The sequence below is a fragment of the Algibacter sp. YIN40 genome (genome assembly GCF_057219435.1).
In genome coordinates, this window is sequence record NZ_JBXVVC010000001.1 from 1,095,754 (window position 1) to 1,153,424 (window position 57,671).

Here is a 57,671-nt window from a genome sequence, read left to right on the forward strand (position 1 = left end):
TCTAGAAGTTATGACGACAAAGAAGGAAACAAGCGCTACATTACAGAAGTTGTATGTAGTGAATTACTTATGTTAGGGAAATAATAATGTTTCTTTTAGCGGGTGTCAATAAGTAATTAGGCACCCGCTATTTTTTATTTTATGGCTGTCTTATAATTTCAAGACTAAATCAATTATAAAGATTCGCTTATAAAGGCTTTTTTGTTTAATTATTCACAATTAGAATTCATTATACGGAAAAAATTAATAAAACTTTAGCAAGCCTGCCATCGTTACTCCAAGCTTTAGTATTTTTATAGCTAATTTTATTAGATTTTAAAATGTCAGTAGAGCCAAAGTTAACCAGATTTAATCAGAGTGTTTTATCAAAATATCAGATATACAATAGTATATTCATGACGCTGCCTTTTGATGCTGTAACTAAAACAGGGGTTCTATTACCTCTTTTTCATGAAACTTGTAAAAAAGGGTTTAAACAAGGCGATGACCCTACTACAATAGTTGAAACATTTTTCAAAAAATACCAAGCCAGACGAAATAAACAAAGCCAAATAAATTTATTGTTCAGGTTTATTCAATATATAGAACGGCAGGTGGTATTGTTTGACGCTATTGAAGATGCTGCATTTCCAGTTGTAAATAACATGGAAGGCGTTGGGACATTAAGAAATCTGAAAGGGTCTGCAATGTCTGAAGGTAAACTAGAAGAATTACAAAATTATCTTGAAGAGTTTAAGGTTCGTATTGTGTTAACAGCTCATCCTACGCAATTTTATCCTGGTTCAGTACTTGGTATTATAACTAATTTAACCGAGGCTATCCAACAAAATAATTTGTCTGAAATCAACAATTTGTTCGGACAATTAGGAAAGACACCTTTCTTTAAACATAAAAAACCAACACCTTATGATGAGGCAAAAAGTTTAATCTGGTATTTGGAGAATGTGTTTTATAAAACGTTTGGAGAAATATACAATTACATTCAGACGAATATTTACGATGACGGTAAGAAACATAACGAGATTATTAATGTTGGTTTTTGGCCTGGGGGTGACCGCGATGGAAACCCTTTTGTAAAGCCTGATACAACACTGAAAGTTGCTCGAAAATTAAAGCAGGCGATTCATAAAAAATACTATCAAGATTTAAAAGATTTAAGGAAGAAACTTACTTTTAGGGGGGTCGAAGAACGCATTATACGTTTAGAAACCATGTTTTATAATTATAGTACAAATCAAAAAAATGTAGAGGAAGACACCATGTCTTCTAAAGAATTTATAAAAGAGTTACTTAGTATTAGAAATATTATTGTTGACCAACACCAGTCATTATATGTTAGTGACGTTAATAATTTAATAAACAGAGTTCATTTATTTGGGTATAATTTTGCGACACTTGATATTCGACAAGATAGTAGAATCCATCACTCTGTTTTTTCAACGGTAATAGATCATTTAATAGCGTCTGGAAATTCTTCTTTCCCAAATAATTATCACGATCTTTCTGAAGATGAACAAATTAAAATTTTAGCTAAAGCCGATGATGATATTACTGATTTAGATGTATTTGAAGATGAAATGGTTTCTAATACGTTAAAAACCATTGCCATTATTAAGGATATTCAAAAAAGTAATGGTGAAAGTGGTGCTAATAGATATATTATTAGTAATAACCAGACTGCATTAAATGTGATGCAATTATTTGCTATGCTTAAAATAGTCGCTTTTAAAGATGAATTAACGGTTGATGTAGCACCATTATTTGAAACCATTCCTGATTTAGAAAATGCGCCAGGAGTTATGGAGCAGTTGTATACCAATCCAGAATATATGGCTCATTTACGAGCTAGAGGGAGTAAGCAAACTATTATGCTAGGTTTTTCAGATGGTACAAAAGACGGCGGATATTTAATGGCAAATTGGGGTATTTATAAAGCTAAAGAATTGCTTACAGAAATGTCCAGAAAATATGATATTACTGCTATATTTTTTGATGGTCGTGGCGGACCACCAGCACGTGGTGGCGGAAAAACACATCAGTTTTATTCTTCGCTAGGACCAACCATTGAAGATAAGGAAGTTCAATTAACAATACAAGGGCAGACCATTAGCTCTAATTTTGGAACACCAGATTCTTCACAATATAACTTAGAACAACTTATAAGTTCTGGTATAAAAAATAGAATTGACGGTGATAAAAACATCATGTCTGGTGAAGACAGATTAGTCATGACAGATTTAGCTGAAACTAGCTACCAAACATATAAAGATTTTAAAAGCCATGCGATGTTTATTCCATATTTGGAGCGCATGAGTACCTTAAAATACTATGCTAAAACAAATATAGGGAGCAGACCTTCTAAGCGCTCTAAATCTGATAAACTCATATTTTCAGACTTAAGAGCTATTCCTTTTGTTGGATCTTGGAGTCAATTAAAACAGAATGTTCCAGGATTTTATGGGGTAGGGACAGCATTGAAAAAATATGAAGATAGAGATGAATTTGATAAGGTAGAACAGCTTTATCATAATTCTAAATTCTTTAGAACATTGTTAGAAAATAGTATGATGTCATTAACAAAATCTTTCTTCGATTTGACAAAATACATGTCCAAGGATGAAGAATTCGGTGGGTTCTGGAATATTATTTATGATGAGTACCTAACTACAAAACGACTTCTTTTAAAACTTACTGGTTATGATGAATTGATGGAGAACGAACCTTCCGGAAAAGCATCTATTGAAGTTAGAGAATCGATTGTATTACCATTGCTTACCATTCAGCAATACGCTCTTAAAAAAATTCAAGAACTTGATAAAGCAGGTGTTTCAGCTGATGATGAAGAGAGAATGATATTTGAAAAGATCGTTACCCGCTCATTGTTTGGAAATATTAATGCGAGTAGGAATTCGGCTTAGTTAGAATCTTAAAAAAATACTATATTTAACGCTTATACCGGATTTGGGATAAGCGTTTTTTTATATCCTTAATGTAAATGAATTGTTAATTCAAAGTATCGCCACCTTTTTCTCCTGTTCTTATTCTGTAGCTTTCTTTTATTTCTGAAACAAAGATTTTACCATCGCCTACATTACCCGTACCAGCAGAATTTATGATAGCTTTAATTGTAGCTTCTTCAAAACTATCGTTTACAACAATTGAGAGGTGTCTGCGCTGAATATCATTGGTGCTATATGAAATACCTCGATAGACATGCCCTTCTTTTTCGTTTCCTATACCCGTGACATCCCAATATGAGAAAAAATTAACACCAATCTCATGTAGTGCTTCTTTAACTACTCTGTACTTAGACTTTCTAATAATAGCTTCTATTTTCTTCATGATTCACTAATTGTTTATGACTTTCTATAAAAGTAAATAATATTAACAACATTTTAAAGTATTAGCATGGATCAAGTGGGTTATATAACAAAAAAAGGGTGCCTTGTATAAGACACCCTTTTTAACACTAACTAAACTAAATTTTAATGCTCGTTCATTCTAAAATCTGAATAAGCACTCATTCCATGCTCATGAGCATCTAATCCTTCCAATTCTTCTTTTTCAGAAACTCTAATACCAACAGTTTTCTTTAAAATAAAGAATATTAAGAACGATGAAGAAATACAAATTGCAGCATAAGATAAAACACCTACTAACTGACTAACAAATTGATCCATTCCCGCTAATTCTCCAAAGATACCAACTGCTAAAGTTCCCCAAATACCACAAACTAAGTGTACTGCAATTGCTCCAACAGGATCATCTAATCTTAGCCTATCAATAAAGCTCACCGCAAATACTATAATAGCACCAGCTATAGCACCAATGATTATAGCATCCTCTGGACTCATTTGGTCTGCTCCAGCAGTAATACCAACTAATCCTCCTAAAATACCATTTAAGAACATTGTTAAATCTAAATTCTTATATCTTATGAACGAAACTAAAGATGCAACTACACCACCAGCGGCAGCTGCTAAGCATGTAGTAACTAATGTCAATGATGTTAATGCGGGATCAGCAGAAAGAACAGAACCTCCATTAAATCCAAACCATCCTAACCATAAAACTAATACACCAGCAGTTGCTAATGGTATATTATGGCCTGGAATTGCTTGTGGTTTACCATCTTTGAATTTTCCAATTCTAGATCCTAATAACCAAACAGCAACTAAAGCTGCCCATCCACCTACAGAGTGCACTAGTGTAGAACCTGCGAAATCATAAAAAGGAGTTTCCCTCATATCTAAGAATCCACCTCCCCATTTCCATGATCCAGCAAGTGGGTATATAATACCAACATAAAGTACTACAAATATCATGAATGGTCCAATTTTAATTCGCTCTGCAACAGCTCCTGAAACAATTGTTGCAGCGGTAGCAGCAAACATGCCTTGGAACAAGAAATCTGTCCACCATGTATAACCACCATCAGCATATTCTGGAGTCATTCCGTTTTCTGGCGGAGCAATTCCAAATCCAGCAAAATCAAAGAAACCAGAGGACCCTTCTGCGAATCCTGGGTACATTAGATTAAAACCTATTAGGTAGTATAATAATAACCCAACTGTGATAATGAAAATATTTTTAAATAAAATATTAAGTGTATTTTTTTGTCTTGTTAACCCAATTTCTAAAAATGCAAAACCTGTATGCATGAAGAAAACGAGTGCTGTACAGACCATCATCCATACATTATTAGCTGTAAATAATCCTTCCATAATTAAATTATTTTAAATGTTATTATTTTAAAGTGTCTCCACCCTTTTCTCCTGTTCGTATTCTGTAACATTCGTTGATATCAGAAACAAATATTTTTCCATCTCCAACTTCGCCAGTCGAAGCTGACTTAATGATGGTCTGTATAGTTACTTCTTCAAAATCATCATTTACAACGATTGCTATATGTCTACGTTGAATATCACTCGTACTATATGATACACCTCTATAAACATGTCCTTCTTTTTCATTCCCTAAACCAGTTACATCCCAGTAAGAGAAGAAATTAACCCCAACATCGTGTAAAGCTTCTTTCACCACACGATATTTTGATTTTCTGATAATTGCTTCAATTTTCTTCATGATTAATTATTTAATTAGTTAATTAAGAAAATTGCAAGCTCTCTATATCAATAGAGAACTTGCATTTGTTTCTCCTTTTATTTTTATGATTCTGTATTCTTAGAATGCATAGATTGCGGCTAAAGTAAAAGCAGCAAGATTATCTGTTGCTAATCCATCAGAGTCAACATATGGCATTGCATCACTCCAAGAGTCTAATCTAATTTCTGGCTTAATTGTTAAGTTTTCAACATCTAAACTTCCAGTTAATGTTAAACCAAGAACACTTTCTTCTGCTGGGTTAGCATCACCGTGTAAACCGAATAACTCACCTCTTAGGCCAAGAGAAAAACTATCAGAAGTTGCTACTTGTGGATATAATGCAGCACCGTAGAAACCAGAACCATCATTATCTTGATAAGCAGCATTGATACCTAAGAAAAAAGAATCAGACAAATCGAAACCACCGGTATAATCTATTTCAAATCCAAGCACTTCTTTATTGTCATAGTATAAGTTTAAGTACTGACCATAAAACCCTAATTGAGCGCCAAGTGCATAATCACCAGTCATGTTATTATTAACATCAGTTGCATTCATTAACGCCAACATTAAGCTAACATCATCAGATAAAGTAAAATCAGCTTTTAAACCAACGTGAGAGAATGGACCGTTTGAAAATAAATAAGATGTACTATAGTTAAAGTTTCCTGTTGGAGAAATAACTTCGTAACCTAGGTATGTATTAAAACGACCTAAAGTTAATGTAGTGCCTTCAGAAACATTCCAGTAAGCATATAGTTGATTAATAAATACATCAGAATCTCCACCAACGGCTTGAAGTCCTCTTGTACCAAATGCTAAATCAGCAACTGCTCCAGTTTTTTCTCCTTCGTAAGAAGCAACAATGTTAGCCATACCTAATGCAAACCCTGTTTGATCTGCAAAAGAAGTGCCAAATGGCATGTAGTTGTTGTCCGAAGCCGTTAAGTACGTTTGATAATATGCATCCACACTACCACTAATAGTAAGTTTTTTTTCTGTTGCCTCTTCTTGAGCAAATAACGCTGTTGCTACAAAAAGCATTGAAAGTGTAATAATTTTTTTCATAATTGTTTTCATTTTAAGTTGTTAATTTTATTAGACCCGAAAATTGATTAGTTTTTTGTTTTTAAGTTATTTAATCAGATCTAACTTTTCTTAATGAACGAAGCAAAACTATGTGAAAAAGAATTAACCCCCATAAAAAATAGGGTAGATTGAATGATTTTTATCAATATTTTAATTTTTGCCCTATTTTTTTAATGGTATATGTCAATTAGCTTGATATTTTGTCATTTCGACAAATAAAAAAATTGAATTATTGTCAGTATTTCACAGTTTTTAATAATGTTATTTCGAAGAAAGCATGGTATAGCTACAATAAATTTAGATATCTCTAATTGGAGGTGTTTTTTGTCATTGAATATTTATTAATAAATTCTATTATTATTGATATATAATTATTTTTATATTCACTTCGCCTCTAAAATCGAAATAATGAAATAGCCTTTATTGTAATTCAATTACTAGTGCATATCTTAGCTTTTCGACTCTAGTTTAGAACTAAAAATTGTTGATTATGCTGAAGAAACAAGGACTGTATTTACCTGAATTTGAACATGAAAATTGTGGCGCTGGTTTTATTTGTAATCTTAAAGGAGAAAAAACAAATCAAATCATCCATGACGCTCTAGAAATTCTAGTAAAATTAGAACACCGAGGTGGTGTAAGTGCCGATGGAAAAACTGGTGATGGTGCTGGTCTATTAATTGATATCCCTCATGATTATTTTAAACGAGTAAGTGGTTTGCCTATTCCGGCTCCAAGAGATTATGCTGTGGGTATGGTATTTTTACCTAAAGTAAGGAATCAATATAAATATTGTAAGGATACTTTTGAGAGAGAAGTTGAAGCCCAAGGGCTATCTGTTATCGGATGGAGAAAGGTGCCCGTTGATTCAACACAATTAGGAGAAATAGCAAAAGCGTCAGAACCAAATATCGAACAACTTTTTATTGGTAAAACTGAGGATATAACGGAAGCCGATTTTAAAGCTAAATTATTTGCAGCTCGTAAAATTACAGAACACGAAATAAGCAATTCCAAAATTTCTGAAAGCGGGTATTTTTATGTGCCTAGTTTATCTACGACAACCATTATATATAAGGGCATTATAATGCCTGAAGACATTGGTCCTTACTATACCGATTTGCAAGAAATTGATTTAGTAACAAGATTGGCTCTTGTGCATCAACGTTTCTCTACTAATACTATGCCAACATGGGAATTGGCTCAACCATTCCGTTTTATGTGTCAAAATGGAGAAATAAATACGCTTCGTGGAAACGTTAGTAGAATGCGAGTTCGTGAAGAAATTATGAAAAGCGATGTTTTTGGTCCTCAAATAGACAAATTATTTCCAATAATATTGCCTGGAAAGTCAGATTCAGCATCAATGGATATGGTAGTTGAATTATTAACGCATACAGATAGGTCGTTACCAGAAATTATGATGATGATGATTCCTGAGGCATGGGAAAAACATAAAACCATGTCTGAGGATAAAAAGGCCTTTTACGAGTATAATGCTTGTATTATGGAACCGTGGGATGGCCCTGCATCTGTACCGTTTACAGATGGTGATTATATTGGTGCTTTATTAGATAGAAACGGATTAAGACCATCAAGATATACAGTAACTAAGAGTGGTAAATTAATCATGTCCTCAGAAATTGGTGTTGTTGATATCGAACCAGAAGATGTTGAAAGTCACGGTCGTTTAGAACCTGGAAAGATGTTTTTGGTAGATATGAATAAAGGGCGCATAATAGAGGATGAAGAAATAAAATCAAAAATAGTTTTAGAAAGACCATATAAAGAGTGGTTAGCCAAAACACGACTGCACCTTAAAGATGTGCCTTATACAAGTGAGACCTGTCCAATTGAAACAATCGACATAAAAACAAGACAGCGATTATTTAATTATACTTTCGAAGATATTCAAGAGGTTATTACTCCCATGGCAATTGTTGGTAAAGAAGCTTTAGGTTCTATGGGAATCGATACGCCATTGGCCGTATTATCAGATAGACCGCAACTTATTTCAAACTACTTTAAACAATTATTCGCACAAGTAACAAATCCGCCATTAGATGGGATTCGTGAAAAAATAGTAACAGATATTAGTTTAAATTTAGGTAAAGACAGAAATATTTTCAGCATTACAGAAAGACAGTGTAGAAAATTAAAAATACAAAACCCTGTTATTTCTAATGCCGATTTAGAAAAAATTAGAAGTATTTCAATAGAAGCTTTTAAAGCTGAAACTATTGAGATATTATATCCAAAAGCTAAAGGGCTTAATGGACTTGAAGATGCCTTAGAAGATATTATATTACAAATTGAAAAAGCTTTAGAAAGAAAAACAAATATTATTATTCTTTCAGATAGAGGTGTAAACCAAGAATTTGCTCCTATTCCTGCTTTGTTAGCCTGTTCGTATGTTAACCATCAATTAAATCGTTTACGTAAACGTTCTTATTTCGATATTATTATTGAATCAGCAGAACCTCGTGAACCGCATCATTTTGCAACTTTATTTGGTTATGGAGCTAGTGCCGTTAATCCATATATGGTAAACGAAATTATTAGAATGCAAGTTAAAGAAGGCTTTATAACTGGAATGGACGAGCAAAAGGCGGTTGATAATTTCAACGAAGCTATAGGAAAAGGTATTTTAAAAATAATGAACAAAATAGGAATTTCAACATTACATTCTTACAGAGGTTCACAAATTTTTGAAATTGTAGGGTTTAATTCTCAATTTGTTGAAAAATACTTTCCCTATACAGCTTCAAGAATTGAAGGGATTGGTTTATACGAAGTTGAAAAAGAAATTGATCAACGCTATAAACAAGCCTACCCAGACAATTCTATTGATAAAAATTTAGGCTTAAATATTGGTGGCGATTACAGATGGAGGCGTAATGGGGAGCGCCATTTATTCAACCCAACAACCATTTCTAAATTACAACAGGCAGTTAGATTAAGTGATCAAGCTAGTTATGATGTTTATGCCAGAGCTATAAATGAACAAGCCGAAAACTTGATGACTATTCGTGGGCTATTCGAGTTTGATAATTTAGATCCTATTTCTATTGATGAGGTAGAACCTTGGACAGAAATAGTGAAACGTTTTAAAACGGGAGCAATGTCTTACGGCTCAATTTCAAGAGAAGCCCATGAGAATTTAGCTATTGCCATGAACCGAATTGGAGGTAAATCAAACTCTGGTGAAGGTGGTGAAGACAGAAATCGTTTTCATCCAGATGTAAATGGCGATAGTCGTAATTCTGCTATAAAGCAAGTAGCTTCAGGCCGTTTTGGCGTGACTTCGCATTACTTGACAAACGCTAAAGAGATTCAAATTAAAATGGCACAAGGTGCTAAACCCGGTGAAGGCGGGCAACTGCCAGGGTATAAAGTACTGCCATGGATTGCAGCAGCACGTAATTCAACACCTTTTGTTGGGCTAATTTCACCTCCACCACATCACGATATATATTCAATTGAAGATTTAGCACAATTAATATTCGATTTAAAAAACGCAAATAGAGAAGCCAGAGTTAATGTAAAACTAGTATCTGAAGTTGGTGTTGGTACTATTGCTGCTGGTGTAGCCAAAGCAAAAGCTGATGTAGTTTTAATTTCTGGTTATGATGGCGGAACAGGAGCATCACCGCTTACATCATTAAAGCATGCTGGGTTACCTTGGGAACTTGGTTTAGCCGAAGCACAACAAACCTTAGTTTTAAATAATTTAAGAAGTAGAATTGTTGTAGAATGTGATGGTCAATTAAAGACGGGACGAGACGTTGCTATTGCTGCTTTATTAGGAGCTGAAGAATTTGGCTTTGCTACTGCCCCTTTAGTAGCCTCTGGATGTATTATGATGCGTAAGTGTCATTTAAATACCTGCCCTGTAGGTATTGCAACTCAAGATAAAGAATTGCGTAAAAACTTTAAAGGAACGCCGGAACATGTTATTAATTTTTTCTTCTATATAGCTGAAGAATTAAGAGGAATTATGGCGCAATTAGGATTTAGAACGCTTGGGGAAATGGTAGGACAAACTCATAAAATTAATGCTAATAATGCCATAAATCATTATAAAGCTAAAGGTTTAGATTTGTCTAGTATTTTACACAGACCAGCAGCATATAGAAACATGACTGTAAAAAATACTCAAAAACAACAACATGATATAGATGATGTTTTAGACTTTACCATATTAAAAGATTCGCATCGTGCTTTGTATAGAAAAGAACAAATGACGCTTGCATACCCTATAAAAAACACAAATAGAACCGTAGGCGCCATTGTTAGTAATGAGATTTCCAAAATTTACGGGCACCTGGGGTTACCAGAAAACACTTTGAATATTAACTTTAATGGATCTGCAGGACAAAGTTTTGGAGCATTTGGTGCTCACGGTTTAACATTTAAGCTTGAAGGAAATACAAACGATTATTTAGGTAAGGGGTTATCTGGAGCAAAGCTTATTGTTAAAAAACCTGCTAAAGCTGATTTTATAGCAGAAGAAAATATTATCATTGGCAATGTTTGTTTATTTGGTGCAGTTCAAGGTGAAGCCTATATAAACGGAATTGCAGGCGAGCGTTTTGCAGTTAGAAATTCTGGCGCTATTGCAGTTGTAGAAGGCGTGGGAGATCATTGCTGCGAATATATGACTGGTGGAAAAGTTGTGGTTTTAGGCAATACAGGTAGAAACTTTGCAGCTGGAATGAGTGGTGGTATTGCTTATGTTTATGACCCTGAAAACAAATTCGTAAATGGTTTATGTAATACAGAGACTATTGAGTTCGAAGATATTTTACCAGAAGACGCTGCCGATTTAAAAAGCTTAATCGAGAAGCATAAATTGTACACAGACAGCAAACTTGCTACAAGATTATTAGATAATTGGGATACCAGCTTAGGGAACTTTGTAAGAGTAATGCCAATTGAATACAAGCGAGCTTTAAAGCGAATAGAGACTGAAGAACCAATGGTAGAAGAATTAACAACAACATAATGTCATGGGAAAAGTAACAGGATTTAAAGAGTTTGAAAGACAGGATGAAACATATACACCTGTAGAAGAGCGCGTAAAACATTATAAAGAGTTTACGGTTCCTTTAAGTGAAGAAGATTCAAAAAAACAAGGGTCACGTTGTATGGACTGTGGAATTCCCTTTTGCCATAGTGGATGTCCACTTGGGAATTTAATTCCAGATTTTAATCATATGGTGCATCAGGGAGAATGGCAAAAAGCCTCTTGGATATTGCACTCAACAAATAATTTTCCAGAATTTACAGGGCGATTATGTCCAGCTCCTTGCGAGCAGTCCTGTGTTTTAGGTATTATAGAAGATCCTGTTTCGATTGAAAATATTGAAAAAAATATTGTTGAACGCGCTTTTAAAGAAGGATGGATTAAACCTCAGCCACCAAAAACCAGAACAGGAAAAACTATTGCTGTTGTTGGTTCTGGACCTGCTGGTTTAGCAGCAGCGCAACAATTAAATAGAGCAGGGCATAAAGTTACTGTTTTTGAACGCGATGACGAAATTGGAGGACTATTACGTTACGGTATTCCAAACTTTAAAATGGAAAAGGAAATTATCGATAGGCGTTTAGCTATTCTAGAAGCAGAAGGCATTACATTTAAAACCAATGTTAATGTTGGGGTTAATTATGATGTTGATGAGCTAAAAGCATTTGATTCAATTGTTCTTTGTGGAGGTGCAACCGAAAGACGTAGTTTGCCAACGCCAGGAATTGATGCCGATGGCGTTGTACAAGCTATGGATTTTTTAACACAACAAACAAAAGTGTTGTTTGGAAAAGAGGTTAAAAATCAAGTGATGGCTACTGATAAAAATGTTATTGTTATTGGTGGTGGAGATACTGGTTCAGATTGCATAGGAACATCAAATCGTCACGGAGCAAAATCGGTAGTGAATTTTGAAATTATGCCGAAACCACCAGGACATCGTTCGCCAACCACTCCTTGGCCTTTTTGGCCTTTACAGCTTAAAACATCATCGTCTCATCAAGAAGGTGTTGAAAGAAACTGGTTAATCAACACTAAAGAATTTGTAACAGATAAAAACGGAAAATTAACTGCGTTAAAAACAGTTAATGTTGAGTGGAAGATGGTTCCAGGTGAACGACCACAACTTATAGAAATTGAAGGCACAGAGAAAATTTGGCCATGTGATTTAGCATTATTGGCACTTGGTTTTACTGGACCAGAAAGCACATTAGCAGATAAGTTGGGAATTAAAAAGGATGGCCGCTCCAATTACAAAGCAGAGTATGGAAAATACCAGACTAATATTCCTAATATATTTGCAGCCGGAGATATGCGCCGTGGACAGTCTTTAATTGTTTGGGCAATATCTGAAGGGCGAGAAGCAGCAAGACAAGTTGATCTTTATTTAATGGGTAAATCTAATTTACCATCTAAAGATGTTTCTGGGGATTTAGTTGCTATGTAAAAACCTTTTCAATATAAAATATTTTAAAAGCTCTTTATAATTTTATAAAGAGCTTTTCTAAATTAAGTTGTTAGTTGTAAAGGCGAATTAATTTTAAATATTCGATTTAGCATCAAATGTCCCAGATTACAATTAAAATATTATATTTACTATTCTAAAATTTAATTACAATGAATAGAAGCTTAATTTCAATATTTTTATCTATCCTTTTTCTGGTGTTCATTTCAGCACCAACGGTTATAAGTTGGGTTGATAATTCAATTGATGTTTCGATATTTTATTCAAATTCAGAAGAAGAAGAGAATGGTCAGGAAACAAATACGAATAAAGAAGTATTGTTTTTTGAAGATCTTGGAATCACATCTTATTATTCATCAGACGAAAATAAAAGCGCTTTAGAATATTATTATAAAAATTATCCTAAGCCGCATTTAAATCTTATTTCTCCACCCCCAGAGAGAGGTTTACTTTAAGTTTTTGCTATTGTAAATAGCTTAAGATGTAAAAGGAAAATAATATTTCTTTATCTTAATAGTTCCATTCAATTTTATTTAAAAAAAGCCTATAAAGGCCATCTAAAATATGTTTGTTGTTGAAATTTTAGCAACAAATTTTGATTCAATATTAAAGTTAAATTATGAAAGCACATACTAAAGAAACACAAGCGTTAATGACTCCAGAAAAGTCATTACAAACACTTAAGGACGGAAATTTAAGATTTCAGAAAAGTCTTAAAGAAGATAGAAATCTAATAGAACAAGTTACCGATACATCAAAAGGACAATACCCTTTTGCCACCATATTGAGTTGTATTGATTCACGTGTGTCTTCTGAGTTGATTTTTGACCAAGGTATTGGAGACATTTTTAGTGTTAGAATAGCAGGTAATTTTGTTAATGAAGATATTCTGGGAAGCATGGAATTTGCCTGTAAGCTTGCAGGCACAAAATTAATTCTGGTTTTAGGACATACGAGTTGCGGTGCGGTAAAAGGTGCTTGTGATGATGCTAAGCTTGGAAATCTTACTGCCATGTTGGAAAAAATAAAGCCCGCAGTAAATGCTGTAAAATCTCCAGAAGACCCAAATTTAAGGAACTCATCTAATATTGATTTTGTAAATCATGTTTCTGAAAAAAATGTACAGCTTACAATAGATAAAATATTGAAAAACAGTAGTGTTTTGGCTGAAATGCATGACAATGGAGACATTACAATTGTTGGTGGGATGTATGATATCAAAAATGGTGCTGTAACATTTTATGAGTAGATTTCTTATGCCAAGATTTAGAAAGAAGATTGTTCTTTTATTCTTTGTATGCTCTTTTCTGTCATTTTCAATTCATAGTCAAGAAAGTGATTTTGGTAATTGGCTTATTTATATAGGAAGTAAAAAGCTGAACAATAAGTGGAATGTTCATAACGAAGTTCAGTACAGAAACTATGATGCTATTGGTGACTTAGAGCAACTTTTATTGCGAACTGGTTTAGGCTATAGTTTTAATGAAAATAAGCAAAATGTTTTGTTGGGATATGGCTACATTTTGTCTGAAAATTATATAAATAATACAGATGAAAAAGTATGTGTAAATGAGCATAGAATATTTCAACAATTTATTTCAAAACAGCAAATGGGCTCTGTAAAATTAAGTCATCGTTATAGATTTGAACAGCGTTTTGTTGAATCGGATTTTAAACTCAGATTTCGTTATTTTTTAAGTTTAAATATTCCGTTTAATAAAAAAGAAACTATAAATAACACGTTTTACTTATCTGCATACAATGAAATTTTCTTAAACACAAAAACATCAATTTTCGATAGAAATAGAGTCTATGCAGGATTAGGGTATAATGTCAATAAACAATTAAGGCTTGAAGCAGGATACATGAGTCAACTTTTTGAGACCTTTAGTAGAGATCAATTTAATATCATCACTTTTTTAACTTTTTAAGTTGAAAACATAAAAACAAAATATTTAAAATTATGAAGAACTTATTTTCAAATATTAAAGGAGACGCCTTTGGAGGGATAACCGCTGGAATTGTAGCATTACCATTAGCTCTCGCATTTGGGGTGTCTTCTGGATTAGGACCAACTGCAGGATTATATGGCGCGATATTTATTAGTTTTTTCGCTGCACTATTTGGCGGAACTAACACACAAATATCAGGACCTACGGCACCTATGACGGCGGTAAGTATGGTAATAATTGCAGGAATTATTGCAACCAATGACGGCGATGTCTCTAAAGCGTTACCAGTAATACTTACGGTTTTCCTATTGGCAGGTCTTATGCAAGTAGGATTAGGCGTGCTAGGTCTAGGAAAGTATATAAGGTATATTCCTTATCCTGTAGTTTCTGGTTTTATGACAGCTATTGGGGTCATTATTCTTATTACTCAAATATTGCCATCTTTAGGATATTATCCAAAAGAAGATGAAGCTTTTGTTCAACAGTTTAAGCCTCAAGCTGAAGAAGTTATTCTTGATAATATTTTAAAAGATGAAGCAGGAGAGGGTATATTAGTGCTTGAAGACTTTAAAGAAACGATTAAGCGTGCTGAAGCAATTTCTCAGGCAGATATTTTAAAAGAATCTCAAACACTTGCAGCGAAAGATGCTTCTGGAGCTTATGGAGCAATAAAAATACTTCCAAGAGCACTTAGAAATATTAATTGGTTAGAACTCATTTTAGCTTTAGGTACTATTTTTATAATTTATGGGTTTAAGCGTATAACTAAAGCCGTTCCTAGCACGCTTGTAGCGCTTATTGTTATGTCTGGTATTGCGGTAGGATTTGGGTTAAATTATAGGCCTATTGAAGAAATTCCAAGTGGTCTTCCTATTCCTAATTTAGAGATATTTACAAGCTTTACACTTGCTAGTATTACACCATATATTTTTACTGCATTGACGTTAGCATTGCTAGGCGCCATCGATTCTTTACTAACAAGTGTTGTAGCAGATAATATGACAAAAACAAAACACAAGCCTAATAAGGAATTGGTAGGTCAAGGAATAGGTAATAGTATTGCTGCTGTTTTTGGTGGTATTCCTGGGGCAGGAGCAACTATTAGAACAGTTGTAAATATTACATCTGGAGGGAAAACTAAACTTTCAGGTATGATAGCAGGTCTTATGTTGCTCATAATTTTACTTGGGTTAGGACCTATTGCATCTAAAATTCCTGCTGCCGTTTTAGCAGGTATTTTAATAACAGTTGGTATAGGAGTTATGGACTATAAAGGGTTAAAAGCAATCCCTAGTTTACCAAGAGATATTAAGGTTGGTCCTTTAAAGCTTAGTTCAGAGGTTTTAGTAATGCTTATTGTGCTATTCTTATCTACTTTTTGGAATTTGGTTTATGCTGTTGGTATTGGATTGGTAATTGCATCTTTAATGTTTATGAAAAAAATTGGAGATTTAACTGCAGAACGAAGCGATGTAGAGTCGCTAAAAGAAAAAGCTTGGGCAGATGAGGTTGATTTTCCTGATAATTTAAAAGAGGAAGTGTTTATTAAACATATAAAAGGGCCATTATTTTTTGGATCTACAAGTGATTTTCAAGCCTTGTCACAGCAAATACCAAATACAGCTAGTACTGTAATTATAAGATTAGGTAGGATGCAATATATGGATCAATCCGGATTGTATGCTATGGAAGATATGTTGCAAGAATTGGGAAATAAAAATATTGAAGTTCTTTTTGTTGGGTTATTAAAACAGCCTCGTTACATGATGGAGCGTATTGACATTATTCCAGATTTGATTCCTCAGGAACATCTTTTTGACAATTTTAAGGATTGTAGCAAATGGATTAAAGAGAATATCAAGCATACTACATAGTAAATAAAAAAATGCGAACTTAAAAGTTCGCATTTTTTTATAAATGTATTTTTGGGATATTAATTATCGGCCATTAAGGCAAAAAACTTATCGATGTTTGGTAAAATGATAATTCGTGTTCTTCTATTTCTTGCTCTGTTTTCTCTGGAATCATTTTCAACAAGAGGTTGGTAGCTACTTCTACCAGCAGCAATCATTTTTTCTGGAGCTACATTAAATTTGTCTTGTAATTTACGTACTACAGATGTTGCTCTTAAAACACTTAAGTCCCAGTTGTCCGTAATGTTTGCTGTATTAATAGTTCTAGAATCTGTATGCCCTTCAACCATAACATCTAAACTAGGTTCAGAATTAATTACATCTGCTAATTTTTGCAAAACAGGGTTTGCTTTAGAACTTAATCTATAGCTTCCGGTGTTAAAAAGCATATTATCTGCAATAGAAATCATTACAACAGTTTCGTTAATATTAACTGAAAAATCTTCGCCTTCATTTATATTACTGTCGTTAATCGTCTTTTCAAGATTATATGCTACGGCTAAATTCATAGAATCTTTAAGTGTTTTTGCCTGACTTAATTTTTCTGAATCAACATTTTTTAATGTCTTACGCATATTAGCTTTGGCATCGTTCGAAATCACGCCACCTTCTTTAAGTACTTCTAATTTTGAATTGTTTTCTTCTGTAAGTGTCCCTACGTCTTCTTTTAAAGACATTATTTTAGAGTTGTAAGCGTCAACTCTTGCTTGAATTTTATCAAATTTAGCTTCTAAATCTTCCTTTTCAACACGTGTTTTTTGTAATTCATTTTTAATTTGTCCATTTTCATGCTCTAATGCTAAGTATTTCTTTTTTGAAACACAGGAAAAAGTGAGGGCAACTAATAGTAAAATTGATATTTTCTTCATAATATATTTTTGGGTTAATTAATTAAATACATCAGCATATACGATGATTGTTTATTTTTGGATGCTGAAATGCAAACAATATGTTTGTTTTAGATAATTTTATTCTTTTTCTTAGTTCTCTATCGTATTTTGACAATCTAGAAGAACACATGCAATACGGATTTACAGAAATATTACAACTTATTGGTGCATTAGGCCTCTTTCTTTTTGGAATGAAAGTAATGAGTGATGCACTTTTATTATTGGCAGGTAATAAAATGCGATCGATTTTAGCTCGGATGACTTCAAATAGAGTATTCGGTATTGGTACGGGGTTTTTAATTACCTCAGTTATACAGTCATCATCAGCAACAACTCTTATGGTGGTTAGCTTTGCTAATGCCGGTTTATTAACATTGGTCGAGTCTATAGGTGTAATTATGGGCGCCAATATTGGCACAACAATAACAGCATGGTTAATCACTATTTTAGGCTTTAAGGTAAGCATGAGCACTATTGCGTTGCCCTTGGTTGGCTTTGGTTTTGGGCTCACATTTCTTAAAAAAGAACAACTCAAAAACTTAGGAAGTTTTATTGTTGGTTTTGCCTTATTATTTATTGGGCTTCAGTTTCTTAAAGAGGCTATGCCAGATATAAAAAACAACCCAGAGCTATTAGAATTTTTATCACGCTATACAGATTTAGGCTTTCTTTCTATTCTAATATTCTTACTTATAGGAACATTTTTAACGGTTGTAATTCAGTCTTCTAGTGCTACTATGGCATTAACCTTAATTATGACAGCCCAAGGCTGGATACCTTTTGAAATGGCAGCCGCCATGGTTTTAGGCGAAAATGTAGGAACCACTATTACAGCTAATTTAGCAGCAATTATTGGTAATTATAAGGCAAAACAAACTGCACGAGCCCATTTAATATTTAACCTTATGGGCGTATTTTGGATGCTGATTTTATTTTATCCTTTTTTAAAAATGGTGAGTTGGCTGGCCATTTATCTGGGCTCAGAATCACCATATGTTAGTGCAGCAGCTATTCCTGTGGCGATATCTTTATTTCACACGACGTTTAATATTGCAAATACTTTTTTACTGGTGTGGTTTGTAAAACCAATTGCAAAGTTAGTTGAACGCTTGGTGCTAGAAAAAGTTGAAGAAGTTAAGAGAATTGACGAACCAAAATTTTTAACAAAAAGTATTTTAAAATACCCTGAAACGGCAATTGCAGCATTAATAAAGGAGTCTAAATTTTTATATAAAAATGCCATTTTTGAAATTGTTGCTCATGCGCTAAATATCCATAGGGCTGATATTAAATCGGATATTAAGGTTAAAAAAATAGTGAAAAAATCGAAAGTTTTATTTGATACCAACGTTAGAGAATTGTATGGGATGAAAGTAAAAAATATTTATGGCCAAATTATTAATTATGCAACCAAGGCGCAGAGTAGTTTGCCGTTAACTGAAACTCAGAATAACCAAATATCTAAATTAAAAATTGCTAATAGGAAAATGGTAGAAATTATTAAAGATGTTAAAGAGTTGAGTAGGAATGTGACTTTATACTTAAATTCAGATAATAAGTACATCCGAAAAGAGTATGATAAGATAAGGAATAAAGCAGTTAAGGTATTGCGTGTAATTCACTTATTTAGAACTGAAAAAGAAAATGAGGTGTACCATAAAAAACTTGTGAAATTAAAAAGAGAGGCAAAAGCAAACATCCATTCTAATAATCTTGAAATCGATGAATTAATTAGAAAGGACCTAATAACGGTTGATATGGCATCTTCGCTATTTAATGATTTTGACAATGTTAATGATATGATTGATAATTTAATTGATGTTGCAGATCTTCTTTATGGAAAAAAAGACACACTTTTAGATGGTGAATAATTTTGAAAACCTTGATCCATTATTATGAATCAAAAATTGATTGAAGTAGCACAAGTGTTTTTTAAATTAGGCTGTTTTGCTTTTGGTGGTCCCGCTGCTCATATTGCAATGATGGAAGATGAGATTGTAGAAAAACGTAAGTGGATGACTAGAGAATATTTCCTAGACCTCATTGGTACTACAAATTTAATCCCTGGACCAAATTCAACCGAGATGACCATGCATTGTGGTTATGAACGAGCAGGTAAAACAGGCTTATTTGTGGCTGGAATTGTATTTATTTTCCCTGCAACTTTAATAACAGCAATTCTGGCTTATTTATATGTAAAATATGGAAGTCTTCCAGAAGTAGAGCCGTTTATTTATGGTATTAAACCAGCTGTTTTGGCCATTATAGCATCGGCAATTATAAAACTTGGGAAAAAGGCAGTAAAAAGTGCTGAACTTATTATTATTGGGATATTAGTTCTAGTGATTAGTCTTCTAGGAGTAAATGAAATTGTAGCTTTATTGGCGGCTGGTGCATTAGGAATGCTCTATTTCTATATAAAATCTAAAACAAGAACTCATCTCAATACATTTTCACCATTACTTTTATTCCTTGGAATTAATACGGCAATAGCTAAGATATCAACTTTAAAGCTCTTTTTGATTTTTTTAAAAGTGGGAGCAATTCTCTATGGTAGTGGCTATGTTTTATTTGCATATCTAGATGCAGAATTAGTAACTCGAGGGTTATTAACTAGATCTGAGCTAATTGATGCCATTGCAATTGGTCAGTTTACGCCAGGACCTGTGCTATCTACGTCAACGTTTATTGGTTATCAACTTTCAGGTTTCACAGGTGCTTTAGTAGCTACTACTGGGATATTTTTGCCATCATTCCTATTTGTTTTAATACTCAATCCATTCATACCAAGAATGCGAAAATCAACAATACTGCGCTATTTTCTAGATTCTGTAAATGTTGCGGCCGTTGCTGTAATGCTTGCTGTATTAATTGTTATGGCAAGAGAAACCCTTATAGAATGGCAAAGTATTATAATTGCTCTAATTGCTACGTTTTTAATTTTTAAAACCAAAACAGGTCCTATCTGGACAATTATTATGGGAGTTATTTTAGGTTTTCTGATAATTAATTTAACAAAATAAAAAAGCCATCATTTCAAATAATGATGGCTTAGAATTATACTATAAACCTAGTATTTATTCTTCTTTTTTCAAGGATTCTACGTTTTCAACAACTTCGTCTACAACTGTTATTGTTGCAGGTTCAACAGAACTATCAAATGAGTTATGATATTCCTCTAATAAACTCATTGTTGATTTTATTAAATCTTTAGTCTCTAATAATAAGCTAAAATATAAGGTTGTATTTTTAGGACTTGATTCTTCCGTCCTTGTCCTAGAAATTTGTTTCTTAATTTTATCTTTTACAAGTTTATAAACTTCAGTTCTTTCATCTAAAATTGCTCCGATTTGTTCAAAAGATTCCGATTTGAAAGCAACTCGAGTATCCTCAAATAAAATTTCTAATTTATCATCAATTTCCTTTAGCTCCTTAATTTGGCTGAATCTAAGTTTCTTATGATTGTTATTAATATGCTTGTGACTTACTTTAGTAATATATTCTAAAGATTGTGTCATATCTTGAAGATAGCCTAAAATATTAATATAAAAATCACTTGCTCCAATACTAGATTCATCTAAATTTTTAATAAAATAGAACACATTATCACGCAAGTCGTCAACCTCTTCGGTTAATTTTATAACTTGTTTTTTGCTCTTTTTAAGTAAATTTAAATCCTGTTTAGCCAGTCCAACAATTGCATTAGAATAGATTCTATTAGTTCGTTTCACTACATTGGCCATGTTATTTGCGCTTTCAAGAATAACACCTTGTATAGAGCTGCTTTCTGCTTTTTTTAAGCTATCTTCATCAATCACTTTTGAAGATTTACTTTTATGGGATTTATAGTTTCTGTATAATAAAATAGCAGTTAATAAAAGTAATATTGGTGTAATAACGGCTGGGTTCCAATTAATCAGAAACACTACAACACCTGCGGCAATAAATGCTCCAATTGCAGTACCAAACCATCCGCCAATAACGTTTAATACACCAGCCACACGATAAACAGCACTTTCTCTCCCCCATGCGCGGTCAGCCAAAGAAGTACCCATAGCTACCATAAACGTAACGTATGTTGTTGATAAAGGTAACTTCATAGAGGTTGCAATTGCAATTAATACTCCTGCAACCATTAAATTAACAGAGGCACGAATCATGTCGAATGCGGGAGCATCTATACTTTGATCTTTTGTCATAGTAAACTCTGGTTTTTCAAAACTCTTACCTATTTTTTCAGTAATTGAGCTAGGTAAGATGATGCCAAAGTAATTGGACAATTGGGTTGTTCTTTTTACAATTGTTCTTGAAAGTCTGTTTGGTTCAAATTTTTCATGAGTTTCTCCTTGTCGTGATAAGCTTATTTCAGTTTCTGCAACGGTTTTCGCTTTTTTAGACAGCCATAGTGTCAATACCATTATAGCTCCTGCTATAAATAATAAATAAGGTTCTGCAGGCACTTTTTTCTCTAATACTGCCATTGACATTGCAGTGTCCATTCCGCCAGCAACCCAAGCTTCATAAGAATGATAAGCTGCCATTGGAACACCGATAAAGTTTACTAAGTCGTTACCTGAAAATGCTAATGCCAATCCAAAAGTTCCAATTGCAATTACAACAAGTAAAACTGTTTTTTTGGTTAGTTTTTCAAATATGAACGAAAATAAGGTCCAGAAAACAAAACTTCCAAGTATGATGAAAATCTCATTTCCTTCTACCAAGCCTTTTAAATCTTTGTAGTAAGGGGTTCCTTTTAATCCTTTCAAGAAAATAAAATAAGTGATTGCCGTTAAAGCAACTCCTCCAAAAAGAATTCCAAAATTTTTAATTTTTTTCTCATAGTTAAATGTGAATATGAGTCTTGATACCCATTGTACCAGTGCACCGACCGAAAAGGCAATAACTACAGACAGCAAAATACCAGATATAATTTCTAAAGCCTTTTCTGTATTTATGTATTTAGCTAAATCGGCAAAAGTTTCAGAGTCAGAATGACTAATTTTAATCAATGACATTACTACTGCTGCACCTAATAAATTAAATACAATAGAAACAGTTGTAGATGTTGGTAAACCAAGCGTGTTAAAGAAATCTAACAACAATATATCTGTTATCATTACAGCCATAAAAATGAGCATAATCTCTCCAAATTCAAATTGAGCAGGGACAAAAATACCTTTCCTTGCAACCTCCATCATTCCACTAGAAAACACAGCTCCAATAAAAATACCTAAACTTGCTACTATCATTATAGTTCTTAAAGAAATGGCTTTGGATCCAATCGCAGAATTTAAGAAGTTAATAGCATCATTACTTACACCAACAACAATATCAGCAACAGCTAAAACTGTAATGGCAATCAACATTAATAAATAAATATTATCCATAGGATTTAATTGTAAAATGTTTGCAAATATCATGACAATATATGATTAAAATGTTATCTAATTGTTATGTTTTAAAAATGGATATCAAATCCTAGTCTAAAGGTAATGTTATCCTCATTGCCATCTAAGGTTGTATAACTTAAATCACTTTGCACTTTTAGCTTATGGCCTACTAAAAATTTATTTACACCGAGGGTATATTGTTCTGTCGGTAAAGCTCCAGTAATACCCTCATAATTTACTGTAGTAAATCTAGCGGCTATCTCATAGTTGCTTTTAAATAAATAACCAGCTTGTAAGTTTAGAGCGTTACCTGTTAAAACAATATCGCCGGTTGGTGTTGAGCCATCTAATTCTGTTGCTATTTCATCATCCGCTGTACGCTTTGCATACTCACCCATAAATGAAAAGCCATTGTATTTAAACATGGCATCTGCAAAAATAGTTGTTTGGTCTGTTTCGTAAATAGAGCCATCAGTTCGTATCATATAATCACCTGCAAAGCCTCTCTCTCTAACGGCATCTTGATTGTAGTTATATGTAAAGCCAAACATTAATTTTGGCTTTACCTCGCGTTTTAAATCAGATTGACTGTAATCCCCTTTAGATTTAAAAGCCCCGAATGGTAAAAGCTCTAGACGCGCAGTATATTGTAAACCTCCTTCATTTCCTTCGGTAACATTACGTCCTTCACCTTGTGAAACAGAAAATTTTTCTCGCATTAAAAAATCGCCACCTAATTTAGTTTTGTGGCGCAATTGAATACCTAAATCGCGGTCTATGTTAAACCTGCTATTTAATAAAGAACGGTCTATTAATTGAAGGTTGGCAGAAGATACTACTCGTTCAACGTTTCCTGGTAATTTGGTTTGACCTGCCCAAAGCTCCCAGTTACCAGAAAAGTTCCACATAATAACTGCATCTAGGATATAACGAGGTGTGTTTCTGTTAAATTGATTTGCACCTGAAATATCTCTGTTCGATAATCCCAACTCTACTTTATATTTAAGTTTAGGGCTATAAGCAAAACCATCAAACTTTAATCTTGCTCTACGAACAATAAAATTATGCTCTGGACTTCCATACTGATTACCATCATGATCCCAAGATGATATAGATCGAACTTGAAAACGAGGCGCGAATTTAATACTAAAAGAGCTGTCTTTTGCAACAAAGTTAATTAATCCCTTGCCAAAAGAGGTATCGCTAATTTCTTGTGAGTTTACTGAAAACATTACGCTAATAACTAGCGCAAGAGTAATTTTTAATTTCATTATAATTTTAGTTTTTGTCGTTGCAAAGAACCAAAACCAATGTTAACTTAATGTTTCCAAATGATTAACTTTAAATCAAAAAAAAGACTGCCTTGGCCAAAGGCAGTCCATTAGAAATCATGATAATGTAGTCGACAAAAACTAATTGATTATATGAAATACTAATTGTTTAGTCTTAAGACCATCACAAAGATCATAGTTGTAGTTAACCTTAATGTAATCCTAATATTAATTAATCATTAATATTCCAATGTTAAATCTTAAATCACAAATAACTGATAAACAGTAGTATGTGATTTTAATGTTAATTTAATGTTATGTAAATGTTGCTAAAATATTACCTAATTGCTATCTTTGGGGATAATGTTAAAACCCCATAATTATGAAGAAATCATTTTTATTACTTTTTGCCTTCTTAATTACTGTGGTATCTTTTGCTCAGCAAAAGAGAGATTTAAAACTTAACAAGGACACAAATCTAATTGACGTTGTTTATTATCATGACAATGGTGTTGTAAGCCAAACAGGGTCTTACACAGCAGATGGTAAACTACAGGGTAAGTGGTTAAGTTTCGACACGGAAGGCAAAAAAATCGTTTCTGCAAATTATGATAATGGTAAAAAAGTCGGCAAATGGATTCATTGGATAGATGGTATCCCTAAAGAAGTTGATTATTCTAAAAACGTTGCTTCTCTTTAGTTGAGTTAAACGATTTTATTTTCAATAAAAAAAGCATCCTAATTATTTAGGATGCTTTTTTATGAATTAAATGTGTTTAATTAATTGCCTACCGTCCAACTTGCTCCCCAGGTTGCAAAGTCTGTACCTGTTGCATTGCCAATACCAGTTAAAAAGTCTGCATCGGTAAATGTGTCTCCTGTATCATTTTTTAATTGTACAGTCACATCTGTAAAAGTTACATTTGTTGCATCTAAATCACCGTTTATAACACCAGTACCTGTTGGGTTATCACTATCGGCACCTGCATCTCCATCTAGGTCAAAACCTTCAGCAAAACCTTCAATAAGAATATTATCAAAAACACCTTGTGTTCCAGCACGTAATCTTATTGCCTCATTGCCAGTTCCAGAACCTAATCCTACAATTGTTACATCTTTAACCGTTGGTTTAGACCAGAATTTAGGGTTAGATAAGTTACCAATATCTGTATTGTATCCATCACACTCAAAACCTTTATCGTGTTCTGCGCCATGTTTTACATAGGCATTTGTTACTTTACCTGTAAAACCTTCGGTCCAGTCGATTGAATCATCCTGAGCATTAATAACAACGGCATGGTTTACTTCAACATTACCTCCGAAAAATTCTATGCCATCATCTGCACCTTCGTAAGCTTGAATATAATCCACAGTTGTACCAGCACCAACACCATAGAAAGAGAAACCATTATTTTCTGATGAACCATCGGCAGCACCACCAGAGTATTCAACACGAACATATCTTAAAATACCTGAGCTATCTGAAATTTCAGTTCCACCGTAAGGCAAACTTCCTATTTCTGATGTAGAGGTTGCATTGCCTGTTACAGAGTTAATAGGCGCTTTTCCTAATATGATTAATCCACCCCATTGACCAGCAGCTGGGTTAGCAGATCCTGATGTCATTACAATAGGATTTGCAGCAGTACCATTTGCAATAATTTTTGCACCTTGGGCAATAGCAACATAAACATCTGCGCCTGTAGCTACGGCTTTAATAGTAACCCCTTCCCCTATAATTAAGCTAGCACCATCGGCCATAATTACAGGACCACTAATAGTATATGTTTTATTAGCGTCTAGTACTAAATCTGAACTATATTCTGCGGCACTAATAGCAATTTCTTCTTCAGTTCCACCACCAGTATTTCCACCGCTGTTGTTGTTTATAACACTATTGTCAGTGATATTAATTGTGGCAGTATCGTCTGTAGCACATGAGTTAAGTAGCAAAGCTGTAATTGCTAATCCTAAAATAAATTTATTTTTCATCGTTTCTAATTTTTAATTTTTTGTTATTGATTGTGTTAAAAGCTATATTTTAATTGTAAACCTATGTTTAGACCTTTTTTATAATCGGAAACATCTTTACCGTTAGGTGAAGTCACAACAATATTACCTTGTGTTGTTTCTCTTATGTATTTAATATTTGGATTTATAAGATTTTTGGCCGCTAAGTTTATTTCAAACTTGTCACCTAATTTGTTTTTAAGTATAAAATCTAATGTTGGGATACCTTTTTCAATTACGTTACCTAACTGACCAGACCCTAAAGCATCAATTCTATCTGAAAAATATGAGAACGCAAGTGTCGCAATTGGTTGGTAGTTATCGAAAGACTTAGGTGAGTAGTTAATATCGGCATTAACAATAAATGGTGAAGCGCCTTGTAATTCTTCTTTATCTTTAGTGAAGCTTACATTAAAATTACTTCCAACAATATCGCTGTATAAATCTTGTTCGGTATGCATATATGTAGCATTCAAACCAAATGATAGCTCTGCTTCATCATCTTCATTTGTAATAATGTTTTTTCGTATTTCTGCTTCAACACCATAAATTTGAGCTTTGTTTCCAGTTCTAAAAAAACGTTGTGTTCCTGTAGCATCAAAAGCAACCACTTGGTTTATTGGGTCTTCAATTTGCTTATAAAAACCACCAACCGATATTAATTCAGACTTGGTTACAAACCATTCGTATTTTAAATCAATGTTGAGTATTTTAGAATAAGAAACATCTTTAACGTTTGTGTAAGATGCCCCAGATTGGTGACCCAATAAATCTGGATTACCACCTATACGTTGCGATACACTTTCGTAAACAAAAGGCGCAACTTCTTTAAACTCTGGAAGTGATATAGTTTGACTTGCCGAAAAACGTAAATTTTGATCTTCGTTTAAACTATGTTTAATATTGATACTTGGTAAATACAATACCTCTGACGCGCTAACATTGTCATTACCTTTAACCCCTAAGTTAATTACATCGTATTCAATATACTGGTTGAAAGATTCTACTCTTAACCCTGGAACTACAAGCCACTTCTCGCCAAAATTAATTTCAGTATTCAAATAACCTGCATAGATATCTAATTTCCCCTTGTATGTGTTTTCAGATTGCCCAGGCCTATTAGTATTGCTTAAGTTAGGATAAGGTTTTATTACTTTTATTTCGTAAGTACCTTGATTGTCACTTAAGTTTAAATTATCTAAGGTGAAGAAGTCGTTTAAATTATTAATATCTGCAATGCCACTATTATCAATAATATCGTAGCCATATCTAATATTATCAAAACGACGTTCTTTAGTTCTGGCGTTATAACCAATATTCAGTTTTAACTTTTCGGAAACTTTATATGCAAAGTTTAACCGACCATTTAGCTCTTCATCTTGGATATTTTGATAGTAACGTTGGTTATCAAAATCTACATTACTATAAAATATGGGATTGGTATTTGGGTCATTATCTAACGCAAATTGATAGTTTTCAAAAGATAAACGTTTTCTGTCTGGTTCGTGGGCATTCACGAAATTATGCCCAAAGCCCCAGTCTATATCAATTTTATCGAATTTATGTGTTCCAGTAAGCTGATTAACATAGATTAGATTTTCATTGAATTGAATATTTTGTTGGTAGAAACCTTCATCTGTATTAGCAATAGCATCTCTATTACGCCCTTTACCGTCAATTCCAAAATAGCCAACTTTATCTGAAGAACTATTTACAAACAGTGAGTTGTATTTTATGGTATTACTGTCGTCGATTTTGTAGATAACCGATGCCATAGCAGTGGTTGTTGTACTATATTCAAATTCTTCTGCTTGCTCAAATGCTTTCTTCTCAACGTTGGTATAATCCACATTTGATCCATTTCTATATTGAAAATCGTTTTCAAACGAACCAGTAGCGTAAAAGCTTAATTTCGAGTCGTTTTCGAAAGTGAAAGATTTTCCAAATGCACCACCAAAACTTGTGTTTATTGGAGTGCCAGCATCAATAGGTTCAAAACCATGAGATAAAATAACGGCAAACGGATCGTGAGCATAGCGATTGTAAAACCCGAAATGACCTGTGCCTTCACTTCTTACAAAATCTTTATCAATAGCGTTTGTATTGAAAGATGAACCCACACCAAAATCGAAGAAACCAGAACCTTTATAATCTTTTGATGAAATATCTACATTTCCTGCAGAGAAGTCGCCATAAAACTTTGAAGAATAGGCCTTACTAATAGAAACATTCTCAATAACATCTGAAGAGAATAGATTAAGATCAATATTCTTTTTGCTTACATCGTTAGATGGAAGTGATAGTCCATTCATTGTAGTATTTAAATATCTGTCTCCTAAACCACGCACATAAACATTACTTGAGCCCTCTTGTTTCGATACACCTGAGATTTTTGCAACGGCTCCTGCAGCATCACTTACACCTTTTCTAGATAATTCTTGAGCGCCTATGCTTTGTTTCATTTCAACTGCTTTTTTTTGCTCTAATAGTAATGCAGTTTCACTCTCTCTCTTGGTTGTTGTAGTAATAACGACTTCATCTAAAGAGGCAGCACTTGCTCTCATAATAACATTCACTTCAGTAATTTCACCAGCAGTAATTTGTACAGTAATTTCTTGAGTTTCGTAACCAACAAAACTAAATACTAAAATATGTATTCCTGGTTCTACATTTTCAAAAGTGTATAATCCATCAAAGTCTGAAGTAGTGCCAATTGTAGTTCCTTTAATTAATACATTAGCAAATGCTAAAGGTTCATTATTATATTCTTTATCCGTGAGTTTGCCTACTATAGAACCTGTGCTTTGAGAAAACGAAAACACAGTTGAAAAGAGTATTAATAATAATATAAATTTTCTCATTAGTTTTTATCTAAATTTCTTGCCGCAAAGAAACCACTGCATTGTAAATATGGTGTTACCTGTAGGTTAAAGAACTGTGATAAAAGTGTTAGTTAAACGTTATGTAATTCTTGGTAAGTACGACCATTTCCTTACAATTTGTTAACATTAAAATGTAGCTTCAAACTTAAAAGAGAGTGTGTAAAAACAAAACAGCTTTCACAATTTGTGAAAGCTGTTTTGTTTATTTTAATTTAAATCCTATTGACTAGAAGTGGAATGGTCGTCGCTTTTATCGACACTTGCTATGGTTAGCATTAATTCATCTAAAGATATTGAACTAGGAGCCAATGATGATTTAATATTTGTTGTTTCACCAGAGATAACTTGAGTTTTCTTCTCTTCTGTCTTATACCCAACAAAACTATAGACTAAAGTATATGTACCGTTTTCTAAATTTTCAAACTGAAATGATCCGTTTTCATCAGATAATGTTTCAACTCCAGTTTCTTTTATTTGAACTTTCGCAAATATTAGAGGGTCGTTATTAGATTCTAGGTCTATTATGTTTCCTTTAATTATGCCGTCTTTCTGAGCAAAAGAAAGTACCGTGAACAAAAAGGTAGCTAAAAGTAATAAATTCTTCATTTGATAGTAATGATTAATTACGGTACAAAGAAAGTATTTAGGTTTAATTATAATGTTATGTAAATATTAAACAACAGTCAATAAAATGTTATCGTAATGTTATGTGATTTGGGTGTTTTAAATATTAACTCTTCAAATGAAATTAATTATCTTGCCCAAGCTTTAAAATGATACTATGAACTGGGAACAATTACTATCCTTAAAACGCTTCGGCGACACCAATAAACGCTTAAGAAAAGAACAAGACGAAACCCGTTTGGGGTTCGAAGTAGATTACGATCGGGTGATATTTTCTTCAGAGTTTCGAAGCCTACAGGATAAAACACAAGTTATTCCATTGTCTAAAACAGATTTTGTGCATACACGTCTAACCCACAGTTTAGAAGTTAGTGTTGTTGGACGCTCATTAGGACGGCGTGTAGGCCAGAAGTTATTAGAAAAACACCCACATTTACAAAATGTACATGGGTATCAATCAAACGATTTTGGAGCTATAGTAGCAGCGGCAGCTTTGGCTCATGATATAGGAAATCCACCTTTTGGACATTCTGGAGAAAAAGCAATAGGTGAGTTTTTTAAAAAAGGTAAGGGTGCTGAATTTATAAACCAATTAACTGAAAAAGAATATCAAGATCTATGTGATTTTGAAGGAAATGCTAATGGATTTAAAATTCTAACAGAAAGCAGAGAAGGTAGAGAAGGGGGATTACGGCTTAGTTATGCTACACTTGGGGCGTTTATGAAATATCCTAAAGAATCATTACCTAAACGACCAACAAATCATATTGCAGATAAAAAATACGGGTTTTTCCAAAATGATAAAGAGGCATTTGTTGAAGTTGCAGAGGAGTTGGGATTATTAAAACGAAGTGACCAAGATTTAAGTTTCTCTAGGCACCCTTTGGCGTTTCTAGTTGAAGCAGCCGATGATATTTGTTATACCATAATAGATTTTGAAGATGGCATTAACTTAGGTTTAATACAGGAGGAATTTGCACTAGAATATTTAATTAATTTGGTTCGCGATTCTATAAATACCAGCAAGTATCACGAATTAAAAAACACCAAGGATCGTGTTAGTTATTTACGAGCTTTAGCTATTAATACGCTTATTAATGAAGTGGTTACTATATTTATTAATAACGAAGAAGCTATTTTAAAGGGTGAATTTAAAACAGCATTATTAAATAAAAGTAAGTACGAAGCACAAATAAACGATATTATTAAAATAAGTATAGAAAAGGTTTATCAAAGTAAAGAGGTAATTGAAAAGGAAATCGCAGGATATCGGGTGTTATCCGATTTATTGGAAGTTTTTATAACGGCCATTAATAATTCATTTGAAAATAAGGCATCTAATTATGATAAATTGATTTCGCATTTGTTGCCAGAGAATCAAAAACAAATAAAGGGTTCTCTTTATCAACGAATATTTTTAGCCTGTAGTTTTGTGTCTAGGATGTCTGATGGTTATGCCATCATGTTATTTAATAAAATTAAGGGAATTGATATAATTCGTTGAGAATTCTTTAAAAAAAGCCCTTTAAAATGTATATTTGAAAAAAATTGAAGAGAAAGAATGAAAAAAATAGTTTTTTCTTTAGTTGGTATTGCACTTGTAATAATAAGTGTTTTATTGGTTAAAGAGCAACAGGACACATCTGTTAATCAAATCTCAGATTTAAAAAGCAGCCATAAAGAGTTTTTAAAAAACTCTCCGTATAAAGAAACACTTAAACTTTCTAAACAAGAAAGAAAAGAAAACAGATTACCTCCTAATAAATATTTTGAGGAGCAATGGGAACTAACCATGAACCCAGCTTTAGGAAGACCACAGCCTGAAAATTTGTTTCAGTTACAGGAACAATTAAAAAGCAATAAAATATTTAGTAAAGTTCCAGGTGAAAAAGATAACGATTGGATAGAAAGAGGACCAAATAATGTTGGAGGTAGAACAAGAGCAGTTATGTTCGATCCTAATGATGATACCAATAGCAGAGTCTTTGCAGGTGGTGTTAGCGGTGGTTTGTGGGTTAATGATAATATTTCCAATACTGCATCTGAATGGACAGAAGTAGGTATCCCAAAGAATTTAGCGATTTCATGTATAACATACGACCCTAATGACACCATGACTTTTTATGTTGGCACAGGAGAGTCATATGTACAAGGAAGTGTTAACGGTAGTGGTGTTTGGAAGTCGATTGACGGCGGTGCCACTTGGTCAAATATCTTTGGAGGTATTTCTGGAGATGCCAATATAATCCCAGGAAGTACAGAAGCTAGAAATTTTGACGCCCGAGTTATTGTAAATACTCCTACGGGAATTGCAGGAGATTATTTTGGTTTAAGGGCGAGTTTTGGAACTAGTATCACGCCAATTTCTGGAAATTTAATCCTTGTTGATGACGGCACAGCTATGCCAAATGAAGGGTGCTCTGCTCTCACGAATGCTGGAGAAATAGCTGGTAATATTGCAGTCCTATTTAGAGGGAATTGTGAATTTGGAAAAAAAGTTCTAAATGCTGAAGAAGCAGGAGCTATAGCTGTTATAGTAGTCAATAATGTATCAGATGATATTATTCCTATGGGAAGTGGAGTAGATGGTGATTCGGTTACTATTCCTTCGCTAATGCTTTCAATGGACGATGGGCAAACTTTAATTAATGAATTAAGTAACGGAGTTAACGTTTCTATAAATGGTTATGTAAATTATTCTGGGTATACAGCTAAACCTGGAGTTCAACACATAAACGACATAAAAGTAAGAGATATTGGAAGTGGCAATAGCGAAGTATATGTTGCTGCTGGATCTACTTTTTATGCAAGCGCAATTCCAAGTACACTTTTGGGGCCTGAGGATTTTGGACTATATAAGTCATCAGACGCTGGTTCAAATTGGGCTAAAATTAATTTATTACCTGCTTCTAATGAAAACGGCTATCAGCTACAACCAAACGATATTGAGATAAGTGCAGACAACACCATTTGGGTTTCTACAACTAATGACCTTTTTAGAAATGGAGGCGGTGAAATTCTTTCATCATCAGATGGTCTTAGCTTTATTTTAAGGCATAAAATACCAAGCGGGCAACGCACACAAATTGAAGTATCAAATACAAATGCATCTACATTATATGTTTTAGCTGAATTATCATCTGATACTAGTCCTGTTAAAATTTTTCACACCAACGACGCCTTTACAACCATTACTACTTTAGCTTTACCTAATGATGCCGATGCAGGAATACCTGTAAACGACTTTACTAGAAACCAAGCTTATTACAACTTACTTTTATCTGTAGATCCAGTTGATGATAACGTTGTATATGTTGGAGGGATAGATTTATTTAAATCTATTGATGCTGGAGCTAACTGGGATCAAATATCAAAATGGACAGAAGGGCAAGATGGAAACCCTCTAAAAGATTTGAATGTGCCAATAGTTCATGCAGATCAACATGGGATTGCTTATGCTAAAGACAACAATGATAAGGTGCTTTTTGTGAACGATGGAGGTGTTTATTATTCTAATAATGCAGGAAGTACAATCAATGCTCGAAATGACGGATTCATTACAACACAATTTTATAGCATAGGCGTTGGTCCTTTCGATGTTTTTGGAGCCGATTTTTTTATGGGTGGAGCCCAAGACAATGGAACACAAATATTGCAAAATGCTAATCAAACAGGGACAGATAGCGCAATAGAAGTTGTTGGTGGCGACGGTGGATATAGTTTTTTCGATCAAGACGGGAATGACGCCTATTTTATAGGTAATGTATTTTACAATACTTTAATATTTTCATTTGATTTTTTTGCTGAAGAGTTTGTAATTATTAATGATGAGGATGAAGAAAATGGATCATTTATTACTGCACAAGGGTTAGATTCGCAATTAGATATTTTATATTCTAATTATTCGGCGGGAGATAATTTCATTATTAAAAGATATTCTGGTATAAAATCTGAAAGTACACTTACAAAAGATGATTTAACAGACCCTTTGCTTAATTCCACACCAACAGCTTTTACAGTGTCACCTTATACTGTCGCGACTACTAAGCTATATGTTGGAACTAGATTTGGCGATTTATTAAGGGTTGATAATGCCAATACAGAATCTCCAGTTTGGACAGATATATCTGGAGCAAGTTTTGTTGGAAGTGTTTCCGATGTTGAATTAGGTCGTAATGAGGATGAGATATTTTTAACCATGTACAATTATGGTGTAAATAATATTTGGTTTACTAGTGATGGTGGTAGTACTTGGGAACCTAAAGATGGGGATTTACCAGATATACCAGTTAGAGCCATTTTACAAAATCCATTAAATTACGAAGAAGTAATTATAGGGACCGATCTTGGTGTATGGTTTACAACTAATTTTTCTGATGCTAGTCCAACCTGGAATCAAGCAAATAATGGGATGAAAGATGTTATTATTACAGACATGGATTTAAGAGACGATTATTCTGTTTATGCCGCTACTTATGGTAGAGGTATTTTCTCTGGAAGCTTTTCAATTGTTCCAGATGGTGATATAGATGGTGATGGTATTTTAAATGATGTTGATAATTGTCCACAAGTCGCAAATGCAGATCAAGCAGATGCAGATGGTAATGGCATTGGCGATGTTTGTCAAGACTTTGACAATGATACCATACTAGATATAAATGATAATTGTCCAAAGAATTCAAATATTGACCAAGTAGATAGTGATGGTAATGGTATAGGTGACGCATGTCAAGATTTAGATAATGATGGCGTTATTGATATTGAAGATAATTGTCCAGATACAGCAAATGCAGACCAAGAAGATACTAATGAAAACGGTACTGGAGATGTTTGTGATACTAGCTATCAAAATCCTGATAACATTTCTGTTGAAATAGTTTCAGAAACTTGTGAAGGGTTAGATAATGGAAAAATAATTATTACTACAAAAGAGTCTTATTTAGCTTACACAGCAACAGTAGTTGGTACCGGATTAAATTTAAGCCAAGGATTTACAAACGGCAGTCATACATTTGAAAACATAGCCATTGGGTCTTATACAGTATGTGTTTCTGTAGATGATAAAATGTTCGAGCAATGTTTTGAAATTAACGTTGGTGCTGCTGAAGTTTTAGATGTGGTTTTCCAAACTAGTTTTAATAATAACAATGTTAATGATGGAGATTTCACTTCGATAACTATAAATAGCGGAACGCCGCCATTTAATGTGACATTTAATGGAGAACAAATAGCAACCACAAGTCAATTCTCTTTTGACGTTGAAGCACCAGGTTCTGGAATTTTAGAAATTTCATCTTCCAAAACTTGTGAAGGAACCGCCAAAAAAGCTATTTCTAAGACTAATTTCAGCAGAATTACGGTGAGCCCAAATCCTGTTATTGACCGATTAAGAGTGACTTTACCAAACGACACTCAAGAACAAATTGAGGTGCAGGTTTTTAGTCTTGGAGGGAAACTTCTATTTAATCAAATAATGAATAAAGGAAAATCCGATTTCATTGAGCTTCCATTTCAAGCATTTAAAAGAGGTGTTTATTTTGTAAAGATTAACACGAACAACCCCAAAACGTTTAAGATAATCAAGAAATAACATGATTACTATGAAAATTAAAAACCAAATATTTATAATTATAGTACTAAGTTTAATTGTTCTTTCTTGCGGCGGAGGCGGAGGCGAAGATGGACCTGGAGAAATTACACCACCAACAAACACAAAACCCTCTGCAGTTAGCTTAATTTATCCATCGGAAAACTTGTTGTGCATAGATAATGCCATAGCTTTCAATTGGACTCAGGCAACAGACCCAGATAATGATCAAGTACGTTATAAAATCACAATTTCTAAAAGTAGAGATTTAACAAATCCTATTGAGAATAGAACAGTTTCTGGCACTTTATTAAATATATCGTTAGAAAAAGCGATAGCATATTATTGGAGAATAATTTCGGTAGATAGTAAAGGGAATGAGGGAGATCCAAGTCCAGTTTTAGCATTTTACACTTCTGGTGAAGGCGTGTCTAATTACGCACCTTTTACAGCAGAGTTGGTTAGTCCACAGGGTGATAGCAATATAGATGCTGGTACTGTAACCTTGAACTGGAAAGGAGCCGATACAAACGAAAGCGATACATTAACATACGAATTGTTTTTTGGCGAGTCTACAGATCCGGCATTAGTATCTAGTGAACTATCTGCGGAAATCACAGACGTAATAGTTGAAGCTGGAAAAACCTATTATTGGAAAGTCAATACTTCAGATGATGCTGGTGCAAAAACCATTGGTCAAATATGGAGTTTTAACGTTAATTAGCAATTGTTTTAATTACATTTTTATGAAGAAAAAAGTACTAATTTACTTAATCCTTTTGGCGGCGATTGGATTTGGGTGTTTCGAGGTTTTCACTTTGAAATCTGAAAGTGATAAAATAACAGATTTAAGAAAACAACATGAATACTTCTTAAGTAATAGTCCATTTGCGGAAACACTTAAATTAACAAAAGAAGCTCGTAAACAAAAAGGGATTCCTCCAAATAAGTATTTAGAAAGAGAATGGGAATTAACAATGAATCCTTTAACTGGAAAACCAGAATATGAAAAGCTTTTAAAACTTCAAGAACAATTAAGAAATAATAAGGTGTTTAGTAAAGTTCCTGGTGAAAAGGATAACGATTGGGTTGAAAGAGGCCCAAATAATGTTGGCGGAAGAACAAGAGCTATTATGTTCGATCCTAATGACAATACCAATAATAGAGTATTTGCAGGAGGCGTAAGTGGTGGCTTATGGGTAAATAATGATATTACCAATGCAAGTTCAGCCTGGGCAGAAGTTAATATTCCACAAAACTTATCTATATCTTGTATTACTTACGATCCAAATGCCTTGAATACGTTTTATGTAGGTACTGGAGAGTCTTATGTTGGAGGGGATGTTCAAGGTAACGGAGTTTGGAAATCTACAGATTCAGGGTCTAATTGGACAAGAGTTTTTGGTGGTGTTTCTGGAGAAACAACCTTTGAAACTAGTGCAAAACTAACAGTAAATTCTCCCATGGTTATTGCTGGAGAATATCAAGTTTCAACGGCTAGTTTTGGACCCACTTTAACAATGATTACTGGAGATTTAGCTTTAGTAGACGATGGTTCTGGTAATCCTGAGCGTGGCTGTAATTCTTTGATAAATGGAGGTGCTATAAGTGGAAAAATAGCAGTAGTAGAAAGAGGAGATTGTAATTTTACTGTAAAAGTTAAAAACGCACAAGACGAGGGTGCTATAGCCGTTTTAGTTGTGAATAATAATGCAGGAACACCTATTTCACTAGGTGGTGAAGATGCAACAGTTACTATTCCATCTGTTATGATTTCAAGAGATGAAGGACAAGCAATTATAGCACAATTAGGATCGGGTGTTAATGTGACTATTGAACCTGTTTCTTCTCCAGTATTAGCTAATCATGTAACGCCTGGTGTTCAACATATAAATGATATTAAAATAAGAGATTTGGGTGTTACAAGTGAAATATATGTAGCTGCAGGAGCAACATTTTATGCTGATGCGAACCCTTCATCTTTCTTTGGAATTGAAGATTTTGGATTGTATAAATCTACCAATAGCGGTTCTAGTTGGTCTCAAGTAAATTTGCCAAATCCTCCTCAGGGGGCATCTTATGAGCCTAACGATATTGAAATCGCTACAGATAATACGATTTGGCTCGCAACAAAAGGTAATTTATATGGTACTGGAGGAGGTGCAATATTATCATCGACTGATGGGATGAATTTTAGTTTAGAAAAGACTATTACGGATGGTGAAAGAACGCAAATAGCTGTTTCTTCTACTAATGCAAACACCGTTTATGTATTAGGAGAGATAACCACTATAGATGGAGGAACAGGGCAGCTTATTGCCCCATTTTTATATATGTCTAAAACAACCGATGGATTTGCAAATGAAACAAGCTTAACGCTTCCTGATGACACTGATACAGGTATATCTGCAGATGATTTTACTCGAGGTCAAGCTTTTTATAATTTAATGCTTGAAGTAGACCCAACAAATGATGCTATTGTGTATGTTGGTGGAATCGATTTATTTAGAAGTAGTGATTCTGGGTCCAACTGGAGTCAAATTTCTAAATGGTCAGACAACAATGATTTAGGAGCACTTAATGTTTCTTTAGTTCATGCAGACCAGCATGCATTTGTGTTTCATCCCACGGATCAAACTAAAGCTCTAGTAGGTAATGATGGTGGGGTTTATTATGCCACAGGACTTTCTTCTTCACCTCCAGTTATTGATTCAAGAAATATAAATTATAATACGGTACAATTTTATAAAGGAGGAATTGGGCAAGATGTAAATAATGTAAAGATTTTAGGAGGTTCACAAGATAATGGCGTTTTGTATGAAGAAGCTGCCACTAATGGCTTGAATGGTTTTGGCGATATTAATAATGGTGGTGATGGTGCATATGTTTTTGTAGATAAGGATAATGATTTTGTAATTGCATCATTTGTCTATAATACTTATACAAGAAGAAGCTATGCAGATGGGAGTTTTGAGTATAATATAGATTCAGATCAAGCTTCAGGTAATTTTATCAATCCATCAGAACTTGATGGCAATACTAACTATTTTTATTCAAATGGAACACCAATAAATACAGCAACCTATCAGATCAATAGGTACAAACTTGGAATGGCAAATGCTACAAGTCAACAAATAAGTGATGCCATTATGGATGGAGAGCCTACGGCATTTAAAGCTTCGGGTTTTTCAGGAGCATTATTTGTAGGAACAGATAATAGTAAATTATTTAAATTAACAAACCCAACGAGTAATTCTAATCAAGGTTGGAGTGAAATTACAGGAAATGATTTTTTCGGGAGTATTTCTTGTATTGAATTAGGCGAAACAGAAGACGATATTTACGTGTCATTTCATAACTACGGAGTAACCAATGTGTTTTACTCACCTGATGGAGGCGTAAATTGGGAGAATAAGGAAGGGGATTTACCTGATTTACCAGTTAAAGCGATTATGCCAAATCCATTAAATTACAACGAGGTTATTTTAGGGACTGAATTAGGAGTCTGGGGAACACCAGATTTTAGTGTTACAAGTCCAAATTGGGTTCAAGCGCAAAATGGTATGAAAGATGTTAAAGTCACAAGTTTCGATTTAAGAACTGCTGATAATACAGTATTAGCATCTACATACGGAAGAGGCATGTTTACGGGGCAATTTAATGCTGATGGTAGTACTTTATCTATAAATAATGATGTTTTAAATAATATAGTTAAAATTTACCCAACCGTTTCTAACGGAAACTTTAAAATTAAAACTGTGCAACAATTTAATCGAGGTAATGTAAACATTTTTGACATTAATGGGAGAGAGGTTTATAACTCTAAATTAGCATTAGATAAAGGCCAAATTCATAGTGTCAATTTAAATGTTTCAAGTGGATTATATCTAGTAAAATTGACTTCAGGAGACCTTAAAATAACTAAGAAAATCATTATAAATTAACTTGAAAAAATTAGCATACTCGAAAAAAAATAGGCGTTTCATCGAAAAAAAGTTGTTTTTTGTCGATAATGATGCTATATTTAACCCCGAATTAATAGCAACCTACTAAAAATGAAAAAGAACCTACTCGGTGCACTTGTTGTGTTTTTTGTAACATGTGCTTGCTTATTAGCAATTAATGAAGTTTCAAGTTCATCACCAGATGATCAATTGCAACAGTATTATTCTGCTAAGAAATAGTTTGTTTTAGTATTTTTTTAAAATACGCATTAAGATTTTCTGAGTCTAATCCAATTGACCTCTGCAATTCGGTAACACTTCCCTGCTCAATAAACGTATCTGGAACACCTAATATTTTAATAGTATTATGGTAGTTATTTTGTGAAGTAAATTCTAAAATGGCACCACCAAACCCACCTTTTATTGAGTTATCTTCAATGGTTATAATGGTAGTATATTCTTTAAATATTTTGTGTAATAAATTTTCATCTAGCGGTTTTACAAATCGCATATCGTAATGAGAAACATTTAAGTTCGAAATAGCTTGTGTAATATTTTTAGCAATGCTTCCAATACTTAGTATTACTAAGTCATTTCCTTTTTCTAATTCAACTCCTGTTCCTATTTTTATTTTAGAAAAGGGTTGCTTCCAATTTATTGTTAAGCCTCTGCCTCGAGGATAACGAATAGCAATTGGAAGTTCCAAGCCTAATTGAGCGGTATACATTATGTTTCGCAATTCTATTTCATTTCTTGGTGCAAAAATGATGAGATTTGGGATGCTTCTTAAATAACTTAAATCGAATACCCCATGGTGTGTAGCACCATCTTCTCCAACCAACCCTGCGCGATCTAAGCAAAAAATCACTGGTAGCTTTTGGAGGGCGACATCATGGATAACTTGGTCGTAGGCACGCTGTAAAAAAGTAGAATAAATATTACAAAAAGGTATCAATCCCTGAGTAGCCATACCAGCGGCGAGCGTTACAGCATGTTGTTCTGCAATACCAACATCAAAAGCGCGCTCTGGAATAGTCTCCATCATATATTTTAAGGAACTACCAGTTGGCATTGCTGGTGTAATACCTACAATATTTCTATTTTTTTTAGCCAATTCTACAATAGTATGACCAAAAACATCTTGATATTTTGGCGGCTCTTCGGTTTTTATTTTTGTAATTAAATTTCCAGTCTTAGCGTTGAATTTCCCTGGTGCATGATACTTTACTTGATTAATTTCAGCTTGTTCTAAACCTTTTCCTTTTGTAGTAATAATGTGTAAAAATTTGGGCCCTTTTACAGTTTTTAAACGATTTAATTCTGAAATAAGCTTATCTAGATTGTGGCCGTCAATAGGACCAGAATAATCGAAGTTCAAGGCTTCAAAAATATTATCTTGTTTTTGAGCACCTTTTTTTACATTAGTCAAATATTGTTTTAAAGCACCAACACTTGGGTCGATTCCAATAGCGTTATCGTTCAATATAACCAAAAGGTTTGCGTTGGTAACACCGGCATGATTTAAACCTTCAAAAGCCATTCCGCTAGCAATGCTTGCATCGCCAATTACGGCAATGTGCTGTTTGTCCTCACCTTTCAATTGTGAAGCAATGGCCATTCCTAATGTCGCCGAAATTGATGTAGAAGCGTGACCTACGCCAAACGCGTCATAAACACTTTCATCTCGTTTTGGAAAACCACTTAATCCATCTAACTGCCTATTGGTATTAAAGCTGTCTTTTCTTCCCGTTAGAATTTTGTGCCCATAGGCTTGATGTCCCACATCCCAAATAAGCTGGTCTTCGGGTGTATTAAACACATAATGCAGTGCAATAGTTAATTCAATAACACCCAAGCTTGCGCCCAAATGCCCTTCTTTGGTAGCAACGATATTAATAATGAAATCACGTAATTCTTTGGCAAGTTGGGGTAAGTCTTTTTCTTTAAGAAGACGCAGTTCTTTTGGGGATTTTATTGTATTTAAAAAGCTTTCTTGCACGGAACAAAAGTACAAGAATGAATTTGTATTTTTGCTATTATGATAGAACCTTTTGATGACACCTATTTTATGAAAAAAGCACTTCAAGAAGCTGAAGTAGCCTATGAGAAAGGAGAAGTACCAGTAGGGGCTATCATTGTTGTTGATAATAAAATAATAGCAAGAGGTCATAATTTAACCGAAACCTTAACAGATGTTACTGCACATGCTGAAATGCAAGCCATCACAGCAGCTGCTAATTTTTTAGGAGGGAAATATCTTCAAAAATGCACCTTGTATGTAACCTTAGAACCTTGCCAGATGTGCGCAGGCGCATTACATTGGAGTCAGGTTTCTAAAATTGTTTATGGAACTAGAGATATAGAGCGCGGTTGTATTAATTTGAAAACAAAATTGCATCCAAAAACAACTATTTCTGGGGGTGTTTTAGAAAAAGAGGCTTCAGCGCTTTTAAAAAAGTTTTTTGTTGAAAAGCGAAACTTAAATTGACACTAGTCATCCTGAACTTTTTTCAGGATCTCATAATTGACTAATGCTTTTTTTTACGCTGATTTTCACGCATTTTATCCAAATTTTCTTTTGTGAGCATATAATCTTTAACGTTTTTGTCTTTCCAATGGCGGTAAGAAAATAACGGAAAAACAACTAAAAATAACCCAGCGACTCCAAAGCCGATTAGTTTTTGTGAGTAAGGAACTTCTAGGGTGAAACCAAGAATAATACTTGTAATGGTTGCTAATGCTAAAATTAGAATAAGATATTTCATAATGCTAGGTAAACTTAATGAGTTGTCGCCTATAGGCTGTTAAAAGTTTCGATTTTGAAATATAACCATAATACTTGCCACCTTTAATAACGGGTAAATTCCATGCGCCACTAGTTTTGAATTTATCCATAATGTCATTCATAGAATCATCATCATAATCAATAATACCAGCATCAGCGTGCATTAAACTGGAAGCCTCAACTTTATCATAAAGATTGGCATCAAACATAATGTTTCTTATGTCGTCTAATCTAATAACACCTAAAAATTCATTATCATCGTTCACCACCGGAAAGTGGTTTCTTGAGGATTTTGCAACTGCTTTTTTAAGTATATCACCTAGTTTCATATCTGGTTTCAGTATAATGAAATTAGTTTCAATTACTTTGTCAATATCTAGAACCATGAGTACATTTTGATCCTTGTCATGTGTCATTAATTCACCCCGCTCAGCAAGTTTAAGCGTATAAATTGAGTGAGAAATATAATACTTCGTAATGGCGAACGATATTGCTGAAACTATCATAAGCGGGACAAATAATTCGTATCCTCCAGTTATTTCAGCAATTAAGAAAATGGCAGTTAATGGTGCATGAAGTACACCTGCCATAAGCCCTGTCATACCAATTAAAGTGAAGTTAGATTCAGAAACCTGAAAATCAAATCCAATATTATTAATTATTTTAGCATAGGCATTGCCCAACACGCTACCCATAACTAATGTTGGAATGAATACGCCACCAACACCACCAGCTCCAAAAGTTGTTGTCATAGCAATGGCTTTAAAAATGCCAATTCCTAATAATAAACCAATAACTATCCAAATGTTAGATAAATCTAAATTAAAAGGAGTTGTTCCTATTGCAGATAGATGGTCTCCTTTTAGCAAATTATTCATAATACCATAACCTTCACCATAAAGCGGTGGAATAAAATATAGTATGGTACCAATGGCTAAACCACCAATTAAAAGACGCTTTGCTCTACTTTTAAATTGATTAAAGAAGTTGGTAATACCGAAAAACACTTTTGAAAAGTATACAGATGCTAGACCCGTAACTAAGCCTAAAATTATGTAAAATAAAATATCATTGATTTCAAATTTATCTATTAATTCAAAACTTAGTAAAACATCTGTTCCTAGAAAAAAATAAGAAGTTATAACCGCTGAAACTGATGCTAACAATAATGGGACTAACGATGCAAAAGCGATATCTAGACTAAAAATTTCTATAGCGAATATTATAGCTGCAATGGGCGCTTTAAACATAGATGCCATGGCACCGGCTGCTGCGCATCCAATTAATAGCATCCTTGTTTTAGTATTCATATGAAACAAACGTGCTGCGTTTGACCCTAAAGCAGAACCTACACTTACAGCGGGGCCTTGCAATCCTACGGAACCACCAAAACCAACTGTTAAAGGCGCAGTAATAAGGGCTGCATAGATGTTATAACGAGGAATAATACCATTAAGTTTAGAAATAGCATGGAGTGTAGATGAAATACCATGACCAATATGTTTTTTCAGCCAGATTTGTTTTATTATGTAAACTAATAGTAATCCCAATATTGGGAATATGAAATATAAAGAGTTTTGGTAGTCGTTAAAAAAGTCTAACTCAAAAAGGAATCTAATATAGTGTACAAAATTTTTAAGAAGAACAGTCCCAATTCCTGCTAAAAAACCAACTAAAATGCTAAGTATATAAATAAACTGCCGTTCGGATATATGTTTATATTTCCAAATTAAAAATCTACGTAAGATACTTTTAAAACGCATTATTAGTTCGGTTGTTTTAAAATATCAGTTCCTAAATATTTGTCATCTTTATTCATATACCAAGCACGTTTTTTTGGCATTTTTATTCCATTAATAGTTTCTTCGTCAGTTAATAAGATGTATTCACCATCATTTTTAGATTCATCATGAAAAAACTGATAGACTTCCATATTATAGGTATTTTTATCAAAATAAAAATACCATGTATCTTTCCCTACATCTTCAGAGTATGTTGCTTTTAAAACCCAATAATCTTTTCCTTTAAAGGCTTTAGATTCAATTTTATCATGAATTATGGCTCCTGGATCTTTAAGTTTCATTGGCAAACCATACAAGTAGGTGTAGTAATTTTGATAGAGCTTCGCTCTTTCTTTACTTAATCGGTTTTCTTTTAAAATAACTTCTGACGGATTTTTATCTCCATTAAAAACTATTGTGATACTATCTTTATTTACGATGTATTCTGAACTGTTTTCTTCGATTGAGGCCGTAACTGAAAAAAATTGATTAGGTAAATCAATTACAATATCGCTATCTCTGTTTGGCTTTTCTGGGATTTCCATGGTAATGGATAGATTGCCTTTGAAGCTGTTCCAGTTTCCATTAGGATCATGATACATTATAGCGCTTTCTAATAATGTTTTTCCTGTTAATTCCTGAGAGAAGACAGAACTTGAAAATACTAGTATGCTTAAAATAAGTAGATTTTTCATTTGCTTTTTTATTAACTAAAAGTAACAAAAAAATCCTGCGCTAAGCAGGATTTAAATTTATGATTTTAAATTAAGTTTCAAGCTTAATTCTTGTAATTGTTCATCGTCAATTGGTGCCGGGGCATCTATCATCACATCACGTCCCGAGTTGTTTTTTGGAAATGCAATGAAATCACGAATGGTTTCTTGTCCTCCTAAGATAGCCACCAATCTATCCAATCCAAATGCTAAACCGCCGTGGGGAGGCGCACCGTATTGAAAGGCATCCATTAGGAAACCAAATTGTGCTTTCGCTTCTTCAGGAGTAAAACCTAAATAGTCAAACATTAAAGATTGTGTTTCTTTATCATGAATTCTAATAGAACCACCACCAATTTCATTACCGTTCAATACTAAATCGTAAGCATTGGCTTTAACATCACCAGGGTTGGTTTTTAACAACTCTAATTGCCCTGGCTTTGGTGAAGTAAATGGATGGTGCATGGCGTGGTAGCGCTCTGTGTCTTCATCCCATTCTAAAAGAGGAAAATCCATTACCCAAAGAGGTGCGAATTCATCTGGTTTGCGTAAACCTAAACGTTCTGCGATTTCCATTCGTAAAGCGCTTAATTGGGTTCTTACTTTATTCGTGTTACCAGACAGCACACAAATTAAATCGCCTGGTTTGGCCCCAGTAACTTCTGCCCATTTTGCTAAATCGTCTTGATCGTAGAATTTATCTACTGATGATTTAAAAGAACTATCATCATTGCATCTACAATAAACCATCCCTAAAGCACCAACTTGTGGGCGCTTTACCCAATCAATTAATTTGTCAATTTCTTTTCTAGTATAACTGTTCCCTCCCGGAATAGCAATTCCAACTACTAATTCAGCAGAATTAAAAACATTAAAATCTTTGTGTTGAGCAACCTCATTCAATTCGCCAAACTCCATTCCAAAGCGAATGTCTGGTTTATCGTTTCCGTAAATACGCATCGCATCATCGTACAATATTCTTGGGAATTTATCAATTTCTACGCCGTTAATTTCTTTTAGTAAATGTCTTGTTAAACCTTCAAAGGCCTTTAAAATATCTTCTTGCTCAATGAACGCCATTTCGCAATCTATTTGTGTGAATTCTGGTTGTCTATCGGCACGTAAATCTTCGTCCCTAAAACATTTTACAATTTGGAAGTATTTATCCATGCCACCTACCATCAACAATTGTTTGAATGTTTGTGGCGATTGTGGAAGTGCATAAAATTGCCCCTCATTCATTCTTGAAGGAACTACAAAATCGCGAGCACCTTCAGGAGTTGATTTTATTAAATAAGGCGTTTCAACTTCAATAAAACCTTCTTTAGACAAATAATTTCGGACTTCTTGAGTTACTTTATGTCTGAAGATTAAGTTGTTTTTTACAGGATTTCTACGAATATCTAAATAACGATATTTCATACGTAAATCGTCCCCACCATCTGTTTTGTCTTCAATGGTAAAAGGAGGAAGTAAAGCTTTATTTAAAATAATTAATTCTGAAACTAATATTTCTATATCACCCGTTGGGATATTCGGGTTTTTAGAAGCTCGTTCTATAACGTTGCCTTTAACTTGAATTACAAATTCGCGACCCAAATTTTGAGCTTTTTCAATTAAATCTTTTGAAGTTCTTTCTTCATCAAACACCAATTGTGTGATTCCATAACGATCGCGTAAGTCTACCCAAACTATAAAACCTTTATCACGCGATTTTTGAACCCAACCAGCTAAGGTAACTTCTGTATTAATATTTATAGCTCTTAATTCACCACAATTATGACTTCTGTACATGTTCTAATTTTAGATGTGCAAATTTAAGGAAATAGGATAGAGTATGAATTTTTATCTTTCTTTTTTTGATAGAAAAGGTTTGGTCTATAGTTGAAAACTAACTGCTTAACATAAAATTTGAATATGATATATTCGCAGGCAAAGGGGTGTATTATTATTAAAACAATTGTTTTTTTATTGTTTTTTTAACAAAAACTCATATGCGTGCATAATGTTTTGCGAAATGTTTGTTAAAAAAGTCGATAATATACATATATTAGCAATACTAACTCAAAATAATTTTATTATGATTAAATTATTACCTATCAAATTTTTTACACTTTTGATGTTTTTAGGAATGTCAAATTTTATCTTAGGCCAAGAGGTTTCGGGTACCGTTTTAGACGACACTTCGCAACCACTTCCTGGAGTTTCTGTTGTATTAAAAGGCACCTCCACAGGTACGACAACAGATTTTGATGGAAACTACTCAATTTCTGCAAACAACGGAGATGTGCTTGTGTTTTCTTACGTTGGTTACGATTCTCAAGAAATTACTGTTAGCGGTAATACTGTAAATGTAACTATGAAATCTGGAGTAGCTTTAGATGCTGTTGTTTTAGTGGGTTCAAGAAATCCAAGTAGAACCGCTGTGGACACGCCAGTTCCTGTTGATGTTATTGATATTTCAGAATTAACTTCAGCCGGACCACAAGTAAATTTAAATCAAATTTTAAATTTCGTAGCGCCTTCATTTACCTCGAATACTCAAACTATTTCTGATGGTACAGACCATATTGATCCAGCTTCACTAAGAGGATTAGGACCAGATCAAGTATTAGTTTTAGTAAATGGAAAAAGAAGACATAATTCATCACTAGTAAATGTTAATGGTACTTTTGGACGTGGTAGTGTTGGAACCGATTTAAATGCAATTCCTTCTGCTGCTATTCAAAGATTAGAAGTAATGAGAGATGGTGCGGCAGCTCAATATGGGTCAGATGCAATTGCCGGGGTTATAAATATAGTACTAGATAACTCTGTTAATGAGCTTAAGCTAAACGTAACTACTGGAGCTAATTTTGCTAAAAACGCCAATGGTCAAACAGGTGGTGTTGATGGAGAAACAGTCAATGTAAGTGCTAATTATGGTTTACCATTAGGTGATAATGGGGGATTTATAAATTTCACTGGAGATTTCGATTATAGAGAAGACTATAGTAGAATGAAAGAATGGGAAGGTGGGATTTTTAACTTATATAATACAGTTGAAAGATTTGCTGATGCAGATGGTTATAATATTGCTGATTTATTGGATCCGGCAAATCTTGATGATGTAATTCAATATGGTAATGCGGCAGGATTAGGAATAGATCCATTGTCCACAAGAGAGGATGTGCAAACTATTTTAAGTGCCGATAATACCACGGCAGAATTAGCTGCTAGAGGTCAACAAAGAAGCGATTATAACATGCGTGTTGGGCAATCACAAGTTCGTGGGGGGCGCTTTTTTGCAAACCTGTCTCTACCATTAGACGATGCAGGTACAGAATTATATTCTTTTGCTGGAGCAAGCTCAAGAAAAGGAAATTCTGCAGGATTCTATAGACTACCTAGTCAAAGTAGAACGTACACACCTGCTTATATGAATGGTTTTTTACCTGAAATCAACTCAACGATTACTGATAAATCTCTTGCAGTAGGGATTAAAGGTATGATTAACGGTTGGAATGTTGACTTAAGTAATACTTGGGGTAGAAATGAATTCTTATATACAATCGGAAACACATTCAATGCTTCTTTACAAAATGCATCGCCAACTACATTTGATGCTGGTGGATTTAACTTTATGCAAAACACGGTTAATTTAGATATTAATCAATTTTATGATGATATCATGAGTGGCTTAAATATTGCCTTTGGAGCTGAATATAGATTAGAAAATTATGAGATAATTGCTGGAGAAGAAGGCTCTTATGGCCAATATACACAAGATGGGGATTTAATTACTAATCCACTAATGGCTCCTGCAGTCGATTTCTTTGATAGAGCTAGACCAGGAGGCTCTCAAGTATTTCCGGGATTTAGCCCTGCAAACGAGTTGTCAAGAGGACGAAGTAGTATTGCTGGATATTTTGATTTAGAAGCAGATTTTTCTGAAACGTTCTTAGCTAGTTTTGCTACCCGTTTTGAGAATTATTCAGATTTTGGGTCGACTATTAATTTTAAATTGGCAACACGTTTAAAGGCTAGTGAAAATGTAAATATTAGAGCAGCTTTAAATACGGGATTTAGAGCGCCATCATTACACCAATTAAATTTCAACTCGACTTCTACTATATTCCAAGATGGAATCCCAGTTGAAGTTGGAACGTTTTCAAATGATAGTAGAGCTGCAAAACTTCTTGGAATTCCGCAGTTAAAAGAAGAAACATCTCAAAGTATTAGTGTAGGGTTTACAGCAAAAATGCCAGATGCTAATTTAACTTTTACTGTTGACGGGTACTTTGTTAGTATTGACGATAGAGTAGTGTATACTGGTCAGTTTAAAGGGCCTGGTACAGGAACAGAATTAGATAATCTATTGTCTCAAGCAAACGCCTCGGCGGCATCGTTTTTTGCAAATGCCATCGATACAGAATCCAAAGGTTTAGATATTGTTGTAACACACAAGGCAAACATTGGAACCAATGCAAGATTAAAGTCTGATTTATCAGGAACATTTTCGAAAACTAAGCAAGTAGGAGATATTAACGCCTCTAAAGTTTTAGAAGATGCGGGTCTAGTAGGTACTTACTTTGCCGAGGATAGTAGAATTTATTTGGAAGAAGCTGTTCCTAGAACAAAAGTGAATTTGACAAATAATTTAACCACTGGGAAATGGAATGTTTTCTTAAGAAATGTTTGGTTTGGAGAGGTTTCAGAAGCGACAACTACGGTTGCTAATCAGCAGACTTATAGTTCTAAACTAGTAACCGATTTATCTTTTGGTTATCAAGCTTCAGAAAGTTTAACACTAACTGTTGGAGCTAACAACTTGTTAGATGTTTATCCAGATAGAACAATTGAAGCTAACCGTAGTAGTGGTCGTTTTGATTGGTCTAGACGTTCTCAACAATTTGGAGTAGCTGGTCGTTTCCTTTTCGCACGAATAAGCTTTAAATTGAAATAAAAATAATAAAATGTTTTATTAAAACTCCGTGAGCAATTTGCTCACGGAGTTTTTTATTTTTTAGACAGTTAAATAAATGTTTAGGCATTGTGAGGTTTTATAAAAACCACTAATTTATTTAAGAATAATGAAATTTTTTACCTATAAATATGGTAAAATGATAAATTATTCTGATATTTAGCCTAACTAATTCAAAAAACAAACATTATGATTAAACTATTACATTTCAAAATGTACTTACTTATTCTGTTTCTTTTTCCAATAATCTCCTTTTCACAAGGAGTTATTACTGGTAAAGTTACAGATGGTACTACAGGTTTTCCTCTAGGAGGAGCAAATGTTATTATTAAAGGAACTTCAACTGGGGTTACATCAGATTTTGATGGAAATTTCAGTTTAAATGTAGACAGTTTTCCTGTTACATTAGTATTTTCTTCTTTAGGCTTTGAAACTTTGGAACAGGCAGTTAATGCTTCTGGGGCTGTTAATGTCACCTTGAAGGAATCTGCTACGGCTTTAGAAGAAGTTGTAATTACAGGTTTAGCATCATCAATTAAACGTAGTAATGCTGCAAACGCGGTGGCTTCGGTTTCAGCAGATGATTTGGCTGGTAGGACACCACCTCAAACTTTAGATGGTGCTTTAGCTGGTAAATTTGCCGGAGCACAAATAACAGCGGCATCTGGTGCTCCAGGTGGAGGAATGTCGGTAAAGCTAAGAGGGGTAACTTCTATTAATGCTAATGGACAACCTTTATACATTATAGATGGTGTCTATGTAAATAACAACAGCATTTTTGCTGGTGGTCTAAACGAAGTTTCTGCAGCTGCTGGTGGTGGTGCTACTACTACAGATAGTCAGGATAATGCATCTAATAGAATTGCAGATATTAACCCTGATGACATCGCTAATATTGAGATATTAAAAGGAGCATCGGCTTCTGCTATTTATGGTGCTCGTGCGGCGGCTGGAGTTGTAATTATTACAACTAAAAGAGGAAAACAAGGAAAAACAAAAATTAAATTCACACAAGCCCTTGGTTGGAATGAAGCTATTAATTTATTAGGGACAAGAAAATGGACAGCCGATTTAGCAGAAAATGGGAATCCAGCAGGCGCAGGTATTGGCGGTCGTGCTGGTGCTGGAGCTTTATTTACTGCGGCACAAAATGCGGGGAAGTTAGTAGATTGGGAGGAAGAAATTTATGGAGAGAAAGGATTTATTACTAATACTAATATTAGTGTTTCTGGAGGGAATGAAAAAACAACATTCTTCGGTAGTTTTACTTCTAATGAAGAAGACGGTATTGTGAAAAGGACTGGTGCAGAGAAAAAGTCGTTTAGAATAAATGTTGATCACAAAATAACGGATAATATTAAATTGGCGTTAACAGGTAATTATATAAACTCTAGTGCAGATCGAGGATTTTTCAACAATGAAAATAATGGAACTACAATTGGTGTAACGCAGTTGTTTTCTAGACCTTGGGATGATTTTTTTCCAGTCAATGGTATTTATCCAGATAATTTAACAGGAGCTTCCAATCCAATACATACTCGTGATGTCATTACTAATAATGAATCGATAGATCGCATTATTGCAGGAGCTGGTTTAGATATTAATTTATTTAGCACAGATAAGCAAAATCTAAAATTGTTTTTAAAGGCTGGGTTTGATAACTATACACTAAAAACAACAGTATTTTTTCCAAGAGAATTACAGTTTATGAATCCAGATACTGGTTCATTAGGATTGGATGGATTAACGTCGGATGGCACAACTCAAAACACCGATGCTAATTACTCTGCTTTTTTAGTTCATAACTATACTACTGATAACAATCTTAATTTTAAAACTCAGGCAGGGGTTACTAGTAATCAATTTGATCAAAATACAGTTAGAGTGACATCAAATGGGTTAATAGCTTCAGAATCAAATGTAGATCAATCTACAAATGTAGGTGTTACACAAACTAGACTACTACAGGAAGATTTTGGGTTTTTTGTTCAAGAGGAAGTGAATTATCAAGATAAAATTATAGGAACTTTAGGTATTAGAGGTGATAAATCATCAAATAATGGTGATGCTAATGAGGTGTTTTATTATCCAAAAGCATCAATAGCTGCTAATTTACATAATTTGTTTACCATGCCAGAATCTATGCAATTAAAGCTTAGAACTGCATATGGTGAAGCGGGGAATTTTGCACCTAATGGCGCCTTATTTACACGGTATAATAATACAATCATTACTGACCCTTTTGGAGACCCTAATGTAGGAATCGTAACATCTAACACACTTGGTGATCCATCAATTCAACCTGAAAGGCAAAAAGAATTGGAACTAGGATTTGATTTAGGCTTATTGAATAAGCGCGTGTCTTTAGAGTTTACTTATTATAAAAAGACAGTAGAAGATTTAATTCTTTCTGCCGATAATCAAGGATCTTCAGGCTTTTCATTTCGTTGGGCAAATGCTGGCGAATTAGAAAATAAAGGTGTTGAAATAGCATTGAATGGGAAAGTGTTTGATAAAGAGGATTTTTCTTGGGACTCGGGTATTATCTTCTTTAAAAACAAATCTGAAATAACTAGATTGGATGTAAACCCATTTAATACACAAGGGTTTAGAACGAGTTTAGGAACCTTTAGAATTGTAGAAGGAGAAAGCGCGACAGCAATATATGGTAATGATGCTAATGGTGACCCTGTTGTAATGGGTGACTCAGAACCAGATTTCCAAATGTCTTTTAATAATAATCTTAGATATAAAAATTTTACTTTATCGTTTTTCTGGCATTGGAAACAAGGCGGCGAAAATGTTAATTTAACTCGCCTTCTTACAGATGATTCTGGAACTAGTCATGATTTTGATGGGCTCAATTTAGACCCAGATGGTCAAACTGTAAACGGATACTATAGGTTATTATCCCTAGGAGCTGGCACAAACGCTTATATAGAAGATGCTAGTTATTTAAAGTTAAGGGAGGTTGGGTTATATTACAACATTCCTAGCAATAGCTTAAAGAAATGGTTTAATGGCAATGTTTCCGATGTAAAAGTAGGATTATCTGGTAGAAACTTAATTAATATTTTTGATTATGATAGTTATGACCCTGAAGTTTCAAATTTTGGTTCAGCAGCGGCAGGAATAGGAATTGAGGTGGCGCCTTTTCCATCATCTAAAAGATTTATGTTTCACTTATCAGTTGGACTTTAATACTTAAAAAGAATAATATGAAAATTTCAAATAAAATAAAAATATTGGCTATACTCATTGCAATGGGTATGACTTTTTCTTGTAGTCTGGATGAAGGAAAAAGCTTAAATGGACCTCAAACGACTTCAATTTCTGAAGGGCTTTCTAGGCCAGAACTCCCGCAGGTAGTTGCTGGTATACTGTCAGATATGAGAGTTGACATGGAAACACAAAGGGATGTATTATCTGTATTAGGAAGAGAATATTGGCATCTTCAAAGTTCTGATCCAGGATGGGGTACAGAATTGGCTGCAGGATTGTTAAGTAATAGTGCATTTTTTATAAATAGACCATATACAGCAAGGTATGCTACTGTCAAGGGATGTAATATTCTATTAGAAAGTTTAGAAGCAGAAAGTACCATTACAATTTTTTCAGCAAATGAAATAGCTGGAATTAGAGGATTTGCTAATACCATTAAGGCTCATGAATTACTGTCAGTTTTAAATATGGTATATCAAAATGGGATAAGAACAGATGTAGCAGATCCAGATAATTTAGGGCCTTTTGAAAGCTATGATGCGGCATTAACTACCATAATGGGGCTTTTAGATTCAGGATTTGCAGATCTTACGACTGGAGGAGGAGGACCAAGCCCTAATACTTTAGGTGTTTCTTACGCAGAATTCAATAGAGCTATTGCTGCTAGAGTTGCGGCATATCAAGGGAATTCAGCTGGCGTTTTAAGTGCGCTTTCGGATTCTTTTATGGATATAAATGGAGACATGAATTCGGGTGCTTATTTTCGATATTCAGCAGCAGGAGCAGATTTATTAAATCCATTATTTATTTCTTTGAATTCTGGAGATACAGGTGCTGCAATAGCGTATCCTGATTTTGTAGAAGACCCTTCTGCGCCATCCTTCGAGCCTGGAGATCTAAGATTAAATAAGGTTGTTGCTCGTTCAGATTTCCCTGTTCAATTAGAACTTGCTGGTATGGCTGGAGCATATGATGTATGGTTATATCAATCTAATACAGACCCTGTAGGCATAATAAGAAATGAAGAACTACTATTATTATATGCAGAGGCGAATATGGTTTCAAATCCTGGTGAAGCAGAAGCAGCTATTGATGCTGTTCGAGATGCAGCAGGTTTAGGGCCAATTGGAGCAGGAAATGTTGATGAAGATAGAATTATATTTGAAAGACGGTATTCTCTTTACGGAGAAGGTCATCGTTGGATAGATATGAGACGTTTTGGTAGACTTGATGAAATAAATCAAGATCATGATAGACCAGGTGATTTATCACCTGTACCAAGTCAATTTCCAATCCCTCAAAGCGAAGGATAATAAATTTAAAGATAATTATAATAATAAAAACCCCTCGACTTGTCGAGGGGTTTTTCGCTATTAACCAATCCTTAATAATCCAATAAAAAGGATTTTTTTATACAGCTTTAAGCTGCGGCTTTAATTTAATTTTTCTCGATGATGATTCGCTCTAGAACAACCGAATCTTCTCTTGGAACCGTTCTACTTTTAAAAAGCCACATTTTAAATTTAGTTACTAAAAAGAATAAAATTGGAACAACTATTAATGTTAAGAAGGTTGCTATAAATAATCCGTAAATAACAGTCCAAGCTAATGGTCCCCAGAAAATAACATTATCCCCTCCTACGTATATGTTTGCATCAAATGCGCTAAACAGTGTAAAGAAGTTAATATTTAAACCAGTTGCTAACGGAATTAAACCTAAAATAGTTGTAATTGCTGTTAACAAAACTGGACGCAGACGTGCTTTTCCTCCTTTTACAATAGCTTCAACTAAATCGGATGTTTTTAGATATTGATCGTCTTCTAAATCCTCTTTAACCTTTTTACGGTCAATAAGCAATTGTGTATAGTCTAAAAGTACCACACCGTTATTTACCACAATTCCTGCCAAGGATATAATTCCCATCATAGTCATCATAATTACAAAAGCACTTCCTGTGGCAACAATACCACCAAATACACCTATTAAACTTAAGAAGATTGCTATCATGATAATTCCTGGTTTAGAAACGGAATTAAATTGAAATATTAGAATAAAAAATATTAAACCCAGACCAGTGAAAAACGCACCCATTAAAAATGCCATCTGCTTCTCTTGTTCTTCAATTTGACCAGTATAATCAATTTTTACTGTATCCGGTTTTTCAGCAAAGGCTTGCATTTCGTTTTTTATTACAGAAACTATGGCACCAGCATCAGTATAACCTGGGGCTAATGCAGAATACAATGTTACGACACGTTCGACATCTTTATGTTTAATCGCACTGAAGCCCGAATTGTTATTTTGCTTGGCAACAGAAGAAACAGGGATTTCTTTTATTTGACCAGAAGCCATGTCTCTAAATGTGATTTTTTGATTGAAAATAGCACTTGTATTATATCGATTTTCTTCATTAAAGCGTACATAGATATCATAATCTTCACCGTCGTCTTTATAAATACCTGCTTTTGCTCCAAAAATGGCATTACGCAATTGCTGCCCAACTTGTCCAGAACTTGTTCCAAGTTCTCCTGCCTTTTTTCTGTCGACAAGAACTTGCATCGAAGGTTTAGATTTGTTCACATCAATTTTAAGCTCATCAATCCCTTGAATATTTTTAGAATTGATAAAATCGCGCATTTTTTCTGCGGTTGCAATTAATTCAGAATAATTTTTACCTTCTAATTCTACATTTATTGGATAACCTGCAGGTGGACCTACAGCATCTTTTTCGACGGAAATAGAAACACCAGGATAAATTCCTTGTAAAGCTTCTTGTACTTGTTTTAATAGGTCATTACTATCTGCGCCTTTTCTAAATTTATATTCTCGCATGGTCGCAGTAATTTTTGCTCTATGAGGCATTTCTGCAGCAGAACCACCATCGGTTTGCGGATTTCCAGCGCCCTCACCAACTTGTGATACGGCACTTTCTGTCAAGAAATTAAACCCATCTTCAATATAGGATGCATCATTAATAATACCATAAACACGTTGTTCAATTTCTTTAGTTATGGTATTGGTCTTTTTTATATCGGTTCCTTCAGGATACTCGATGTAAACAATAATTTGATTTGGCGTATTATCAGGAAAAAACTCAACCTTTGTACGCTTGTTTTCTACGGAAGCCCCAAAACCGATGAAGGCAATAATTAACAATAAGAAAGTACCAACAGTAATTAAAACTGGTCTTCTTCCTTTTAAAGCTGTACGTAGCATTCTTTCATAAAAACGCTCCCAGCGTGGTAAAATTTTGTTTTGAAAACCATTTGCCCATCCTCTTAAGAATAATCGATAAACCCATAGCATGATTGCAACAACTATCATTAAGGTGCCTAGGCCTCTATAGGCGCCACCAAAAATTGCAATTAGTAATCCAATGGATGCTACAATTGCCGTAATTTTAATAATACTATGAAGTGGCATGTCCTTATCTTCTGTGGTCATAAACTGAGACACCATCACCGAATTAAAGAAAATTGCAACAAAAAGGGATGAACCTAAAACGACTGATAATGTGACTGGAAAATAAATCATGAATTGACCCATTAACCCTGGCCATAAACCTAAGGGAATAAAAGCGGCAACTGTTGTAGCAGTAGAAATTATAATGGGGAATGCGATTTCTCCAATTCCTTTTTTAGCTGCTTGAATCCTAGTCATACCTTCGTCTTCCATAAGGCGGTAAACATTCTCAACAACCACAATCCCGTTATCAACTAACATACCCAGACCCATGATGAGTCCAAATAGTATCATGGTATTCATGGTATAGCCAAGTGCGTTTAAAATCATTAAAGACATAAACATTGACATAGGAATGGCGAATCCAACAAATAAAGCATTTTTGAACCCTAAAAAGAACATTAATACGGTAACAACGAGAATAATACCGAAGATGATATTGTTCACTAAATCATCCACCTGACCAATGGTTTTTGAAGATTGGTCGTTAGAAATAGTAACTTTTAAATCTTTAGGAAAAACGTTTTCGATTGCGTTATCAACAATAATTTTAATTTGTTCGGCTGCGGCTACCATGTTTTTACCAGATCGTTTTTTAACATCCAGCATAACTACTGGCTCACCAAATTCTCTAGCATAGGTGGTCTTATCTTCGTCTTTAAAAGACACTTTAGCTATATCATTTAAATAAATGGCATTTCCATTTTCAGCCTTAACAACAAAAGTTTCAAGTTCTTTGGGGTCCTCAATTTCTCCAATAATTCTAATAGTACGACGTTGCCCACTAGAGATTAAGTTTCCAGCAGACATGGTGATGTTTTCATTGCTAATGGCATTAATAATATCATTAAAACTTACCTTAGCCGCCATCATTTTGTAGATATCTACGGCTACTTCTACTTCTTTATCTTGAGCACCTCTAATATCTACTTGCTTTATTTCTTGAAGGCTTTCTATTTCATCTTCTAAATATTCGCCAAATTCTTTTAACTTATCTACCGGGTAGTCTCCAGAAATATTAATATTGAGTATTGGAATTTCTTCAGACATACTTAAGTCGAAAATTGTGGGATCCACTTTGGCGCCATTAAATGTTGGCCAATCTTCGCCAGAAGTTTCAGAATCAACCTCATCTTTCACCTTTTGCTTTGCAGCTTCGACCGTTATATCCTCATCAAATTCAACAACAATAATTGAATAATCTTCTTGGGAAGTTGAAGTTATCTCAACGACATTACTTACTGTTTTTAGTTTATCCTCAATGGGATCTGTAATGAGTTTTTCAATATCCTCAGCTGTGTTTCCAGGGTATACCGAACTTATATAAATTTTAGTTTCTTTAATTTCTGGGAAGTTTTCTCTAGCCATACTGAAATATGCTCCAGCACCTAAGAAAAGGATAAGAGCGATTAAAACATACATGGTTGTTTTATTGTTGATTGCCCATGATGATAACCCAAACTCTTTATCTACTTTTTTCTTCTTTTTATCTTTTGTCATGATTGATTGTTTTTTTGTCATTCCTTAGAAAGCAGGAATCCACTTTTTATATTTTGATTAATAGATTCCTGTCTGCACAGGAATGACAAGACTAG

The 57,671-nt window shown here is 34.0% G+C and carries 37 protein-coding genes (2 of these 37 only partly in view); 20 read left to right on the plus strand and 17 right to left on the minus strand.

The window, feature by feature from the left end:
- Both AC2D6V_RS05190 and AC2D6V_RS05195 read left to right on the plus strand, forming a co-directional pair.
- Positions 1-84 carry the 3' end of a single-stranded DNA-binding protein gene (locus tag AC2D6V_RS05190; RefSeq protein WP_484646987.1) on the plus strand. 249 nt of this gene lie to the left of the window's left edge, so only the last 84 of its 333 coding nucleotides appear in the window; the start codon falls outside the window, past its left edge; the stop codon is at positions 82-84.
- A 236-nt stretch (positions 85-320) separates the two neighbouring features.
- Positions 321-2,918 carry a phosphoenolpyruvate carboxylase gene (locus AC2D6V_RS05195; RefSeq protein WP_484646988.1) on the plus strand — a complete coding sequence of 866 codons (2,598 nt, stop codon included), beginning with the start codon at positions 321-323 and terminating at the stop codon, positions 2,916-2,918.
- A gap of 85 nt (positions 2,919-3,003) precedes the next feature.
- Here AC2D6V_RS05195 and AC2D6V_RS05200 read toward each other — a convergent pair whose 3' ends face one another.
- From AC2D6V_RS05200 to AC2D6V_RS05215, 4 genes are all read right to left on the minus strand, one after another.
- Complete coding sequence (locus AC2D6V_RS05200) at positions 3,004-3,342, minus strand: P-II family nitrogen regulator (RefSeq protein WP_484646989.1); 339 nt, start codon at positions 3,340-3,342, stop codon at positions 3,004-3,006.
- A 143-nt stretch (positions 3,343-3,485) separates the two neighbouring features.
- The gene (locus tag AC2D6V_RS05205; RefSeq protein WP_484646990.1) at positions 3,486-4,724 is read right to left on the minus strand and encodes an ammonium transporter; all 1,239 of its coding nucleotides are present in this window, start codon (positions 4,722-4,724) and stop codon (positions 3,486-3,488) included.
- A gap of 22 nt (positions 4,725-4,746) precedes the next feature.
- Positions 4,747-5,085 carry a P-II family nitrogen regulator gene (locus AC2D6V_RS05210; protein ID WP_484646991.1) on the minus strand — a complete coding sequence of 113 codons (339 nt, stop codon included), beginning with the start codon at positions 5,083-5,085 and terminating at the stop codon, positions 4,747-4,749.
- Positions 5,086-5,184: 99 nt separating this feature from the next.
- Positions 5,185-6,174 carry an outer membrane beta-barrel protein gene (locus tag AC2D6V_RS05215; RefSeq protein ID WP_484646992.1) on the minus strand — a complete coding sequence of 330 codons (990 nt, stop codon included), beginning with the start codon at positions 6,172-6,174 and terminating at the stop codon, positions 5,185-5,187.
- 511 nt (positions 6,175-6,685) lie between these two features.
- Between AC2D6V_RS05215 and gltB the strand changes: the two genes are divergently transcribed.
- From gltB to AC2D6V_RS05245, 6 genes are all read left to right on the plus strand, one after another.
- Complete coding sequence (gene gltB, locus AC2D6V_RS05220) at positions 6,686-11,200, plus strand: glutamate synthase large subunit (protein ID WP_484646993.1); 4,515 nt, start codon at positions 6,686-6,688, stop codon at positions 11,198-11,200.
- A gap of 4 nt (positions 11,201-11,204) precedes the next feature.
- Entirely contained in the window at positions 11,205-12,668 is a 1,464-nt protein-coding gene (locus AC2D6V_RS05225; RefSeq protein WP_484646994.1) for a glutamate synthase subunit beta, read from the plus strand.
- A 170-nt stretch (positions 12,669-12,838) separates the two neighbouring features.
- On the plus strand, positions 12,839-13,141 hold the full coding sequence (locus AC2D6V_RS05230; protein WP_484646995.1) for a hypothetical protein: 303 nt from the start codon (positions 12,839-12,841) through the stop codon (positions 13,139-13,141).
- Positions 13,142-13,305: 164 nt separating this feature from the next.
- On the plus strand, positions 13,306-13,935 hold the full coding sequence (locus AC2D6V_RS05235) for a carbonic anhydrase family protein (protein WP_484646996.1): 630 nt from the start codon (positions 13,306-13,308) through the stop codon (positions 13,933-13,935).
- The gene (locus AC2D6V_RS05240) at positions 13,928-14,617 is read left to right on the plus strand and encodes a DUF2490 domain-containing protein (RefSeq protein WP_484646997.1); all 690 of its coding nucleotides are present in this window, start codon (positions 13,928-13,930) and stop codon (positions 14,615-14,617) included. The genes AC2D6V_RS05235 and AC2D6V_RS05240 overlap by 8 nt, the downstream gene beginning before the upstream one ends.
- A 32-nt stretch (positions 14,618-14,649) precedes the next feature.
- Complete coding sequence (locus AC2D6V_RS05245; RefSeq protein WP_484646998.1) at positions 14,650-16,512, plus strand: SulP family inorganic anion transporter; 1,863 nt, start codon at positions 14,650-14,652, stop codon at positions 16,510-16,512.
- A 59-nt stretch (positions 16,513-16,571) separates the two neighbouring features.
- Here AC2D6V_RS05245 and AC2D6V_RS05250 read toward each other — a convergent pair whose 3' ends face one another.
- The gene (locus tag AC2D6V_RS05250; RefSeq protein ID WP_484646999.1) at positions 16,572-17,420 is read right to left on the minus strand and encodes an OmpA/MotB family protein; all 849 of its coding nucleotides are present in this window, start codon (positions 17,418-17,420) and stop codon (positions 16,572-16,574) included.
- Between the two features lie 80 nt (positions 17,421-17,500).
- Between AC2D6V_RS05250 and AC2D6V_RS05255 the strand changes: the two genes are divergently transcribed.
- The gene (locus AC2D6V_RS05255) at positions 17,501-19,312 is read left to right on the plus strand and encodes a Na/Pi cotransporter family protein (protein ID WP_484647000.1); all 1,812 of its coding nucleotides are present in this window, start codon (positions 17,501-17,503) and stop codon (positions 19,310-19,312) included.
- Positions 19,313-19,336: 24 nt separating this feature from the next.
- Positions 19,337-20,464: a chromate efflux transporter gene (chrA, locus tag AC2D6V_RS05260; RefSeq protein WP_484647001.1), complete on the plus strand. Its 1,128-nt coding sequence runs from the start codon at positions 19,337-19,339 to the stop codon at positions 20,462-20,464.
- Positions 20,465-20,518: 54 nt separating this feature from the next.
- Here the strand turns inward: chrA and AC2D6V_RS05265 are convergent, their stop codons facing one another.
- Positions 20,519-22,828 carry an anion permease gene (locus AC2D6V_RS05265; RefSeq protein ID WP_484647516.1) on the minus strand — a complete coding sequence of 770 codons (2,310 nt, stop codon included), beginning with the start codon at positions 22,826-22,828 and terminating at the stop codon, positions 20,519-20,521.
- Between the two features lie 71 nt (positions 22,829-22,899).
- Entirely contained in the window at positions 22,900-24,102 is a 1,203-nt protein-coding gene (locus tag AC2D6V_RS05270) for a porin (protein ID WP_484647002.1), read from the minus strand.
- A gap of 382 nt (positions 24,103-24,484) precedes the next feature.
- On the opposite strand from AC2D6V_RS05270, the gene AC2D6V_RS05275 reads away from it, so the two are divergent.
- Positions 24,485-24,802 (plus strand): toxin-antitoxin system YwqK family antitoxin, encoded by a 318-nt coding sequence (locus AC2D6V_RS05275; protein ID WP_484647003.1) that lies wholly within the window; start codon positions 24,485-24,487, stop codon positions 24,800-24,802.
- A gap of 80 nt (positions 24,803-24,882) precedes the next feature.
- Here the strand turns inward: AC2D6V_RS05275 and AC2D6V_RS05280 are convergent, their stop codons facing one another.
- From AC2D6V_RS05280 to AC2D6V_RS05290, 3 genes are all read right to left on the minus strand, one after another.
- Entirely contained in the window at positions 24,883-26,094 is a 1,212-nt protein-coding gene (locus tag AC2D6V_RS05280) for an autotransporter outer membrane beta-barrel domain-containing protein (RefSeq protein WP_484647004.1), read from the minus strand.
- A gap of 35 nt (positions 26,095-26,129) precedes the next feature.
- Positions 26,130-28,973 carry a TonB-dependent receptor gene (locus tag AC2D6V_RS05285; protein WP_484647005.1) on the minus strand — a complete coding sequence of 948 codons (2,844 nt, stop codon included), beginning with the start codon at positions 28,971-28,973 and terminating at the stop codon, positions 26,130-26,132.
- A 240-nt stretch (positions 28,974-29,213) separates the two neighbouring features.
- Positions 29,214-29,600, minus strand: a complete 387-nt coding sequence (locus tag AC2D6V_RS05290) for a carboxypeptidase-like regulatory domain-containing protein (RefSeq protein WP_484647006.1) — start codon at positions 29,598-29,600, stop codon at positions 29,214-29,216.
- 175 nt (positions 29,601-29,775) lie between these two features.
- On the opposite strand from AC2D6V_RS05290, the gene AC2D6V_RS05295 reads away from it, so the two are divergent.
- The 5 genes from AC2D6V_RS05295 (at position 29,776) to AC2D6V_RS05315 (ending at position 39,389) form a co-directional block, all read left to right on the plus strand.
- The gene (locus tag AC2D6V_RS05295; RefSeq protein WP_484647007.1) at positions 29,776-31,122 is read left to right on the plus strand and encodes a deoxyguanosinetriphosphate triphosphohydrolase; all 1,347 of its coding nucleotides are present in this window, start codon (positions 29,776-29,778) and stop codon (positions 31,120-31,122) included.
- 57 nt (positions 31,123-31,179) lie between these two features.
- A complete protein-coding gene (locus AC2D6V_RS05300) occupies positions 31,180-35,208 on the plus strand; it encodes a thrombospondin type 3 repeat-containing protein (RefSeq protein WP_484647008.1) in 4,029 nt (1,342 codons plus the stop codon).
- A 10-nt stretch (positions 35,209-35,218) separates the two neighbouring features.
- Positions 35,219-35,929 carry a hypothetical protein gene (locus tag AC2D6V_RS05305; RefSeq protein WP_484647009.1) on the plus strand — a complete coding sequence of 237 codons (711 nt, stop codon included), beginning with the start codon at positions 35,219-35,221 and terminating at the stop codon, positions 35,927-35,929.
- 22 nt (positions 35,930-35,951) lie between these two features.
- On the plus strand, positions 35,952-39,149 hold the full coding sequence (locus AC2D6V_RS05310; protein WP_484647010.1) for a PA domain-containing protein: 3,198 nt from the start codon (positions 35,952-35,954) through the stop codon (positions 39,147-39,149).
- A 111-nt stretch (positions 39,150-39,260) separates the two neighbouring features.
- Positions 39,261-39,389: a hypothetical protein gene (locus AC2D6V_RS05315; RefSeq protein WP_484647011.1), complete on the plus strand. Its 129-nt coding sequence runs from the start codon at positions 39,261-39,263 to the stop codon at positions 39,387-39,389.
- Here AC2D6V_RS05315 and dxs read toward each other — a convergent pair.
- A complete protein-coding gene (dxs, locus tag AC2D6V_RS05320) occupies positions 39,379-41,148 on the minus strand; it encodes a 1-deoxy-D-xylulose-5-phosphate synthase (protein ID WP_484647517.1) in 1,770 nt (589 codons plus the stop codon). The genes AC2D6V_RS05315 and dxs overlap by 11 nt on opposite strands.
- Positions 41,149-41,187: 39 nt before the next feature.
- Between dxs and AC2D6V_RS05325 the strand changes: the two genes are divergently transcribed.
- Positions 41,188-41,637, plus strand: coding sequence for a nucleoside deaminase (locus tag AC2D6V_RS05325; RefSeq protein ID WP_484647012.1), 450 nt, complete (start codon positions 41,188-41,190; stop codon positions 41,635-41,637).
- A gap of 40 nt (positions 41,638-41,677) precedes the next feature.
- Here the strand turns inward: AC2D6V_RS05325 and AC2D6V_RS05330 are convergent, their stop codons facing one another.
- The 4 genes from AC2D6V_RS05330 to aspS are packed head-to-tail and all read right to left on the minus strand — an operon-like array spanning position 41,678 to position 46,222.
- Positions 41,678-41,914 (minus strand): hypothetical protein, encoded by a 237-nt coding sequence (locus AC2D6V_RS05330; protein WP_484647013.1) that lies wholly within the window; start codon positions 41,912-41,914, stop codon positions 41,678-41,680.
- A 4-nt stretch (positions 41,915-41,918) separates the two neighbouring features.
- On the minus strand, positions 41,919-43,697 hold the full coding sequence (locus tag AC2D6V_RS05335; RefSeq protein ID WP_484647014.1) for a chloride channel protein: 1,779 nt from the start codon (positions 43,695-43,697) through the stop codon (positions 41,919-41,921).
- A gap of 2 nt (positions 43,698-43,699) precedes the next feature.
- Positions 43,700-44,410: a DUF6503 family protein gene (locus AC2D6V_RS05340; protein WP_484647015.1), complete on the minus strand. Its 711-nt coding sequence runs from the start codon at positions 44,408-44,410 to the stop codon at positions 43,700-43,702.
- A 57-nt stretch (positions 44,411-44,467) separates the two neighbouring features.
- Positions 44,468-46,222, minus strand: coding sequence for an aspartate--tRNA ligase (aspS, locus tag AC2D6V_RS05345; RefSeq protein WP_484647016.1), 1,755 nt, complete (start codon positions 46,220-46,222; stop codon positions 44,468-44,470).
- A 286-nt stretch (positions 46,223-46,508) separates the two neighbouring features.
- Here aspS and AC2D6V_RS05350 point away from each other — a divergent pair, with 286 nt between their 5' ends.
- The 3 genes from AC2D6V_RS05350 (at position 46,509) to AC2D6V_RS05360 (ending at position 53,926) form a co-directional block, all read left to right on the plus strand.
- Complete coding sequence (locus AC2D6V_RS05350; RefSeq protein WP_484647017.1) at positions 46,509-49,373, plus strand: TonB-dependent receptor; 2,865 nt, start codon at positions 46,509-46,511, stop codon at positions 49,371-49,373.
- Between the two features lie 207 nt (positions 49,374-49,580).
- On the plus strand, positions 49,581-52,592 hold the full coding sequence (locus AC2D6V_RS05355) for a SusC/RagA family TonB-linked outer membrane protein (protein ID WP_484647018.1): 3,012 nt from the start codon (positions 49,581-49,583) through the stop codon (positions 52,590-52,592).
- A gap of 17 nt (positions 52,593-52,609) precedes the next feature.
- Positions 52,610-53,926 carry a RagB/SusD family nutrient uptake outer membrane protein gene (locus tag AC2D6V_RS05360; protein ID WP_484647020.1) on the plus strand — a complete coding sequence of 439 codons (1,317 nt, stop codon included), beginning with the start codon at positions 52,610-52,612 and terminating at the stop codon, positions 53,924-53,926.
- Between the two features lie 125 nt (positions 53,927-54,051).
- Here the strand turns inward: AC2D6V_RS05360 and AC2D6V_RS05365 are convergent, their stop codons facing one another.
- Positions 54,052-57,576: an efflux RND transporter permease subunit gene (locus AC2D6V_RS05365; RefSeq protein ID WP_484647021.1), complete on the minus strand. Its 3,525-nt coding sequence runs from the start codon at positions 57,574-57,576 to the stop codon at positions 54,052-54,054.
- A gap of 91 nt (positions 57,577-57,667) precedes the next feature.
- A protein-coding gene (locus tag AC2D6V_RS05370; protein WP_484647022.1) for an efflux RND transporter periplasmic adaptor subunit crosses the window boundary here: on the minus strand, positions 57,668-57,671 show its 3' portion. 1,172 nt of this gene lie beyond the right edge of the window; 4 of the gene's 1,176 nt are visible here — the last part of the coding sequence; its start codon lies beyond the right edge, outside the window; the stop codon is at positions 57,668-57,670.

Excerpts from the sequence above, each read along its gene's own strand:
- AC2D6V_RS05195 (WP_484646988.1), top strand. The coding sequence starts at position 321 with ATGTCAGTAGAGCCAAAGTTAACCAGATTTAATCAGAGTGTTTTATCA.
- AC2D6V_RS05200 (WP_484646989.1), bottom strand. The coding sequence starts at position 3,342 with ATGAAGAAAATAGAAGCTATTATTAGAAAGTCTAAGTACAGAGTAGTT.
- AC2D6V_RS05205 (WP_484646990.1), bottom strand. The coding sequence starts at position 4,724 with ATGGAAGGATTATTTACAGCTAATAATGTATGGATGATGGTCTGTACA.
- AC2D6V_RS05210 (WP_484646991.1), bottom strand. The coding sequence starts at position 5,085 with ATGAAGAAAATTGAAGCAATTATCAGAAAATCAAAATATCGTGTGGTG.
- AC2D6V_RS05215 (WP_484646992.1), bottom strand. The coding sequence starts at position 6,174 with ATGAAAAAAATTATTACACTTTCAATGCTTTTTGTAGCAACAGCGTTA.
- gltB (WP_484646993.1), top strand. The coding sequence starts at position 6,686 with ATGCTGAAGAAACAAGGACTGTATTTACCTGAATTTGAACATGAAAAT.
- AC2D6V_RS05225 (WP_484646994.1), top strand. The coding sequence starts at position 11,205 with ATGGGAAAAGTAACAGGATTTAAAGAGTTTGAAAGACAGGATGAAACA.
- AC2D6V_RS05230 (WP_484646995.1), top strand. The coding sequence starts at position 12,839 with ATGAATAGAAGCTTAATTTCAATATTTTTATCTATCCTTTTTCTGGTG.
- AC2D6V_RS05235 (WP_484646996.1), top strand. The coding sequence starts at position 13,306 with ATGAAAGCACATACTAAAGAAACACAAGCGTTAATGACTCCAGAAAAG.
- AC2D6V_RS05240 (WP_484646997.1), top strand. The coding sequence starts at position 13,928 with ATGAGTAGATTTCTTATGCCAAGATTTAGAAAGAAGATTGTTCTTTTA.
- AC2D6V_RS05245 (WP_484646998.1), top strand. The coding sequence starts at position 14,650 with ATGAAGAACTTATTTTCAAATATTAAAGGAGACGCCTTTGGAGGGATA.
- AC2D6V_RS05250 (WP_484646999.1), bottom strand. The coding sequence starts at position 17,420 with ATGAAGAAAATATCAATTTTACTATTAGTTGCCCTCACTTTTTCCTGT.
- AC2D6V_RS05255 (WP_484647000.1), top strand. The coding sequence starts at position 17,501 with ATGTTTGTTTTAGATAATTTTATTCTTTTTCTTAGTTCTCTATCGTAT.
- chrA (WP_484647001.1), top strand. The coding sequence starts at position 19,337 with ATGAATCAAAAATTGATTGAAGTAGCACAAGTGTTTTTTAAATTAGGC.
- AC2D6V_RS05265 (WP_484647516.1), bottom strand. The coding sequence starts at position 22,828 with ATGGATAATATTTATTTATTAATGTTGATTGCCATTACAGTTTTAGCT.
- AC2D6V_RS05270 (WP_484647002.1), bottom strand. The coding sequence starts at position 24,102 with ATGAAATTAAAAATTACTCTTGCGCTAGTTATTAGCGTAATGTTTTCA.
- AC2D6V_RS05275 (WP_484647003.1), top strand. The coding sequence starts at position 24,485 with ATGAAGAAATCATTTTTATTACTTTTTGCCTTCTTAATTACTGTGGTA.
- AC2D6V_RS05280 (WP_484647004.1), bottom strand. The coding sequence starts at position 26,094 with ATGAAAAATAAATTTATTTTAGGATTAGCAATTACAGCTTTGCTACTT.
- AC2D6V_RS05285 (WP_484647005.1), bottom strand. The coding sequence starts at position 28,973 with ATGAGAAAATTTATATTATTATTAATACTCTTTTCAACTGTGTTTTCG.
- AC2D6V_RS05290 (WP_484647006.1), bottom strand. The coding sequence starts at position 29,600 with ATGAAGAATTTATTACTTTTAGCTACCTTTTTGTTCACGGTACTTTCT.
- AC2D6V_RS05295 (WP_484647007.1), top strand. The coding sequence starts at position 29,776 with ATGAACTGGGAACAATTACTATCCTTAAAACGCTTCGGCGACACCAAT.
- AC2D6V_RS05300 (WP_484647008.1), top strand. The coding sequence starts at position 31,180 with ATGAAAAAAATAGTTTTTTCTTTAGTTGGTATTGCACTTGTAATAATA.
- AC2D6V_RS05305 (WP_484647009.1), top strand. The coding sequence starts at position 35,219 with ATGAAAATTAAAAACCAAATATTTATAATTATAGTACTAAGTTTAATT.
- AC2D6V_RS05310 (WP_484647010.1), top strand. The coding sequence starts at position 35,952 with ATGAAGAAAAAAGTACTAATTTACTTAATCCTTTTGGCGGCGATTGGA.
- AC2D6V_RS05315 (WP_484647011.1), top strand. The coding sequence starts at position 39,261 with ATGAAAAAGAACCTACTCGGTGCACTTGTTGTGTTTTTTGTAACATGT.
- AC2D6V_RS05325 (WP_484647012.1), top strand. The coding sequence starts at position 41,188 with ATGATAGAACCTTTTGATGACACCTATTTTATGAAAAAAGCACTTCAA.
- AC2D6V_RS05330 (WP_484647013.1), bottom strand. The coding sequence starts at position 41,914 with ATGAAATATCTTATTCTAATTTTAGCATTAGCAACCATTACAAGTATT.
- AC2D6V_RS05335 (WP_484647014.1), bottom strand. The coding sequence starts at position 43,697 with ATGCGTTTTAAAAGTATCTTACGTAGATTTTTAATTTGGAAATATAAA.
- AC2D6V_RS05340 (WP_484647015.1), bottom strand. The coding sequence starts at position 44,410 with ATGAAAAATCTACTTATTTTAAGCATACTAGTATTTTCAAGTTCTGTC.
- aspS (WP_484647016.1), bottom strand. The coding sequence starts at position 46,222 with ATGTACAGAAGTCATAATTGTGGTGAATTAAGAGCTATAAATATTAAT.
- AC2D6V_RS05350 (WP_484647017.1), top strand. The coding sequence starts at position 46,509 with ATGATTAAATTATTACCTATCAAATTTTTTACACTTTTGATGTTTTTA.
- AC2D6V_RS05355 (WP_484647018.1), top strand. The coding sequence starts at position 49,581 with ATGATTAAACTATTACATTTCAAAATGTACTTACTTATTCTGTTTCTT.
- AC2D6V_RS05360 (WP_484647020.1), top strand. The coding sequence starts at position 52,610 with ATGAAAATTTCAAATAAAATAAAAATATTGGCTATACTCATTGCAATG.
- AC2D6V_RS05365 (WP_484647021.1), bottom strand. The coding sequence starts at position 57,576 with ATGACAAAAGATAAAAAGAAGAAAAAAGTAGATAAAGAGTTTGGGTTA.